The organism is Candidatus Aminicenantes bacterium, from assembly GCA_026393855.1.
GTDB lineage: Bacteria > Acidobacteriota > Aminicenantia > Aminicenantales > UBA4085 > UBA4085.
In genome coordinates this window covers 1-52,657 of record JAPKZJ010000035.1, presented here as the reverse complement: position 1 = coordinate 52,657, position 52,657 = coordinate 1, and the positions used below count along the sequence as shown (strand labels likewise).

The window sequence follows — 52,657 nt, the reverse complement described above, 5'->3', positions numbered from 1 at the left end:
TGTCGGAGGCGGGGGCGATGAAGGACATCAGGGCGATCATGATTAGGGTGGCGATGGCTTTTTTCATTGTCTTGGTTCCTTGCTTCTTGCTCATACATCTATAACTAGAGCAAGTAGCATGCCACATATAATAATATGTATCTAAGTGGCACATAATAAAATAATTAAAACGAATAATTAACATTCACGGCTTCGCCTTATAATGTTTAAAAAACGGACATATTATCACAAAACAACCACGGTTTGTTGTTTGAATTAAATTAAATATAATATAATCAGACACATATATGAATTTTTGAATTAGTGTCCCATATTGGTTCACAATGGCAAGTCGGGCGGTTGCATCCGCAGAGCTTGCTTGCCGATCTAGGCCGTTAAATAAAAGCGATCTATATACAGCCGATATTATCGTCCCAGGATATCGAAGTGACAGAACCAGCCGACTTTGCGTATAATTCTCCGGTTCATGTCCGTTATCCCTTTGCCGGAGGATCTCCCCATGAAGCGCGTCCCCCTGATGCTTGGCCTTGTTGCTTTCGCGGCGGCCCTTCTTGCCGCCCCCGTATCCGCTCAGGACAAATCCCTCGTTGGCGCCAGGCAGCCATCCCTGTCGCCCGACGGCCGCCAAGTCGCCTTTTCTTATATGGGGGATATCTGGGTTGTCGGGATCGCCGGCGGCCGGGCCGCGCAATTGACCAATAACGCCGCTTACGAGCGGGAGCCGGTCTGGTCGCCCGACGGCCGCTCGATCGCCTTCACCTCCAACCGCAACGGAACCAACGACGTTTTTCTCGTTCCGGCCGCGGGCGGCGTTCCCCTTCAGCTGACTTGGCATTCCGGCGACGACCTGGCCACGGATTTCACGCCGGACGGCCGATTCGTGATTTTCCGCTCCAATCGCTCGTCTTCGGGCAGCCTCTACAAAGTGCCTGTCCAGGGCGGGACCGAGCTCCCGGTCCTCGAAACATATTGGAACTATGCCACCCATGGCCGGATCAGCCCGGACGGGAAGACGCTCCTGTTCTCCTGGGGGTCCGAGAACGGCTATTGGTGGCGACGCGGCTACCGCGGCTCCAACACCGCCAAGCTTTGGACGGCGGACATTCAGACCGGGTCCGTTCGCAAGATCGTCGACGATCCGACCAACGCCTTCTGGCCCGACTGGCGGCCGGACGGAGCGGGCGTCTATTTCGTCAGCGATCGCTCCGGCGTCTATAATATCTGGACCGCAAAAGCCGACGGCTCGGCGGCCCGGCCGGTGACGAAGTTCGACCAGGGGGACGTCCGCTGGATGTCCGTCGCTGCCCAAGCCCCCTGGGCCGTCTACGAGCGCGACTTCGGAATCTGGGCGACGAACCTGGCCGACGGCGCGTCCCGGCGCCTGCCCATCGAAGCCCCGGCCGAGACCAAGGACAATCGGACGATCTTCGTCGAAAACGCCCCCGTTACCGAGTTCCGCGTCTCGCCCGACGGCAAGAAGATCGCCGCCGTCGTGCGCGGCGAGGTGTTCGTCGTCTCCGCCGAAGGAGGCTACGCCCGCAACGTCACCAATTCCCCCTGGCGCGAGCAGGCCGTGGACTGGGATAAGGACGGCCGGACTGTCTTCTACATCTCCGACGCGGGGGCCAACCCCGACATCTATGCCGTGTCGGCCCTGGGCGGCGAATCCCCGCGCCGGCTCACTTCTTCGCCGGAGGACGAGACCTCGCTTCAGGTTTCGCCCGACGGCCAATGGATCGCCTACTACCGCGGGGCGCGGGAGCTTCGGCTGATGCGGCCGGACGGCAAGGACGACCGCTTGCTGGCGGAGATGGATTTCGGCGGCCGCTTCGCCGAAGATTTCGTCTGGTCGCCCGACGGCAAATATCTGGCCGTCGTCGCCGCGCGCAATGGCCAAACGGATGTCCTGGCGATCGAAGCCGCCACCGGGAAGTCCGTCCTTATGACCAATTCGGCTTACGACGAAGGTTCGCCGGTTTGGACGCCGGACGGCAAGACGCTGCTCTTCAGCTCCAACCGGACGGGCCACAGCTTTCCCGAGTTTACCGGCCAATGGGATCTTTACCGGCTGTTCCTCCAGCCGCGCCCGGCCGAGTTCGACGAGGACGATTTCGACAAGCTGTTCGCCAAGGAAGAGCCCCCGGCCAAGCCCGAAGCCAAGCCGGCTGACAAAGCCGCCGTTCCCGTCGTCCTCAAGCTGGAGGACCTCGATCGCCAGACCGAGGTTGTCGCCGTGACCTTGGGCAGCGAACAGGAGTTCGTCTATTGGCCCAAGGACGAATCCGTCCTCTTCGTCTCGTCCATGGACGGCCGCAACCGCCTGTGGAAGACGAGCCTTAAGAAAAAGGAGCGCGGTCGCTACGAGCCTCATCCGGCCAATCTGGAGGGCCTCCGCGGCCTGCAGCTCGACCGGAAAGGGGAGGCGCTCTATTACCTGACGGCCGGGCGCATCGGACGGCTCGATCTCGCCGCCGGCCGGTCGCGGGCCGTGACCTTCGAGACCAAGATCCAGGTCGATAAGACGGCCGATTACGAGCAGATGCTGGGCGAGGTGTTTTATGTCCTCGATCGCTATTACTATGATCCCGCCCATCATAAGGCCGACTGGAAGGCTCTCTACGAGCGGTTCAGGCCCGTCCTGCAGCAGGTTCGCGAGGATCAGGATTTCGCCGACTACGCCAACCTGATGATCGGCGAGCTCAACTCTTCGCACATGGGCTTCAGCATGCCCCGGACGGCGAGGGTCGACGAGCCGACCGGCCATGTCGGTGCGGTCTGGGCCTTTGAGGACGGCAAGGCGATTCTATCCCGCCTGATCAAGGACGGCCCTCTTTACGACCGCCGCGACTCGGCAGCCGTGGGGGACGAGCTGGTTTCCGTCGACGGCAAGGCGGTCGATCCGAAAGCCAATTTCTGGACCTATTTCAACGGCAAGGTCGACAAGCGGGTCAAGCTGGTTTTTAAGAGCGCCAAGACCCAGAAGACGGTCGAAGTGGCCGTCAAGCCGATCGCGGCCGGGGCCGAGAACGGGCTGCTGCTTGAGGAATGGATCGCCGGCCGCAAGGAGGCCGTCAAGGCCCAGACTGGCGACGCAGCGGCATATATCTACATGCGGGCCATGGGCACGGGCGATCTGACCCGCTTCCTGCTCGAGCTGGAGCGCGATGCGGTGCCGCGCCGGGGGCTGATCCTCGACCTGCGCTACAACAACGGCGGCAACGTCCACGACAAGGTGCTGGAGGCGCTGATGAAGCCCGTCTACGCCAAGTGGCGCAAGCGCGGGCTGGCCGAGACGCCGCAGTCGACCTTCGGGTTCGCCGACAAACCCGTCGTTGTGATCACCAACGAGATGACCTTGAGCGACGGCGAGATGACGACCAGCGGGTTCAAATCTCTGAAGCGGGGGCCGGTCGTAGGCGCCACGACCTACGGCTGGTTGATCTTCACGACCAGCGACGGATTGATGAACGGTGGATCCTTCCGCCTGCCCTTCTGGGGCTGTTTTTCGCTCGACGGGAAGGATCTGGAGACGAGCGGAGGTGTCGTCCCCGACATCGCGGTGCCCTCCGACCTCGGTCATAGCCTCAAGGGCCAAGATCCGCAGCTCGATCGGGCCGTCGTCGAGCTTAAGAAGCTGATGAAGAAATAGGCGCGGCCATGCCGGAGCGGAAGGTCCTGCCGTTCACCCGCCGGGTGAGAGACCTTGTCCGGTCCGTTCCGCGCGGCCGGGTCGCCTCCTATGGGCAGATCGCTGCTCTGGCAGGCGATGCGCGCCAGGCCCGCCAGGTGGCCTGGATTCTTCATGCCGCGCCCGAGTCGGAAGGCCTTCCCTGGCACCGGATCATCAGCGCGCGGGGTACCATCAGCCTGCCGAGCGGGCGGGGCGGGCGCGAACAGGCTCGCCGGTTGCGCAAGGAGGGAGTCGTCGTCGGCCCCGACGGCCGGGTTGACCTCGAAGCGTTTCTCTGGCGTCCGCGCCGCGCCGCACGGGGCTCCGCGCTGGAGTCTCTCGATTTGGAAAAATTGGCTTAACGGGCGGCCGACAAATCTTCGATGGCCGCCGCGACTTTCTTGCGGTAATCGAGCATCGCCTTGGGGTCTTTATTGTAGGTCTTGCCGTCCTGGAATATATTCGCCGGGATCTTGAGAAGCTTGGCCGCTTCCGCCGCCCGGGCGGCTTGCGCCGGCGTCGCTTGGCGGACTAGCTTTTCCAGCAGGACGAAGTATTCGTAGTCCTCGATCCCTTCGCGCAGGATTTCCCAGCGGACGGAATCGACCGGGCCTCGGAGATACTTGGATTTGTCGATGTTCGGATCCCGGTTGGGGGGATAGAGGAACCGGCCGTCGCCGTTGCCCCAATGGTTGGGCTGGCCGTAAGGCATGCCGTACCCGACCACGTAGGACATCGGGTCCTGCCAGGGATTCTGGAGGATGTCGGGCGGGTAGAGGCTGGAGCTGGTCCAATAGTTGGCCCGCCAGACCAGAATGCCTTTGAGGCCCCATTGGTACGACATCCACAGCCACATCCGGAGATTCACGGCCGGGTGTTCGATGAACAAGGTCAGCCAGGGGGTTTTGGGGCCGGTGCAGAGATAGGACCAGAACTCTCTGCCCTTGGGGGCCAGCTCGGCTACGGCCTTGGGATCGACCCGGTCGAAAATGGTGCAGCCGATTTCGGAGACGTCCATGATCTCGGGCCCGGGCCGGTGCTCGGTGATGAAGCGGGTCAATTTGGGGGCATTCTTGCGGATGTTGAGCATGCCTTCGCGGACGAAAGGATAGTCCTTGGGGTCGGGCTCGTCGAACCAGTAGACGTACTCGCGGCCCAACCAGCCGTTCGCCTCCAAATGCGACTCGACCTGGCGGAGATACTGGCTGAGAAGGCGGTCGTATTCCGGAGTGCCCTGGCGGAACCCCCCGAAGAGGCCTTCCTGCCGGGAATAGAAAGAGCCCGTGCCCAGCCCCTGCAGGATCAAATCATAAGCGCTGAACCCGAACTCGTCCAGGTAACGGCGGGCGGCCTTGTCGAAGCGGCTGAAGTCGACGGTGACGCCGATTGCAGCGAGCGGCATCTCGAAATCGCCGCCGGCGATCAGGTTGACGTCCGTGCCGGTTTTGACCAACACGATGTCGTCGAACCAGACGGTTCCGGTCGTGGTTCCCGCGTTGTTGCGAAAGGCGGGGAAAAGGCGGAGTCGGACGGCCGCGACTTCGGGGGGGAAGCCGCCGACTTCGAAAGCTTCGGCCTTCCAAGCCATTCCGGCCTTGAAGGTCTTAAGGAAAGCGCGTGGAATGACGGGCCTCCCCTCTCCGTCCAGGGCTTCGAGCATGACCGTAGCGTCCTGCCCGTCGGCTAAAGCCCGGGCCCAAAGTTCCAGGCGATAGGCCGCACCCGGCTCGATCGGGACGAGCGAAGCGCTCGCGGCATCTTCATTTGCGGACGGATCGGCGTCGACAATCTTGAGAGATCGTCCGCCGCCGTGGGGATTGTCGGAGGCGAACTCGCCGCCCTTCCATGGCAGGCCGGTGAATTCGGCTCCGATGGGGTAGAGCTCGAAGGGATAGGTCGGGGCGACCCGGTGATCGCGCATGTCCTGGTAGTAGAGGTCGACGACCTTTTCGAGCTCCTCGCGCGTTTCGAGATTATGGTAAAGGCGGATTGGATCGGTCGGCAGGCCGAAGGAGGAGCGGATCGAGGCCCGGGCGGGGAGGGCGAAATTCCGCACAGCGAGGGTTACGGGGGCCGACTGGCGGAGCGGGCCGGATGCCAGCGTGATGGCCCCGCGGTATTCGCCCGGGACGGCATCGGCTGGAACGCGGACCGTGATCCACAGCGGGTGATTTTCGCCGCCGGCGGCCGCGAACGGGCCTTCAACCGGCGGCAGGGGATCGGGCCACCAGCCGGGCTTGGCGGCTGCGTCGGTCGGTACGGTCACTCGGACATATTCCACGTGTTTAATCGAGACGGCGGACGACGGCAGAACAGCGCCTTTCGGCCCGACCAGATCCGAGACCGAAACTCGGACGTCGTCGAGCCGTACGGCGGGGCGCAGGACGAGCAGGAAAGGCTCGAATTCGCCCCGGGCGGCCGAGATCGCGATCCCGGGGCCCTTGGCTGTCGGCAGCGGATCCTCGCGCATGACTTTATAGGCGCCCTCGGCCCACCACATCGGGCCGAGCGGGCCGTCGGGCAGGCGATAGCCGTAGGCGGCGGGTGCGGGCGAAGACGGAACCGGAGTTCCCGATAAGGCGGCAGGCGTTATGAACGATGCGATGAGGGCGATGAGGGGGAGATGAAGGCGCGACCTGGGTGAGAAAACGGGAATCATATGTTCCTCCCGAACCGGAAAATCCTTAGCCTATCTTTATAAATTCGACCCGAAATTGCAACGATACCCGGGCTCTTTGCGGCGCAGTTTTTGGTCCGTCTCCCATTCCCGGGGGATGGCCCGGCGTCACGGTGACAACGTCCGGGCGAACGGGGTCACCGTAACGCAGGCCCCGAAGATGGGAGAAGGGGCATTTGACGCTGCGGGCGCCGCGATTTAAGATGGCTCGGGAGGATCGATCGATGCGCTTATCCCGCCGCTCCGCCTTCGTCGCGATTTGTCTCGCTTCGCTTCTGGGCCGAATCGGATTCGCCGCCGGGCCCGCTCCGGCTGCGGGCGGCCTCGCCGTTATGACCTTCAACATCCGCTATAACAATCCCGGCGACGGGCCCAACGCTTGGCCGAAGCGCCAGGATCTCGTCGCTTCCACCATTCTTTTCCATGAGGCCGCGGTCGTCGGGATCCAGGAAGCCCTGCGCGGCCAGATGACCGACCTGGAGCGCCTGCTGCCCGGCTACGGCTGGTTCGGTCGCGGCCGCGACGACGGCAAGGACGGCGGCGAGTTCAATCCGGTGTTCTATGCCAAGGATCACCTCCGGCTCCTGGAACAGGCCACGTTCTGGTTGTCGGCCACACCCGATGTCCCCGGCAGCCGGGGCTGGGACGGCGCCTGCAACCGGATCGTCACCTGGGGGAAGTTTGAAGAGATCGCCACGGGCCGCGTCTTCCATTTCTTCAACACTCACTTCGATCACATCGGTCCGATCGCCCGCCGCGAGAGCGCGGGGCTTTTGCTCCGCAAGATCGCTGCGATCGCCGGCGGCGGCCCCGTCGTCGTGACGGGCGATTTCAATTGCACTTCCTCGGACGAGCCCTACAGGATTCTCGTGGCCGAAGCTTCCTCCGCCCCGCCGCTTCTCGACGCCCGGGGCGTGGCGGCGATCCCCCCATACGGCGGGACCCGGTCCTTCAATGGATTCAAAGACGGGGCTGGGACCGGATCGATCATCGATCACATCTTCGTCCGGGGTGATGTCTGGGTCTCGAGAATCGGAATTATCGCCGACAAATGGGACGGGCGCTTCGTCTCCGATCATTACCCGGTCCTGGCCGGGATCCTCCTCGAGCCGGCCGCCCGCCGCATCCGCTGAACGACAGGAGACGCCATGGCTTCAGCTTCGCGGCAGGACAAGAATCCCGGACTCCGCCTTCTGCTCAGGAGCTTCGTTTTCGGCTGGGCCGGGCTGGCCGCGTTCGCGGCCGCAGCTCCCGGACAGGCCTCTGCGGCCGGAGAGCAATGGTTTCTTCTCAAAATCGGCGGGACGCCGGTCGGCTATGTCCGCGAAGCCTCGAGCGTCCAGGGAGCCGGCGCGACGGCGGCGCTTGTCTCCGACTCGACGATGAAGATGACCATCAACCGACTGGGGAGCAAAGTCGCGATCGAAGTCGCAACCCGGAGCGAAGAGACGGCCGACGGCCGATTGCGGAAGATCGGCTACGATATGCGGGCATCCGCCCTGGCGACGAAAAGCGAGGCTGTCGTCAAGGACGCCGAGGTCGAGGTCCGCAGCGAGGCCGGCGGCAAGAGTTACACTCGCACCGTTCCCTATGTCGGGATCCTCCTCGGCCCCGAAGGCGTGCGGCGCCTTTCGCTCGAGAAAATCAGGAAGCCGGGCGATAAAATCGAATATCAAACCTTCTCCTCCGAGTCCGAGACCGTGAGCAAGGGCAGCCAGACCGCCCTAGCCTGGGAGGACCTCTCTTTTGGCGGGCGAACGCTCCGCGCTCTCAAGGTCGAGGAGATTCTGGCGTCGGACGGCGTCAAGACGACTTCCTGGCTCGACGAAAAGCGCGAGGTCCTGCGGCAGGAATCGCCGACGCCGTTCGGGATCGCGGAAATCGTTCTTTCGACCCGCGAGGAGGCCCTGCGGACCGAGGGCGGCGGCTCCCTGCCCGAGGAACTATACACGCGCTCGATCATCCGAACGAACATCCGCCTGCCCCGGGCGCGTGCGATCGGCTACCTCAAGGTTCGGCTGACGGCAAAAGACGCGAGCGCCGTCTGGCCGGAATTCCCCGGGCCTTCTCCCAAAGCGGTCGGGCGGACGGCCAAGACCATCGATCTCGAGATCCGGCGGCCGGATGCCCCGGCTCCGGCCCGTCTGCCATTGCCTGCATCCGAAGCCGACAAGGAATTTCTGGAACCGAACGCCTATATTCAATCGGACGACCCGACCCTGCGCGCCGTCGCCGCCCAGGCGCTGGCGGGGGAGACCGATGCCTGGCAAGCCGGGCTGAGGCTCGAACGATGGGTAGCCGAAAATATGAGCTTCGACCTCGGCATCGCCTTGGCGCCCTCCACCGAGCTGTTCAAGAACCGGCGCGGGACCTGCCTCGGCTATGCCACGCTGTTGGCGACGCTGGCGCGGGCCGTCGGCCTCCCCTCCCGGGTGGTCATCGGTTATGTCTACGCCTTGGGCATGTTCGGCGGCCACGCCTGGACCGAGGTCCGCATCGCCGGCGCTTGGACGCCGCTTGACGCGGCTATCGTCGCCCCCGGCGTCGCCGATGCGGCCCGGGTCGGCCTGTCGGCCTCGTCCTTCCGGGATGGTGTCGGGTCGCTTATCTCCGGTCCGGCCCAATCGGTTTTCGGCCGGGTGGAAATCGGCATCCTCGAGTATGCGGGGGCAGACGGTTTATCCGTGATCGTACCTGAGAACGCCTCGCCCTATTCGGTAGAAGGCGATGTTTATCGCAATCCTTGGCTCGGGCTGCGCCTGGCCAAGCCCAAGGGCTTCGCTTTCGGCAAGCTCGACGCCGTCTGGCCCGACGCCGCTCTCGTCGAGATGACCGATCCGGACGGGGCCCGAGCCGTCCTGCAGGAAGGATATCTTCTGCCCTGGGCCAAGCCGGACGAAGCGGCGGCCGAGGCGCTGGCCCGATTTGCCGGGACGGGCAAGCCGGAACGCGTGACGACCAAAGGCCGGGTCGTTTGGCGCTTGGGACAAGCCGGCAAGGCCGCGGCCGCCGTCCTCGACGGCCCTGTCTTCTGGATGCTGACCGCCGCTGGGCGGAATGCGGCTGGAATCCTAACAGAGATGCTTGGCGGGCTTTCGTTCGACAATCCTCTGCCCGCCCGTTCACCGGAAAAAGCGCGATGACAACACCAGTTGCGAAACGCCGTATCCCCGGTTTGCGAGGAACCACCCTTATGGCCATAGGGGCCCTGCTCCTGCCGGCCTTGGCCGCCCAGGAAGCGGCGACACCGATCAGCCGGGCCCAGTTCGCGGCTGCCTATCTACGCTTCGAAACGGCCTTGCAGGGGGTGAAACTGGGGACTCTCGACGAGATCCGGGTCAACAAGACGTTCGACGCTTTGACTCTGCTCTTCTTCACCGGAAGCCTGGCCAAGGCCATGGAGAATCTGAACGCGCTGACCGACTCGATCGATCCCAAGGCTCCACCGGCCCTGAGCGTCGATCTCGAGGCCCGCAAGGCGAAAGCCGAAACGATGCGGGCCGAGGCCGCTTCGATCAAGGCCCGGATCGATGCGCTGGCGCCCGTGAAACCCGGGTTGATCCAGGCGCAGGCGGCGTCCGCGGCCCGGGCGGATCTCCTGGCGCGGCCTTTCGATGCGGCCGATACGGCCCAAGCCTTGATGGACCCGGCGGCGCTTCTGGCCCAGATTAAGCAGGAAGCGGCCGACTTGGCCCGCGGCAAGAATCCCTTCGCCGGACGCAAAGGGGATTATTGGCGGGTCATAAAAACCGGGGACCGGACCATACCGGTCCGGCTGTTCTGCCCGGCGGGCGTGGATGCGTCCAAACCCCTACCGCTCATTATCGCCTTCCACGGTTCCGGCGGAGACGAGAATATGTTCATGGACGGCTACGGCGCCGGCTTGATCAAGAAGCTGGCGGCCGAGCACAAAGCCGTCCTGGCCACACCCCGGACAGAGCCTTTCGCCGGAGCCCGCGGAGCCGAGGCGTTCGATGATCTCTTGCGGGCCGTCGGCGCCGACTATTCCATCGACCCCAAGCGGGTCTATGTCCTGGGACATTCCATGGGCGGGATGACGACGAACGCCCTGTTGGTCACCCGGGGGGAGGAAATCGCTGCGGCTGCCTGCTTGTGCGGATTCCAGGGATTCGCCGAAGGAGCCTCGGGGATTCCCCCGACTCTGATCGTCGCCGGCGAGCTCGACCCCATCGTCAGCCCGGCCCGGATCGAACCGGCGTTTCAGAAGGCTCGGGCGGCCGGTTTTCCCGTCGAATACCGCGTGATCCCCAATTACGGCCACACCCTGACCGTGGGCAAAGTTCTGCCTGCCGTTGCGGCTTGGCTGTTCTCTCGGGGCCGCGTCTGAGCTTTCAAATCGACATCGCCAGGAACCACTGGGCGACGAAGTAGGTCAGCAGGTTCAGGGCCCGGCCGTAAGGAATCTTGCGGGCGAACCGGTTGATGGCCAGGATCGCATCCGAGATCAGGAAGAGAATCGCCCCCAGGCAGGCTCGAAAAGCGAGCGGTCCCCCCGCTACGACGTATCGATCGACGGCCAATCCGGCCATGACGGTGATGACCAGCACATAGACGGCTACGGGGATCTTGAGCTTGCCCAGATAGGGGAAGAGAATCGCCATCATGAATAAGGCGAAAAGAAGAAGGGGGAGGACGGAGAAGAAGTCGACGCGGGGCGGCGTGACCGTGAGGAAAGCGCGGATATAAAGAAGCTGGGCGACCAGAAAGGACGCCAATCCGGCGATGAAATAGGAGTCCTTCAACATCAGAAATACGTCCCCGGCCAGGGAGGCGATGAGACCCGCCGCGAGGAAGGTCTTGTAGAGGCCCGGCCATTCGAATCCCGGGCGAAGCATGGCCAGGACGATGAGGGAGATCGTCGCCGCGGGTTTGAAGACATAGACGATCTTTTTGCGTCCGATCGTCTCGGCGACCATCGTGGCCGAGGCGGAAACGGCGGCCAACGCGGTGAGAAGAATGGCGGGGGTTGTCATGTTCGTCGGCGCCTCAGCGCCCCTCCTCTTTTTCGCGGCGGAGCTTCTCGCGGGCTTCGATGAAGACGGGCTCGGCGTACTCGCTGGCCCAGGTCCGCTCGGCGAAGCTGCGCTTTTCGACCATCTTGAGGAAGCCCTCGAAATCCTTGAAGTAGGATCCATAGATGTGGAAGCTGTCGACGAGGTCGGCGTAGCGGCCGACCCGGACCGGCCGGCCGATCCGCTCGGCGACCCGGGCCGCGATCGTCCTCTGCAGGTCGGTCAAGGCGAAAACGTTCATGTAGGCGGCTTTATAGGCGTCGCGCGACCGCCAGTGGGCGTTCATGTTGAGGACAGGCCGGCCCGCCTCATCGTCCAGGAGCCGGAACCATAGCCGCTGCAGGCAGGGCGGATCGTAGGTCGGAGGGTCGAGCTGGACATTCCAAGTGATGGCCTGGGCTCGCCGGGTGTGCCCGGTTTCGGCGAGCTTGCGGACCGCGGCCTCGATCTGGTCGATGGTTTCCCCTTCGGTCTCGTAAGCGAATAGGCGCTTGTGGTAGGTATAGGTCCACTTGCCTTCCTGCGGGGCAATCCAGTGGTCGTGCACACCGTCGACGACTTCCTGGCGGTAGATCTCGAGATCTTCCAGCCCGCCGGGGAAGGCGCGGTGGATGCGCGGCTCGGCGAAGGGATCTTCGACCACCCAAGTCATGGTGCAGTCGCGGCTGGGCGGGTCGCCGGGCTTGTCGTACTCGGTCTTGATGGCGGCGCCCTCGCGCCAGCAGGCCAGGACGGCCTTCTCCCAGGCCTCGGGCAGGGTCTTGCCGGTCACGAACAAGGTCGGGATGTTGCCGTTCATGGAGACTCCTTGCCTCGCCGCCGTTTTATCACAGCCCGCCGGAGGGGTCAAATTCGCCGGCAAATGCGGTATGATAAAAGGCCTGATGAACGGACGCGAACGGATTGCGGCGCTTCTGGCGGGCAAACCCGTCGACCGCCCCCCGTTCGTCCCGGCCGTCTATGAGCACAAGGCGGCGCTGGTCGGCTCGACCCCGTCGGCCGTGGCCCGCAACACCATGCTCCTCGAGCAGGCTTTGGCCCGCGAACTCGAGATCTACGAGCCGGACGCGCTGACCGTCGGCCTGGACGTTTACAACGTCGAGGCCGAGGCCGTCGGAGCCAAGGTCCGATTCTTCGACGGCTCGGAAGTGCCGGTCATCGAGGGAAAGCTGGTCCGGCCCGGCCAGGACGTGGGCTTCCTGCCCCTGCCCGACCCGGAGCGAAGCGGCCGCATGCCGGTCTTCCTCGAGGCCGGCCGCCGCCTCCAGGCTTATGCCGGGGACGAAGTTCTTATCCGCGGCGCCTTGAGCGCGCCCTATTCCATGGCGGCCGAGCTCGTCGGGGACGAAGCCCTGATCATAGCCATGATGGACCAGCCGGACTGGGTCGCCTCACTCCTGGATTTCTGCGCCGTCGCAATCCAGGTCTACGGCCGGGCTTTCGTCCGGCGCGGGCTGGGGGTCATATTGTTCGATTCCCACGCTGCGCCGCCGCTCATCTCGCCCTCGCTCTACCGCCGGATCATCCTCCCCTCGACCGCCCGGGTCGTGTCGTACTTCCGGGGCGAGCTCGGCGTCCCCCTCGTGCCCTATATTATCGGCGGCGATACCACCCCGCTTCTGGCCGGCATCTTGGAGACCGGGACGAACAACATTCTTTGCGACTTCAAGGCGGACTTGGGGCATTTCCAGGACCTTGTAGCGGATCCGGCCGTGCTCGTCCGGGCCAATTTGGACCCCAGGTTCCTCCTGTCGGCTTCGCCGAAGGAAATCGAGGCCCGGACGGCGGAAATCCTCCAAATCGGGCTCCGGCGTCCCGGCTTCATGCTGGGGACGGGCATCCTGCCAATCGACGTTCTTCCGGAAAAGGTTCTTGCCGTTCGCCGGGCTTTGGTCAAAGCCGCGATACCCCCCCCGGCCTGACCCGAGTCACTTTTTCTTTCCCGAATGCGACAACGGGCCGCCGCAAGCGTCTATCTAGTGTCCGGGAAAATCCATGGATCGATACGAGATGGACGACGATGCTCCGGCCGGGACGGATGTTCTGGTCGCGCAGGTCCCCCCATCGGCCTCCCGCGACCTCGAACCCGGCCCCGATCCGGCCGACGACAGGGAAGGGCACCGGAGGCGGCTGCGCGAAAAATTCCTCCAGGCGGGGCTCAATGCCTTCCTCGACCACGAAGTCATCGAGCTCCTCCTCACCCTGGGGACTCCCCGCCGAGACTGTAAGGGGGCGGCCCGCCGGGCGCTTCGCGAGTTCCGTTCCCTGCGGGGCGTCCTGGAAGCCGACGCCCGGGACTTGCAGCAGATCGAGGGCATCGGGGCCCACAACGTCTTCGGCATCCGTTTGGTGCAGGAGGTCTCGCGGCGATTCCTCAAGGACCGGATGCTGGCCCGCCCGTTCTGCCGCTCCTCGGGGGAAGCCTTCGACTATCTCTATCACGCCATGCGGGATCTCAAGCGGGAATGTTTCAAAGTCCTCTTCCTCGACCCGAAAAACCAGATTGTCGAGGAGCGGACCCTTTTCGAAGGGACGGTCGATTCAAGCGCCGTCTACCCGCGCGAGATCATGAAGGAGGCCCTGCGCTGCAACGCCACGGCCTTGGTCTTCGTCCATAATCACCCCTCGGGCGATCCCGATCCCTCGTCCTGCGACCGGGAAATCACCCGCGAGCTCGTCTTCGCCGCCCGGGTCATGCAGCTCAAAGTCCTGGACCACCTGGTCATCGGCAATAATCGCTATTTCAGCTTCGCCGACCACGGGCTGATCCAGGACTATGACCTGCTCTACCTGAGCTTGAATCGTTAAGTGCAAGGGAAATCGGTTGAAGCCGGCCCCCCTTCCCGGTTACACTAAGCGCCAAGGAGAATTCCCGCCCATGGCAGAAAAGACCCCGATTGGCGTACAGCCGATCCAAGAGATCGCAGCCAAGCTCGGCCTTACCCCCGAATCCTTGGAACCCTACGGCAAGTATAAGGCCAAGATCAAAACTCGAGATGCCGAACCGGCCGCTAAAGGCGCCGGCCGGCTTATCCTGGTCACGGCCATGACGCCCACTCCCGCCGGCGAAGGCAAAACCACGACCGCGGTGGGCTTGACAGACGCCTTAGCCCTTCTGGGCCGGAAGGCCATGGTGGCCCTGCGCGAGCCGTCTCTCGGCCCCGTCTTCGGAATGAAGGGCGGCGCCACGGGCGGCGGCAAGGCCAAGGTCTATCCCAGCGAGGACATCAACCTGCATTTCAACGGCGATATTCACGCCGTCACCACGGCCCATAATTTGTTGGCCGCCATGATCGACAACCGGCTTCACTTCGAGGGCCCCGCCGGCACCCTGGACGGCCGGAAAGTGACTTGGAAGCGGGCCATGGATATGAACGAGCGGGCCCTGCGGAGCATCCTCGTCGGCTTGAATGATCCCAACGGAGGCCTGGGCCGGGAGACCGGGTTTGATATCACCGCCGCCTCCGAGGTCATGGCCATCTTGTGTTTATCCAAGGACCTGGCCGATCTGAAGGCGAGGCTTGGCCGGATCGTGGTTGGGTACGCTCCCGACGGCAAGCTTGTCACGGCGGCCCAAATCAAGGCGGCCGGGGCCATGGCCGCCCTGCTGAAAGAAGCTCTCAAGCCCAATCTCGTCCAAACGCTGGAAGGCAATCCCGCATTTGTCCACGGCGGGCCGTTTGCCAACATCGCCCACGGCACCAATACGGTCATCGCCACCGGTTTGGCCCTTCGCTTGGCCGATTATGTCGTCACCGAAAGCGGCTTCGCCACCGAGCTGGGAGCCGAGAAATTTATGGACATCGTCGTCCGGACCGGGCATGTCCCGCCTCCGGCTGCAGTGGTCATCGTGGCCACCCTGCGGTCGCTCAAGTACCACGGCGGCGTCGACATCAAAGCACTCAACACGGAGAACATCTCGGCGATCGAAAAAGGTTTTGAAAACCTGCAGAAACATGTCGAGAATGTGCGCTTTTTCGGGCTCCCGCTGGTGGTCGCCCTGAACAAGTTCCCGACCGATACCGAAGCCGAGGTCAAGGCTTTCGACGAGCTGGCCCGCAAGGAAAGCTTCCGCTACGCCTTGAGCGACGTCTTCGGCCAGGGCGGCCGGGGCGGCCTCGAATTGGCTAAGCAGGTGATCGAAGCGGCGGAGACGGACCCCGCCGATTTCAAGTTCCTCTACCCTCTGGAAGCCCCCCTGGCCGACAAAATTGAAACCATCGCAGGCAAGGTATACGGTGCAGCCCGGGTTTCCATCGAGCCCAAGGCCCGCAAGAAATTGCAGCGCTTCGAGGCCGACGGGTTCGCCGCCGTGCCCGTCTGCATCGCCAAGACCCAGTATTCGCTCTCGGACAACGCTAAGCTCCTCAACCGGCCGCGCGATTTCGCGATCACGGTCACCGACGCTTCGTTGAGCGCCGGGGCGGGCTTCGTCGTGGCCCTGTGCGGCGAGATCATGACCATGCCGGGCCTGCCCAAGGCCCCGGCCGCCGAGAAGATCGACATCTCGGACGACGGGGAAATCACCGGCATTATGGGCTGATCGATTGTTTTTAAAGGATAGATGATCCGGCCGTCGCGCCGGAACGAGGAGGATCGAATGAAAGACGACGAACAAGAACAGAAAGGCGTGTCTAAAGCCAAGGCCATCGAAGCGGCCGTTTCCCAGATCGAGAAGCAGTACGGCAAGGGCGCCGTGATGAAGCTCGGCCAGCGTGACGCGGCCCTCAAGGTCCCGGCCATCCCGACCGGGTCCATCTCCTTCGACCTAGCCCTGGGCATCGGCGGGTTCCCCCGCGGGCGGGTTATGGAGATCTTCGGCCCTGAAGCCACCGGGAAAACCACCCTGGCGCTGCACGTCATCGCCGAAGCCCAGCGGCGGGGCGGCCAAGCCGCCTTCATCGACGCCGAGCACGCCCTCAGCCCCAGCTACGCGGCCAAAATCGGCGTGGATATCGACAACTTGCTGATTTCCCAGCCCGACTACGGCGAGCAGGGGCTGGAGATTGCCGAGGTCCTGGTCCGCAGCGGCGCCGTGGACGTGATCGTCATCGATTCCGTGGCCGCCCTGGTCCCGAAAGCCGAGCTGGAAGGGGAGATGGGCGACGCCCACATGGGCCTGCAGGCCCGGTTGATGAGCCAGGCCCTGCGCAAGCTGACCGCCATCGTGGCCCGGTCCAAGACCTGCTTCATCTTCATCAACCAGATTCGGGAGAAGATCGGCTTCTTCCTGGGCAACCCCGAGACGACCACGGGCGGCCGAGCGCTTAAGTTCTATGCCTCGCTGCGGGTCGACGTTCGGCGGATGACCGCCCTCAAGGAGGGCGATCAGGTCGTTGGCAACAGGGTCAAGGTCAAGATCGTCAAGAACAAGATGGCCCCGCCCTTCCGGGACTGCGAGTTCGACATCATCTACGGCGAGGGCATCTCGCGCGAAGGCGATCTGGTGGACATGGGGGTCAACGTCGGGCTGATCGAAAAGTCGGGGACGTGGTACTCCTACAACGGCGAGCGGGTCGGCCAGGGCCGGGACAACGTCAAAAAGCTGCTCAAAGAAAAGCCCGAGCTGGCCAACGATCTGGATACGGCAATCCGGGCCAAGGTCGGCCTGGAGCCGGCTTACGCGGCGCCCGAAAAGCCGGAGAAGCCCGAAAACGTCAAACCGGAGCCGAAGCCCGAGAAGCCCGAAAAGCCCGAGCGCCGTGGCCGCTGAGGGCGCTGGCAATAGCCGGCGTTTCGCGTTATCCTGAGGGCGGGTTCGCCCGCTCAAGACGGGGCTGAGGAGGATTTCGCTCATGCCGGTCAAAGGGATTTTGAGGAATGGGGCGCGACGATCGCGCAAGGACGGACTGGCTCCGGGAAGCCTGGTCTATGTCGGCGAGCCCAAGACCGGAAAGCCCCGCATCACCATCCTCGACTACGACGGCGAGAAATTTCTGGAGAAGGAGGCCGCCTCCTGCCAGGACTGCTTCGCTTTCCGGGACACCGCCAGCGTCACCTGGATCAACGTCGACGGCGTGCACGATCCCGCGATCATCGAGACGATCGGCGGCCATTTCGGCCTCCACCCGCTGATCCTGGAGGACATCCTGACGACCTCCCAGCGGCCCAAGATGGAGGACCTGGGCGACATGATCTACCTCGTCGTCCGGATGCTGGAGTACGACGGGGCCAAGGGCGAGGTCGACACCGACCAGCTCAGTCTGATCGTGGGCCGGAATTTCCTCATCTCCTTCCAGGAGCGGGAGGGGGATATGTTCGACCCGATCCGGGACCGTATCCGGCACAACAAAGGCCGCATCCGCAAGCTGGGGCCCGACTACCTGGCCTACGCCCTGCTCGACGCGGTCGTCGACCACTATTTCGTCGTCCTGGAGAAGCTGGGCGAGCGGATCGAGACGCTGGAGGAGGAGCTGGTCGACAATCCCCGCAAGGAGACCATGCACGAGATCCACGGCCTGAAGCGGGAGATGATCTATCTACGGAAGTCGGTCTGGCCGCTGCGCGAAGTAGTGGCCGGCCTGGAGCGGGTGGAATCCAGCCTGATCCAAGATGCGACGAATATCTTCTTTCGCGACGTCTACGATCACACCATCCAAGTCATCGACAACATCGAGACCTACCGGGACATGCTCTCGGGCATGGTCGAGACCTATCTGTCGAGCATCAGCAACCGGATGAACGAGATCATGAAGGTTCTGACCATCATCTCGACCATTTTCATCCCGCTGACGTTCATCGTCGGCGTCTACGGCATGAACTTCGAGAACTTACCGGAGACCAAGTGGCGACTGGGGTATTTCATGATCTGGGGGATTATGATCGCGATCGCCCTGACGATGGTCGGGTTCTTCCGGCGCAAGAAATGGCTGTGATCATCAACGCGGCGCGACTCCGAGGAGGGGCGGCATGAAGACGAAGACCGTGATCCTGATCGTCCTGGGGGGACTGATGGTGATCCTGTTCGTTCAGAACACCCAGGTCATCACTTATCGGCTGTTTTTCTGGAAGATCGCCATGTCCCAGGTCATCCTGGTGCCGGTCATCTTCTTAGCCGGCTTTTTCGCCGGCTATTGGCTGGCCCATTTCGGCCGCCGGCGCGGCCGCCGTCAAACGGGCGGGGGAGAACCCATCCCGCCTCAGCCGGCCCAGCTCTCCGGCCGTTCCTGACCCGCGTGTTCAAGCACTTCAAGGCTTTTATATTCCGGGGCTTTCTGGCCCTGCTGCCCCTGGCCTTGTCCTTTTTCGCCCTGCGCTTCCTCTACCTGACCGTGGATCAGCGGGTCGCCCGCCTGGTCGAGAAATGGATCGGCCTGCGCATCCCCGGGCTGGGCCTTCTGCTGGCCCTCGTCTTCCTCTACCTTCTCGGGCTCGCGGCCTCGAATTGGCTGGGCCGCTGGCTATTCGCCCTGGTCGAGAAGGCCTCCCGCCACATCCCGATGATCAAATCGATCTACAAGCTGGGCATGCAGCTCGGCCGGGCCTTCGCTCTTCCGGAGAAGCAGGGGCTCAACCGGGTCGTCCTGGTCGAGCACTTCGCGCCGGGCGTTTGGTCGATCGGCTTCGTCATGGGAACGGTGCGCGACGCGACTGCCGGCGAGACCCTGCTCAAGCTCTACATCCCGACCGCGCCCAACCCGACGGCGGGTTTCGTCACCTTGGTCCGGGAGGCCAAGGTGAGGGATCTCGATTGGACGGTGACCGAAGCCATGAACGCGGTCCTCTCGGGCGGGATCATCGGCCCGGACGAAATCCGCTGACTCAGATCCCCCGGATCAGCTCGGTCATCTCGTAATCGGCCATCACCTCGTCGAACATGGCCGGCGTCTTTTCCTTGAGCTCGATGGCATAGTCCAAAAAGGCCAGGATGCCGTCGTGCAGGACCTTCTCCGCCTTGCGCATCAGCGGCTCCCGCTTCTCGGCCTCCAGGATGAACAGCTTGTCGGGGTTGTTTTCCTTGAACAGCTTGACGTCGTAGAGAAAGTGGAGGATGTCGATCATCCGGTAGAAGATTTCCTCGAAGTTGTTGTTGATGGCCCGCTCCAGAAAAGCCTGCCAGACGCGCTCGGCCTTGACGTACTCCATGATGACCGGCTCCATCGCCTCGACCGACCGGTACTCGATCGACGCGGCCGAAGCCTGCATGGCCCGCAGCTCGTCGAGCGAGGCGGCCTTGATCCGGGTCATGGTCAAGGCCGGCGATTTGAGGGCGTGGAAGTTGGTGATGAACAGGGTCCGCATGTCCGAGCGGAACATGGTGCTCTTGATGTACATCAGATGGCGCCGCCGCTCCCGGCTCTCGTGGCGCTCCATGTAGCGCTCGACCAGGATCACGGCGATCAGGATTTCGAGCGGGATGGCCGCCAAATGAAGGAGAAACTCGAAGTGGGTGATGAGCTCCAGGGCGAGCAGGCATCCCGAGGCGGTCAATAGAAAGGCGATGACGCCGGCGTTTTTTATGGACTTGTGGGCTTTTCTGGCCATGGGCGGTGTATAGCACACCGCCGCGAAGGGTGTCAACGCCGCCCCGGCCCTCTTTCCGGCCGGTGCGGTGCCGGGCTTTTTTTGCGATGTTTACGGAGAGGCTTGCCGGACAAAGCCTCAGGCGCCGCTAGAGGAGGGCTTTCTTGAGGTACTTGGCCGTGGCCGAGCGCTTCGAGCGGGCCACTTCCTCCGGCGTGCCTTGGGCCACGATCTCGCCGCCCCGCTCGCCCCCCTCGGGCCCCAGGTCGATGACGTAGTCGGCGGTCTTGATGACGTCCAGATTGTGCTCGATGACGATCAGCGAGTGGCCCTCGGCCACCAGCTTCTGCAAGGCCCTGAGAAGCGCGGCGACGTCGTCCGGATGGAGGCCGATGGTCGGCTCGTCGAAGAGGTACAGCACTCGGCGATCGCGTTCGTGGATCAGGTGGAAAGCCAGCTTGATCCGCTGCAGCTCGCCGCCCGAGAGGGTCGTGGTCGGCTGGCCCAGGCGCAGGTAGCCCAGCCCGACCTCGGCCAGGGGCTTGATCCGGCGGATGATGTCCGGCCGGTCGGAGAAGAACTCCAGGGCGTCTTCTACGGTCGTATGCAGGACATCGTCGATGGACCGGTTCCGGTAGCGGATGTCCAGGATCTCGGGCTTGAAGCGGCGGCCCTTGCAGGCCTCGCAGACGAGCGTGACGTCGCTCAGGAACTGCATCTCGACGACCTGGCGGCCGGCGCCTTCGCACTCCTCGCAGCGGCCGCCTTTGGTGTTGAATGAAAAATCGCCCGGCTTGAAGCCGCGGGCCTTGGCCTCGCGGGTCTGGCTGAACAGGTCGCGGATGCCGTCCATGGCCTTGGTGTAGGTGGCGGGGATGGAGCGGGGCGAGGCGCTCAGGGGCGATTGGTCGACCATGACGATCTTGTCGATGAAGTCCAGGCCGCGGATCTCGGCGAAGCCGTCATGGGCTTCTCCGGCCCAGCCTTGGTAGAGAATGTCGTTGAGCAGGGTGCTCTTGCCCGAGCCCGAGACGCCGGTGAGACAGGCGAACACTTCGAGCGGCAGCCGCACGTCCAGGTGCTTGAGGTTGTGCTTGTGGGCGTCCCGGACGAGCAGGAAGCGGTCCGGCGTCCGCCGGACCTTGGGCACGGGGACGGACTTCTCGCCCCGCATGTAGCGCGCAGTCAAAGAATCGGAGTGGGCGAAGAAATCCCGGCTCGAACCGGAGAACTGCAGCTCGCCGCCGTGCTCGCCCGCCCGCGGCCCCATGTCGATGATGTGCTCGGCGGCCCGTACGATCTCCGGGTCGTGCTCCACGACCAGGACGGTGTTGCCGACGTCCTTGAGCGAGCGCAGGATCTGGATCAGGCGGCCGTTGTCGCGCGGGTGCAAGCCGATCGAGGGCTCGTCCAGGACGAACAGCGTCCCGACCAGGCTGGAGCTCAAGGCGGCGGCCAGGTTGATCCGCTGGGCCTCGCCGCCGCTCAGGGTGAACGTCATCCGGTCGAGGGAGATGTAATCCAGCCCGACCTCGAGCAGAAACTTCAGCCGGCCCAGGATCTCGGCCACCAGTTTTTCCGCCACCTTGGCTTCGGACGGCCGGAGCTGCAGCTCCGAGAAGAAAGCGTGCGCCTCCTGGACCGTCATTCGGACCGCGTCGCCGATCGAGAGGCCGCCGACCCGGACGCTTAAGGCCCGCGGATTGAGCCGGGTCTGGCGGCAGGCCGGGCAGGGCACGTATTTGCGGTAGCGGCTCAAGAAAACCCGGACCTGGACCTTGTACTTGCGGGTTTGCAGCCAGTCGAAGAAGCCCTTGACGCCGTACCACTCGCCGTCCCCGTTCATGACGAATTCCCGCTGGGCCGGGCTGAGCCGGGCGAACGGGACGTCGATGGGGATCTTGCGCTTGCGGGCCGCCCGCAGCATCTCCTTCATGACGCCCTTGGACACGGGCTTGGTCCATGGCTCGATGGCCCCGTCCTGCAGGGAAATGGACGAGTCCGGGATGACCTTGTCCTCGTCAATCACGGCCAGATCCCCGAAGCCGTGGCAGTCGGGGCAGGCGCCCTGCGGACTGTTGAAGGAGAAGAGGTTGGGGAAGGGGTCCTCGTAGGGGATGCCGCAGGCCTTGCATTCGAGCTTGTCGGAGAACGGCAGGATCCGGCCGTCGTCCGTCACGGCCTGAACCCGGCCGCCTCCGTGCTTAAGGCCGAGCTCGAGCGAGTCGACCAGGCGGTCGCGGTCGGCAGGGTCCAGGACCGGCCGGTCGACGAAGACGTCCAGGGTCTCGGCCTTGCCGAACGAGGCTTCTTCGAAAGCCACGACCTGACCGCCCCGGATCAGCCGGTAGAATCCAAGCTTTTTGAGGGGCGCCAGGCCTTTTTCGGCCGGCCAGGGGAAGCTGATTGTGACTTTGGTTCCGGCCGGTTCGGCTAGCAGGGCATCGGCCATGGCGTCGATGGTGTCCCGCCCGACCGGTTGGCCGCATTGCAGGCAGTGGACGGTCCCGATCCGGGCGTAGAGAACCCGCAGGTAATCGTAGGCTTCGGTGACCGTGGCCACCGTCGAGCGGGGGTTCTTGGTCGCGGCCTTCTGTTGGATGGCGATGGCCGGCGGCAGACCGTCGATGAGGTCGGCCTCGGGCTTGTCCATCCGCTCCAGGAACTGGCGGGCGTAGGAGGACAGCGACTCGATGTAGCGGCGTTGGCCCTCGGCGTACAGGGTATCGAAGGCCAGGCTGGACTTGCCCGAGCCGCTGACTCCGGTGACGACGATCAGCTTGTCCAGGGGCACGTCCACGTCGACGTTCTTGAGATTGTGGACGCGGACTCCCCTGAGAACGATGTTTTCGCTCATGAAGCGCAATATTATACACCCATCACACCCGCGGAGAAACCAGGAGAGGGGTCAGGTCTTAACTCTTGACGTTTTTAACGAGGCCTGGCACCACGGGGTCAGGCCGGGCCCAATCCGTTAAATGTTAAGACCTGACCCCTTTCTTTTGGTAAAGTAAGAGTCCCCATGAATATCATAGTTGTCCTGGGCATCGCCCTGGCTCTGGCCATGGACGCCTTCGCCGTGGCCGTGGGCGTCAGCCTGTCCATGCGCGGCTGCACCCCGCGGCAAACGATCCGGCTGTCCCTTTATTTCGGCCTGTTCCAGTTCGCCATGCCCATTCTGGGCTGGGCCGCGGGCCGCACCGTCGCCGGAACCATCCAAGCCTTTGATCATTGGATCGCGGCCGGGCTCCTAGTCTTTATCGGGGGCAAGATGATGGTCGAGGCGCTCAAGAAGGACAAGGCGGGAATCGAGCCGGGCGCTTCGTGCCCGGACCAGACCCGCGGCCGTCGAGTCTTGGTCTTGTCGTTGGCGACCAGTCTGGACGCGCTGGCCGTGGGCTTAGGGTTAGCCGCGCTCGGTGTTCCCGTCGTCTACCCCGCCCTGGTCATCGGCGTCGTCGCTTTCGTCGTGACGGCGGTCGGGACCAGGCTGGGACCGATTCTGGGTCGCTGGGCGGGGAAGTGGGCCGAGATTGCGGGCGGATTGGTCCTGCTTGGCATCGCCGCCAAAATTCTCGTCGACCACCTCGGCTGACTCCCTTGGAGGGGGAACCTTTGGGTGGTTCCCCCTCCAACGGCCTCCGGCTTTCAGCCGTCGTCCTGCCACCCCTTCATGGAAGCCTTATCCGTTAGAATACGATTTTATCGTTTCGGATCGAACAGTCGATTTCCATCCCATGAACGCTTCGTTAAGCGATGGTCCTCTTATCTTCCGATCCCCAGCCGGACTCCGCCGTAGGCCGAGAGCCGCGGCGTGCCGTAGCCGAAGACGGTTTCGTAGCGTTCATCGAAGAGATTGTCCAGCCGCAGGAAGAGCCGGGTACGGGGGCCGGCTTGGAAAGCCAGGTCGGCGTCGGCGAGAAAGTAATCGCGGAGCGTCACGGCCGGCGTGTCCAAGACGGAATAATCCCGGTCGGCCCGGCTCCCGACATAAGCCGCGGAAACCCGGATTTCCCATTGCCGGAGCGGCCGCCAATAGGCCTCGACCACGGCTTTATCCTTCGGCCGCCGCAGAAGCGCCGTTCCCGCGTCCAGGTCGCGGGCGTTCATTCGGGTATATGACAGACGGAGGTCGACTGTCTCCGACGGTTGGAAGCGGGCGAACGCCTCCAAGCCTTCCGTCCGGGCCCGGCCGATGTTGATATAGCCGAGGCTGTAGTCGAAATCGACCAAGTCCCGGAAGTCATTCCGGAACCAGGTCAGCCCGGCCAGGATGCGCCCGCCGGCCAAGGCCTGTTCGATGCCCGCGTCCCAGCCCGTGCTCCGTTCGGGGCGGAGTGTGTCGTTGCCGATCGGGCCCCAGGCCGTGCCCGGCGCGAACAATTGGTAGAGCGATGGGGATTTGAAGCCCGTCCCCAGCGTTGCCTTGAACCGCGTCCCCGTGGCGTCGATGGCCAGGGCCGGGGCGATGCGGTAAGTCACGGACGTCCCCGTTCGGCTGTGTGAATCAAGGCGGACGCCGGCGGTGGCGAAGAACACACCGCCGAGACGGAGCTGATCCTGGGCGAACACACCCGCCCGCTCGGCATCGCGGCCGGGGAAAGCGCTGTCATAAGGGCCCCAGGCGCTCTCGGACCGGTAGCTGGACTCGCCCTCCTCGCGCTGCCAATCGCCGCCGAAGGTCAGGGTCTGGGCGGGGGAGAGGAAGAGGTTGTTCTGCGCGTCGATTTTAAACAAGCGGCTGCGAAAGCGGCCCGTCTCGGAATCGAACGGGTGCAGGGCGTCGACCGGGTTGCTGTTGTCCCGGCCCGCCCCCAGGTAGGACGCCGAGGCTTTTAATTCCCAGCGGCCGTCGAAGAGCAGCGTCCGCCCGCGGGCGCTGACGAGCTGGGAGCGGTAATCCTGCCGGCTGTTGGGATCGTCCCCGCCCGTCCCGCCGAAGCCGTCGATGTCCGAGCGGGCGTCCACGATCCGCAGGGCCAGGCCGGCCTCAGTCGAGGGCGAGATAGTCCAGCCCAGATTGCCGGAGAGCGAAAGGTTTCGGTATCCGTCGGGCTCGGTGTTTCCTGCGAACGCGGTCGAGGCGGCCGAAAAGCCGCGGGTCAGGATATGGGATAGGCCGAAAGAATAGGCGAGGCGGCCGGCGCCGCCCGCTGCCGAGGCGGAGCTGTGCAGCGTGCCGTAAGAACCCGCGGATGTTTCAAGCGAGATCGAAGGCTTGCCGGCGCCGCGCCGGGACACGATGTTGACGACACCGGCCAGGGCGTCCGAGCCGTAGAGCGTGCTTTGGGGGCCGCGCAGAATTTCGATCCGCTCGACGTTGTCGAGCGAAAGGTGGGCCAGGTCGAAGGAACGCGAGGGATTCATCGGGTCGTTGAGGGAGACGCCGTCGAGCAGCACCAGGACATGCTCGGAGTTGGCGCCGCGCAGGAACACCGACGAGGCCGCGCCCGGGCCGCCGTTTCGAACCGCGGAAACGCCCAGGCCGTCCTGGATAACGTCAAGAATATTCGTCCGGCTGGTCCGGTCGAGCTCCCGGCGGGTCAGGACGGTCACGGCGCTGGCGATCTCCCGGACCGGGGTCTCGATTCGTGTTGCGGAAACCACCACCTCGTGGCGCAGCGGCGGGACGGTTTGATCTTTGGCTTCCTGCCCCGCGAGGGAGAGGGACAAGAAGAGAACGAGGATGATCGGGATGATGCGGGCGGCGCGAGCCATGAGAGCCTCCTGGAGCGCCCCCGCTTCGAGCAAAAAAAATCCGCCCTGGCTTCCCCACGAAGCCGGGTCGCTCGGCCCGAAGCAGGTCTCCTGGCTCTCGGATCATCCTCCTCCCGGGCCTTCCCACCCCGGCGCGGCTATCGCGCCGAAGCAGTGGCATTTTCCGGGATTCGTCCCCGATCACAGTAGCGGGGGCTGCGTCCGCTTGCGACGGACTTCCCTTGCTTCGAACCCGGCGGGGAGGCCGCGATGGCGACCGGCCCGCGGGACAAGAATAGGCGCGACGGCCGCGCCTGTCAACATTTTTATAGGAACTTCTCCCATCCCCGGGAAACGCGGTCCGGGGTGTCGTCTCGGCGGCGCGGGTTCGCCACTCCTTTTTACGCTATTCCGCTCGGCGCCTCCAGCGCTTCGCAGTCCTCGTAGGGACGTCGCTTCGATAGTCCCCGCGAGGGCGGAACTCCGCATTCGAGATCTCCCGGTCTTGGAGTCCATCCCCTCCGTTTCGATTCCGTCAGATGGTCGCGTGCTCAAACAGCCCTCGGCGGCCGCAGGCTTCCCTCGGAGAGTTATGGAAAAAGGCGCCGCCCTCGCAATTTCGCCGTTGGCCGGATACAGGGACGTTTGACCATCCCCTGGCGATGGGAAAAATTCTCTAAAAAATAGAAACCGGCCGCCCTCTCGCGAGGGCGAGAAAGGCGGCCGGTCAAGGGAAATGGAAATTAGAGGAGGGGAAAAAGGAGGTGCGTTTCTCGGATCCTGTATTCTCGATGGCGCATCTGACTTCTCATTTCACTACTATATACGCCGGCTTGAGAAAGATGGTTGCATGCGATTTCGATTCGGGGGCGCGCGAAACGGGGATTTAAAGCCGGGGGAAAGATCGGGATCAGGGGTGCCGCCGGAAGCGGGTGATGGGGTTTAAATAGAAGAAAACAAAAGAAAAAACCGAACTTGGTTGATTTTTTGTTCCCCGATCACTGACTACATCAAACATTATATCATAAGTTTTATGGATTTGGCAACATATTTCTAGATATTTTCGAAAAAAACATTCCGGCTCGGGCAAGGCTCCGTTCCGGGCTGGAAAAAGGCGCGAAATTACGGTTTTTTCACACGAATGGCTTGGCATACCGTCCGATCGGGCCCCCTTTTGACTGGCAGGGCGGCTTGGACTAGAATTCGGGCCGATTCTTCGCCCCAAACAGGCCGGCGACGCCCCTGCCGGGAAGGCCGCCGGAGCTCGACTTTCCGGTCAAGAGAGGTCCCAATGGATTTGACCCAGTTCCGAAAGAGCGGCCACGAATTCATCGAATGGGTCGCCGAATACCTGGAAACGATCGAAAAACGGCCCGTTCGCTCGTCCGTCAAGCCGGGCGAGATCGCCTCCCACCTGCCCCTGGAGCCGCCGGAGGCTGGGGAACCAGTCCACTCTATTTTCAATGATTTCAATAATTTAATTCTTCCCGGGATCACCCACTGGCAACACCCCAATTGGCACGGCTATTTCCCGGCCAACAACAGCCCGGAATCCATCCTGGCCGAGCTCCTGACGGCCGGGCTGGGGGTCCAGGGGATGAGCTGGCAGACGTCGCCGGCCGCGACCGAGCTGGAAGAAAGGGTCTTGGAGTGGCTGAGGAAGATGATCGGCTTGCCTGATGGGTTTTCGGGCGTCATTCAGGACACGGCCTCGACCGCGACCTTGTGCGCTCTCCTGTCGGCCCGCGAACGGGCCACCGGGTTCGAGTCCAACGAGAAGGGGCTGCGGCGGCCCTTGATCGTCTACGCTTCCTCCGAAACGCATTCCAGCCTGGAAAAAGGGGTCAAGATCGCCGGCTACGGCCGTGAAAATCTGAGGTTGGTGGCCGTGGACCGAGATTTCGCCATGATCCCCGAGGCGCTCGAAGCGGCCATTGTCCGGGACCGGGAGGCCGGGCTTCAGCCCGCCTTTGTCGCGGCCACCTTGGGCACGACCTCGTCGACCGCCGTCGATCCGCTAGGCCCAATCGGCGAGATCACCGTTCGGCACGGCCTCTGGCTGCACGTGGACGCCGCTTATGCCGGGACGGCGGCTGTCTGCCCGGAGAACCGCTGGATTCTGGACGGCGCGGAGCGGATGGACTCGTTTGTCTTCAACCCGCATAAGTGGATGCTGACCAACTTCGACTGCTCGGCCTATTTTGTCAAGGATCCCGGCGCCTTGATCCGGACGTTCGAGATCCACCCCGAGTATCTCAAGACCGGGGTCGATCCCTATGTCAAAAACTATCGCGACTGGGGCGTCCCGCTCGGCCGGCGGTTCCGGGCCCTCAAGCTGTGGTTCGTCATCCGGTCGTACGGGGTGAAAGGCCTGCGGGACTTCGTCCGCGAACACCAGCGCTTGGCCCGGACGTTCCGCGGCTGGGTCGAAGCCGAGCCCGGCTTCGAGGTCCTGGCCCCCTCGCCCTTCGGGCTGGTCTGTTTCCGCCGCAACGACGGGCGCGACGAGGCGGGGCTGACGCGGCTGAACCGGGCCGTGATGGAAGATCTCAACGCATCCGGCCGGATGTTTCTGACCCACACCGTCCTTGACGGCCGGTTCGCACTGCGCATGGTGGTTGGAGCCCGTTTGACCGAAGAGCGCCACGTCCGGCAGGCTTGGGACTGGATCCGCGAGGCCGCGGCCCGGGTCTAATCAGGATTTAGGGTTTCGGTTTAAAGAGCCCTTTGGGATTCGCTCCCAGCAACCCGGCCTTGACCAGGGCGGGATCGCTTGGGCGGAGATCCCGCAACTGGGCCGGCGTCAGAAACGGGACGTGCCGGGCCTTGTCCAAGGCATCCCCGATCCAGCTGATGTCTTCCTCGGTCGTCATCCAATCCCGGTCGTCGAAGCGCGACAGATCGAACGGGTTGGAATATTCGCGCAGGGTCTTTTCCCCGATGGGGTTGAAGAAGACGTCGAAATAGGAGGCCATCAGCTCGCGGATCGTCCGGTAGACCGGCTCCCGGAAGCGAAGCACGGTGTAATTGGACTTGGCCACACAGCCCCAGGCGCCGTTCTCGCGGAAGACGGCCAGGACATGGTCGTCGTCGTTGTGCGAGCGCATGTCGACAAGGAGCGGCCGGTGGCCGTGGAAGCGGAGGGCGGCCGCGGCGAACATCGCCCCCTCGAAGCAGTTGGCCTTGCGCTCCCGCAGGACGCGGCGGGGCGAGGCCGTGCCGGGCTCGGGATCGTAGGCGATCCCGTTCAACCAGTCCTGGATTCTAAGCGGGGCGTTCAGCCGCGCCAGCTGCGAGCCTTCGGCGGCGGTCCACACGGCCGGTCCCGGCTCCAGTTTCGGTTGCGTCATGGTCTCGCTCCGCGCTTCGGGAAGCAGGCTCAATTCCGGGGCGGCTCGGCGCTCCAGACGAGCTTCCCGTCCGGGTCGGCGAAACGGGCCTGAAAGCCGAACCCGCCGGCTCCCTGCAGGATCTTGAGCAGGACTTTGTTCCAGCCTTTCTTCAGCCGTACCGCGACCTTGTCTTGATCCGTGGTCACGGCCCGGTAAGCCGGGTTCGTGTGGCGGAGCTCGTCGTTGATCCAGACCCTCACGCCGTCGTCGCTTCCGAGCAACAAATACGCGGCCATGTCTTCCGGCGCCCGGACCCAGCCCACGGCGTAGACCACGACCTGCTCGTTCGGGTGGATGATCTGATTCAGATCGGCGAATCCATTGGCCCCGATTTTGAGCTTTTTCCAGCCGGCCGGCTTCCCGCCTTTGCCGGCGTATGAGGCGGTCAAGTCGATTTCGTTCTCCGGCGGGAAGACGGTTGTCAACGAATCCATGTCGGGGGCGTCGAAAGGCCCGGACAGGTTCCACTCGGTCAGGAATTTCCGTTCGGTCGGGGCCAGACGATAGCCGATCAGCCCGATCTCCGATCCGGCAGCGGCGTCGTCCCGGCCCGACACCTGGAGCGTCAGGCTGGCTTGGCCTGGCTCGAGCCGCAAGCCCTTGAGCGGCAGGATCGCGAATTCCCTTTCCGCCGCATAGCCTTTGAAGACGGCAGGCGATATCTTGAGCCGGACCGCGCCGCTGACGCAGCCGGCCACTTCAAAATCGCCCATGGCCGGGCCCTTAAGAAGATAGAGGTCGAGGTCATAGGCCTCGGCGATCTCGACGCCGAAGACCAGCTCGACTTGGGTCCCCGGTCCGGCGCCGTCCGTAGAAAGCACCGGGCACCTGTCGCCCGTCGGGCCGTAATAGGCCGTCAGGGTGGAAAGAAGCTTGGCCGATTTGAGCTTGACCGTTCCGCCCGCGTCCTCGTAGACGGCGGAGTCCGTTCCCGCGGCTTTGCGCCAGGTGGGAAGCACGAAATTGTCCGGAGGTTCCAGGGCGAACGGCAGGCGAACCGCCGCCGCGGGGAGGGCGGGAAAGGCCTTGTGGGGCTCGGCTTGGTACCAGTAGGCCGTCGACGAATCGAAATCGGCGCGGTCGTTGGCGTGGCCGTGCTCGATGGTTACCCGGATCGACTTTTTGAACGCGACGGGATCGGGAATGTGAAACCGATACACTGTGGCCTTGGAGCCGGCCTGGAAATCCTCTTCCTGCAGGGGACATCCGTAGAAGAGACCCTGCGATTCGCGCATGCCCCAGGCGTCGGAGAAATAGTCTTCGGAGCCCGTCCCGTGTAGCGACGGGGACGCCTCTCCGTCCACAAAGATCATGTCGTCGCCTTCGCCCCACCAGCCCATGCCGCGCTGCAGGACGCTCAGGTTGCAGCCGACGTAGTGGCCGCGGCCCTCGGCGTCCAGGATGAGATAGTTGCTCCCGGGCTGGGGCGGAAATTCCTGGCGGTACTGGGCGTGGAAGGTAGGCGTCCCCTCCGGCAGGGAGGGGAGGGTGCGGTAGTCGACGTAATAATAGAAGGCGGGGACTTCGCCGCGGCCTTCGTTGGTTACCGTGATGCGTGCCGACTTGGCGTAGGGCATATACCAGTAGCAGTTACGCGCCCGGCCTTCGGATGTGTTCGTGATGGGCAGGGAGGCGAGGTTGCGGTTGAGTCCGTGGCCGACGCCGAAGAAGTCGCCGATCGGCGCTTCGACCGAGGGAGCGGTCTCGCCGTCCCAGTACATGCGCAGGACCAGCTTGCGGCCGTAAAACGCCTCCGCGGCGATGGTCACCCAGATGTGGTGGATCGCGCCGGGGCCTTTGATGTCGGCCAGCACGGCCGTGTCGCCCGGCGGAATGGTCAGGGAGTCTTTATTCCCTCCGCTCCGGTCGTAGGAGGAGACGCGGGCCGATGTGAAATCCTGCGGGCGCCCCAGGCCCCGCAGGAGATCCTGGGCGGCCGGGGCGACGGCGGCGACGGCCATGATCGCAAGCACGACGGCGGTTCGCAGAACGGCTTTCTTCAGGCGGATCGACATGGGTGGCCCTCCTCTCTTCTTCGGCTTTCGGCTGCGCGGCCTATTTTACCCGAATCATACGTTCGCGACGCCGAAATCCCGATTTTTAAATCGGGGTCATAAGCGCCGCTCAGTATTAACCCTGTTAATACCCCTGGCTTCAGCCCGCCCTCATCCGCTTCGCGGCTGAGGGCTGCAACCCCGTCGTCGAACCGCCTGGGCGGAAGCCGAGCCCGGGGTATCGAGCGGGTTTATTCGCCGGGCGGCCAAGCCGTATGGATGAGGCTTTCGGCGGCGACGACGCGCACGGCCTCGGGACGGATTCCAAGCGGATAGGCCTGGATGGCGGCGATTTCCTCCGCCGCGCCCCCGCCGGCGGAGCGAGCCGCCTCCGGAAGGGAAGCCGCCGCTCCGCTCAATAGCCCGTCCCGCAAAGCGGAAGCGTCTTTTGCGACGATGGCGAGAAAGAAAGCCTCGGGGTCGACGTATTTTCGAACCGCGGCCCGGATGTCGCCGGCCGAGAGCCGGGGCAGAATCCGTCGGGCCTCCTCCAACACATCCGCGCGCACGAGGATCCCGGCTTCCATGCGACGGGCCAGCCGGTCCCCGAGAGTCCGGCTCCGCAGGCTGAGCGAATGAAGGAGATAGTCCCGGACGAGGTCGAAGCGTTCTTCGGGCAGGCCTTCTTCGGCCAGGAGGCGAAGCTCGCGCGCGGCCTGACGGACCAGGAAAAGCGCCGCGGATTGATCGGCCGGATGCAGGCGGATCGCGAAGCAGCAGCCGCGGCGCGGCAAAGCGGACGCCGAGGTCGCCTCGCAGTCGAGGCCGGAAGATCCGACCGACGCCGTCCCGAGCCGGCCCAGCCGCGAAGCGGGGAACCCGGGCTCTCCGAGATGGGCCGCGGCCACCCAAAGGGCGAAGAAGTCCTCGTCGGCCGCAGTCAGGGAAACCGGGATCCCCATCGCGATCGTTGCGCCGTCGGCCGGACGCTCGGCCAGGACGGCTTCGATGCCGCGGGGCCGATGCGGCGGGGGGAGCACCAGGCGCGGCGTGAACGTGACCGGAAGCCTGAGGAAGTCCGATTTGACGCTCTCGGGCGATCCTGTCGGATAGCCCCCGGCCAGCCCGATGGCGATGTTGCCCCGGACGAAATGCTCCAGGTAAAAGGCTTTGGCTTCGTCGATCGTGAGCGAAGCCACTGATTCCAGGGTCCCGTCCTCGGCGTGGCCGTACGGCTGGCCGGCATAGATCATCCGGTCGAGGATCTCTCCGGCTAGCGTCTCGTCTTCTCCTCCGGCCAGGGATTCGCGCAGCGCGTCGAGCTGGGACGCCTTCAGCCGTTCGAAATCGTTCTCCCGAAAGCCCGGTTCGAGCAGGAGTTCACTTAAAACCGAGTAGAAGGCGGCCCAATCCTCACGGCGGACGGTGGCCGAGAAGGCCGACATTTCCTTGTCGATATCGAGGCGAATCCCAGCGCCCACGGGGGCCAAGGCGGCGGCGATCTCTTCCGGACCGCGGGATCGGCTGCCGCCTTCGAGGAGGAGGCGCCAGGTCAATCGGCAGAGGCCCTCCTTGCCGGCGGGATCGACGGCCGAGCCGACCTTGACGAGGACGCGGACGGCGACCAGGGGGCTTCCATCAAACGGCAGCAGCTCGAGCCGGAGCGATTGGGGATCATCCCTCCGGCAGCCGGTCAGCCCGAGGAGGAGCCCGAGAAGTGCGCAGGCGAAAGCCGGGGCGAATAGGCGGCGGCTCATCGGCGGCTTTCCTTCGCCGCCGGCTCCTGCGGGGCGGCCGGCTCGGGCGGCGGCCCAAGCGCCAGGGTCGCGGTCGTTGCGGTCTTGAGATATCGGCGTGCGGCTTCGCGCAGCTCGGCCGGGCTGATCCGCTCATACAGACCGTTTATCCGGCCGAGGCTTTCGGAGTCGCCGGTCAGGGCGATGAATCGGGATAAGACGGCGGCCCGACCTTCCGTCGTTTCCATCGCCAGCTGCAGGGCGTTTCGCCGGCCGGCCTTGGCGGCCGTTAAAGCCTGCGGCGGGACGAGCTCGGTCTTGAGGCGCTCGATTTCGGCCAGAATCGCCTTCTCGATTTGCGCCAGGTCCGTCTCGGCCGCGGCGGAGGCATTCACGATCAGAAGATACGGGTCCCGGCGATCGGCGGCCGCGGCCTCGAGGGTCAGGCACAGCTTCTCCCGGCGGACGATTCGATCGTAAAGCGGCGATGACGACGAGAAGGCAACGGAGGCCAATAGGTCGAGCGCCGCTTTGTCGGGCGCCTGATCCGAGAACGCGGGAACGCGGAAGCCGATTGACAGGCGGGCTCTGGTCGGAACATCCCAGGCGACCCGGACCCGTCGGGGTTTGTCCGGGAGCGGCTCGGCGGGAACCGTGAACTCGAAGTTCGATTTCTCCCAGCTGCCGTAGTATTTCCGGGCCAGCTCCAAGAGGCGTCCGGGCGCCACGTCGCCGGCGGCCAGGAGGACGACGTTGTCGGGGGCGTAGGCCCGCTTTTTGAACTGTTGGCCGGCGGCGATTCTCTCGGGCAGGGACGACATCTCGGACCGGGTTCCGAAAAGCGGGCGGCCGTAAGGATGGGCCGCGAACGCCGTTCGGCGGAGGGCTTCCTCCAACCGGGCCTCCGGTCCGCCGGCGGCTTTGACCGCCGCTTCTTCGGCCAAGGCGGCGGCTTCCGACGGCAGCGTCTCGGCGTCGATCTCGAGATTGACGATCCGATCGGCCTCACTCCGGACGACACTTTCCAGATTTTCCCGGCCGCCGAAGACGATCGTTCTGACCGTGGCGTCGTCCGCGACGAATCCCGCCGTCCGGGCTCCCAGCCGGACCAGGAGCTCGGCATCGAAGGCGCGGGGGGAGCGCAAGGGGCCTCGGGCTGTCAAGCGCTCCAGAAGGCGGGCCAAGCCCTCGCTGCCTGGGTCCGTCTCGTTGCGCCCGCCCGCCCGGATGATCGTGGCGAAGACGACGACGTTGGGATCGTCGAGCGGCAGCGATACGACCTTGAGGCCGTTATCGAGCTGATCGACATGGAGAGACGGGGTGAGGAGATCGGAACTGTTCGCCCGGGCCGAAGGGAAGAGGGCGGAAGCGAGCCCCAGGAGCGCGGCCAGGGCCGGGCCGGCGGCGCGCCGGAGAGGGCGTCGGCTCATTCCGAGAGGTACGTCAGCCACTTCTCGTAGCGAGGATGACGGCCGCGGACGAGATCGAGATAGGTCGATCGGATCCGGCCGCAGACCTCTCCGGCCTGGCCCGTCCCGATGGCCTCGGCGGGCCGCGGCGTTCCGCCGTTGGAGCCGTCGGTCAGCCGGACGATGGGCACGACCTCGACCGCCGTCCCGGTGAAGAAGGCCTCGTCCGCGCCGATGAGCTCGTCCTTCATGATCGGGCCGATCGCGGTCTTGTATCCGAGATCGGCCGCAATTTCGAGCACGCTCGTGCGGGTGATTCCTTCGAGGATGGACTCTTGCCGGGAGTTGGTCTTGACCACCCCGTCCTTGACGACGAAGATGTTTTCGCCGGGACCCTCGGCGATGCGGCCCTCGAGGTTCAGGAAGACGGCCTCGTCGCAACCCCTGTCGCGGGCTTCCAGCCCGCAGATCGTCGATTGGACGTAGGTCCCGCCCAGCTTGGCCTTCATGTCGAGCTGGCTGTGATGGACCCGCCGCCAAGGCAGGAGGTATACGGAAACGCCCGCCGCGGCTTTCTCCCCCAGGTAGGCGCCCCATTCCCAGGCGGCGATGACGAGCTCGACCGGCGAGGCTTTGGGAACGAGCCCGAGGTTGCCATAGGAATAAAAGAGCAGCGGCCGAATGTAACAGGATTCCAAGCCATTTTGCCGGATCGTGGCTTTGACGTGAGCGATGATCTCGTCCTTGCCGTAGGGCGGCTTCATCTTGATCACGGAGGCCGAGTAGAGGAAACGGTCGATGTGTTCGGGCAGCCGGAAAACGGCGGTCCCTTTGGCCGTGGGATAGGCCCGGATCCCCTCGAAAACCGACGTCCCGTAGTGCAGGGCGTGGGTCATGGAGTGAAGCGTGAGCTCCGACCAGTCGTGGAATTTCCCCTGGTACCAAATCGCTTTGGCCTTGGGGAATTGGCTCGTGTCTAGCATCGGGGACTCCTTCGGCTCGATCGCGGTCGGCGGCGCAGGAGAAGGGGTATCTGTACCATAAGCGGCCCTAAAAAGGAAGGAGGGCTCGGGCGATGGGGGTTCGCTCTGGCGGAAATTTTTACGCCGTGGCGTCTCGTTTTTCTCGGCGGCTCGGAACTCGCGTCCCGCATCGATTTAACGGTCTTGGTACGGTCCGCTCAGACATCCTCGCCGTCCGTCCTCTTTCCGGGACGGATTCCCTCAAAAAACGAGAACACGCAGCGAAATTTCCGCCCTCGCGACGACAAGCGAGGCGCCTGTCGTTACGAGGACTGCGAAGCGACCGCATCGGCGCTCACCCCCATCGCCTTCGCCCTGGCCGAAAATTCGCGCTTTCCTAAAAAGCCGATCAAGAGAATAGGTTTTATGGATCTCTTCCATTCAGTGCGGGTTGGTAAGGCGGAACGGTGTTCGGCCAACGGCGAAACCGCGCGGGTTTAGGCTTTTTTGCGAACCTCTTCGAGGGAACCCAACCCTCGCGGGGACGCTCGAAGCGATGTCCCTACGAGGACTGCGAAGCGCTGCGGGCGCCGAGGGATGTTTGAGCACGCAACCATCATTGGCAACGAGACTGAGTGGGAGGTCGTGCAAGACCGAGAGATCGAGTATGCGGAGTTCCGCAGGCGCCGAGAAGAGAAGCGCAAAAAAGGCGTGAAAAACCCGCGCCGCCGGGCCGAATTCCGTGACGCAGGCCACACAGAATGGAAGAGAACCGGTTTTATTATCCCTTGGATGTCGGCGCGGGTTCGAAATACGCGTTGCCCGAGTGTGCGACCTTACGGATCGCCCCGGCCACGGTCAGGCGCCGGGTCAGGGCCAGGACTTCCTCCACAACCAGGCCGAGCGACTGGGACAGGTCCCCGGCGGTCATGGGCCGGCGCTTCAGGGCGGCCAAAATGGCGGCCGAAGCGTCCGGGGCGGGGACAGGCTGCTTCTCGCGGGAGAAATCGGCGATGATCTCGGCCGTCGGCCCTAGGAAGATCCGCACGCGCTCGAGCTCGGCCGCCGTTAGGGGGCGGGCGCTCTTCTCGGCCGGGGGGCGAACGACGGTGTTGATCTGGACGCGGTCCGGCCGGATGCGTTCGATCGCCGCCCGCAGCCGGCGCAGATGGGCCGGCCCGTCGTTGATCCCTCGGACCAGCATGACTTCGAGCCAGATCCGGCCTTTGAAGCGGCGGCGAAACCGGACCAGCCCGTCGATGATCTTCTCAGCCGTCAACCCGGCATGCGGGCGGTTGACCTTGGCGAAGATGCGGTCGGTGACGGCGTCCAGGGACGGTACGACGATGTCGGCTTGGACGAGGTCGCGGCCGTTGCGCCGTCCGGCCAGGGTGGAGGAATTGGTCAAAACGACCACTTTGACGTCGGTCATCCTTTTTATACCCGCGATGATGCGGCCGATTCCCGCATGGAGGGTCGGCTCCCCCGAGCCGGAGAAGGTGATTGCGTCGATCCTCGCTCCCGAGGCCAGGGCGCCGCGGATCTGGGCCAGCACGGCCCGGACCGGGACATATTCCCGCCGGCGGTCCGTCGTCCGGCCATAGGCGCCGAGCTGACAGTAAATGCAGTCCATGGAGCAGGTCTTGAAGGGCAGGATATCAAGACCGAGCGAGTACCCCAAGCGGCGCGAGGGGACTGGCCCGTAGATGAGGGCTTTCGGCGGTTCGCCTTTCATGTATAATATCGTATCAAAAAAGGCAGGATACGACTAATGAAGCGAATGAGCGATAAGGAAGCCGCCGCCGGGCTGGATGCCCGGCTCCCGGTCATCGAGACATTTCCCAACCAGTTCCCCGACTACGAGATCCGGATCGAGATTCCGGAGTTCACCTCGGTCTGCCCCAAGACGGGACAGCCCGACTTCGGTACCATCACCATCCGCTACATCCCCCGGGCCCGCTGCCTGGAGCTCAAGTCGCTCAAGGAATACGTTCTGGCCTACCGCAACTTGGGGATTTTCTATGAGAACGCCGTCAACCGTATCCTGGAGGATGTGGTCAAGGCCTGCCGCCCCGTGCGGGCCGCGGTGACGGGCGAGTTCAGCCCCCGGGGCGGGATCATGAGCGTCGTCGAGGCCCGGCATCCCCGGTCCCGTCGTCTGGCCGGAGAATAATCCGGCGCCCGCGGCTTCCCTTCGGACCCTCTTCATGGCTTTCAAGGACGGCGGACGATTCGGCCTCAGCGACCTGCTGATGGTCTTTGCCGTCATCTTCTGGGGGGCCAACTTCTCCTTCATCAAGATCGCCCTGCGCGAGATGACGCCCGACGGATTCAACGGCTGGCGTCTTCTGCTGACGGCGGTTCTTCTGCTCGCCGTCCTAGCTGCATCGGGGGAGGGCTTCCGCGTCCGGCGGCGGGACCTCGCGGGCCTGGCGGCGCTTGGGATCGCCGGCAATGCGATCTATCAGGCCATCTTCATCCACGGCATGCACGGCACGACGGCCTCGATTTCTTCGTTGATTCTCTCGACCTCGCCCATATTCGTGGCCCTCATCAGCGCGGTGTTCCGCATCGAGCGCATCCCGCCGATTTCCTGGGCGGGCATTCTGCTCTCCTTCGCCGGGCTGTATCTGGTCATCGCTCTCCAGGACGGCGGGCTTCGACTATCGCCCGCGGGCCTCGCCGGTGACGGCCTGATCCTCTTGGGGACGGTGATCTGGGCGTCCTGCACCGTCTTTGCCAAGCCTTTCTTGAGTCGGATGTCGCCGCTGAAGTTTTCGGCCTTGACGGTTGCGATCGGGGCGCTGGCCTATATGCCCATGACCCTGCCGGACATGGTGGCGGTCGATTTTGCCGGCGTCTCCTGGAAGGCCTGGGGCTCGCTTGTCTTCTCCGCCGTCTTCGCCCTCGTCCTCGGCTACATCGTCTGGTACTACTCGGTTCGGCGGATCGGGAACGCCCGGACCGCCGTCTACAACAACGTCACGCCTCTCTTCACGGCGATCTTTGCCGCCTTGCTCCTGGGCGAACGGTTGCGGCCGATCCAGGCCGCCGGCGCGGCCGTCGTCCTGGTCGGCGTCTGGTTGACCCGCTCGGGGCGCAGAACATCCGTCGCCCCGGAAGCCTAAGCGGAAATCCGGCACTTACGGTCTATCTATCGATTCGAGAGTCGTTTTTCCTAAGGATACGATGAAAGGCAAACGGATAAGGCTTCCTTGGAGGGGTGGCAGCCCTAATCGGTGAAGCCGATTAGAGCATTGGAGGGGAACCCGGGTCAAGGGTGCCCCTCCAAGGGGATCCGTTGCCTTCGGACCCGTCTTTGGGCAAAATGGGGGCCATGAGCGAACCTGCCGCCGGCCGCCGCCAAAAGTTGCCGTGGCCCGTCGCGGCCGGCGCCGTTTTCGCCTTCCTTTTCTGCGCCGCCTACAACATCCTGATCTTCGACCGCGTCCCGCACATCCACGACGAGACCGTTTATCTCTTCCAGGCCCGGATCTTCCTGGGCGGCGGCGTCACGGCGCCTTTGCCCCCCGTTCCCGAGGCCTTCGACTTTCCGCATGTCGTCAATGTCGGCCGCTGGTACACGATCTACCCGCCCGGCTTCCCTTTCCTGCTGGCGCTGGGCCTGTTGGTCGGAGCGCCGTGGCTCGTCAATCCCATCCTGGCCGCTTTCGCCGTCCTGTTGTTCTATTGGCTGGGGACCGAGATCTACGACCGCCGGACGGGTGTTCTCGCCTCTATTCTCGGTGCGCTGTCCATCTGGCTCCTGTTGATGTCTTCGACCATGATGTCGCATACCGCCAGCATGGTCTTCAACGCCGTCTTCCTGCTTTTCTTCTTCCGCTCGCTGCGGGCCCCGACTTTCCGGAACGGTCTGGCGGCGGGGGCGAGCCTGGGCTTAGCTTTCCTCATCCGGCCTTACAACGCCGCCGTCTTCGCCCTGCCCTTCCTGATTGTCCTAGCCGTGCGAACCCTGGCCCGCCTCAAGCTCCGCTGGAAAAACGCCCTGGCCCTGGCCTTGGCCGGAATCCTCGCGCTGGGCATCTTTCTCGCTTACAACGCCGCTACGACCGGCGATCCGCTGAAGCCGGGATACATCGCCCGCTATGGGCAGGCGTATTCGGTGATCTTCGGCCGGGCGGCCACCCTCGATTATGATTTCACCCCCCTCGTCGCCGCCATCCAGATCGGCGAGAACATGGCGGCCATCAACAAGGATTTATTCGGCTGGCCGCTGACCTCGCTTTGGCTCCTGCCGTTCGCGCTGTGGGCGTTCCGGCGCAGGAAGGAGGAGCGCGGGCGGGACTTGCTTCTCTTGGCCGGGTTCCTATCCATGGTCGTCGGCTTTTTCTTTTTCTGGGGGGCCTTCGTCGTCCTCGGCGCCCGGATGTTCTTCGACGCCCTGCCCTTGCTTGTCCTTCTCAGCGCCAAGGGTTTGCGCCGGGCTCCGGAGCTGCTCGCCGCCCGAACGCGCCGCTTCGGCGAAGACCGGTGGAGGAAAGCGCTCGCCGTCGTCCTGGCCGTCTTCTCCCTCTACGCCTTCGCCTTCCGCTTCCCGCGCTGGGTCGCCCCGTCCTGGACCGAGTGGTTCTACGAGCGCTACGACCAGAACATGTGCGGCTCTTCGGCCTGGATTCACAACGCCCTGGCTCCGCTCGGCCTGCGCAACGCCGTCGTCGTCATGAAGCTTCTCTATGCCCCGTTGACCGGATTCCCCACCGGGTGGTGGGGCTCGGGATTCCTCTACGACACGCCGCGCTTGGATGGCGACGTCCTCTTCGCCAACGACCGCGGTGACGCGACGACGCTTGGGTTGATGCAGGCCTACCCCGGGCGAGCCTTCTATGCCTATGTCGGGACTTTGGAGAAGGGGCTGCTTGTGCCGCTGAGCCAGGAGGTGGGGGCGGTGCGCCGGGGCCGGCCGATCGTTCCGCCGGTTCGGCCGCGCCGCTCGGTCGAGCTTTTAGCCGAGCCCGAGTCCCTATTTAAGATGTATGGGCCTGGGTTCCGCGCCTTTGTCGAGGACGTGCTGCGCGGCGACGGCTGGGTTGCGACGGACGTCGAGAGCCTGCGGACAGAGGGGCTGCGGCTTCTCGAGGCGCGGAACTTCCGCAAGGCCGCTTATTCGCTCGAGGCCGCCCTGCAGCTCGAAAAAAATCCCAAGGTCCGCTGGCCGATGCTCGTCTCGCTCGGCCAGTGCTACATGAAGACGGGCCAGACGGCCGAAGCTAAAAGAATCATGGCCAAGTTCGAGGAATCCGACTTCAAGGGCCGGCGGCTGTTTTTCATCCTGCCCGACCGAGGATTTTAGGTTCTTCTTCCGATTCCGGGAATAGCGATTCGAAGTGTCGGCCCGGCGGCTTCGGGCTCGACTCGCCTTTTCCCACAGCTCTCCTCAGCGCCTCGGAACTCCGCATTCCAGATCTCCCGGTCTTGTAGACCGCCCACTCCGTTTCGACTCCGTCAGAATGTCGCGTGCTCAAACAGCCCTCGGCGCCTGCAAGGCAGGTACCCTCAGAGAGCTGTGGAAAAAGGCGCCGCCCTCGCGATCTCGCCGTTGGCCGGCACATCGGATCGCTTGGCATTCCCGGAATCGGGCGAAAATACTATTTAGGGCAGGCGCAGTATTTTGTGGAGCTGGACGCCCAGCCGGATGTTGGGCAGGCCGGCTTTGGCCGCCTGCTCCAATAATCCAAGTGTCTTGACCAAGCTGCGGCGGGTGTTGGATTCGAGCTGGAGCCGGAGCGGGACGGCGGCTGGGAACGCGGTCCGGACCCGCCGCACGGCTGCTTCGGTCAATTCGTCCGAGACGACGAGCTTCACTTCGGAAGCTTTCTTCAAATAGAAGGGACGGACGGCATATCCCGGCGGCTTGGGCGAGACCGTCAGCCAATCGACCTTGACCCGGCGATCGATCCGCCCGTTGGTTTCGACTTGGATTTGAACGCCCTCGGCTTTCAACCTGCGGATGAGCGGTCCGACATCCTGCCGCAGGGGCTCGCCGCCCGTGAGGCAGACCCACGAAGCGCCGGACCGGCCGCGGAGCCGCAGGACCTCGGCCGCAACGGCTTCGATCGAGGCGCTTCTCCCGCCGGCCCAGGCCCAGCGGGTATCGCAAAAGGAGCAGCGCAGGTTGCACCCGGCCAGCCGCACGAAGATCGTCGGCTCACCCTGACGGGCGCCCTCGCCCTGGAGGGAGGCGAAGATCTCAGCGATCTTCAGTGTAAGTGGCCGAGGCATCCTCGGACTCCCAGACGGTCACCGCCTTGACGGCGAAGAAGGGCTTGAGGTCCTGGAAGAACCGCCGGGCCAGGTTCTCGGCCGATGGGTTGAAGTCGTAGACCTCGTTGAGAAGCTTGTGGTCCGGCAGGACCGCGGCCAGCTTCTCCTTGATCAGGACGAAGTCGATGCCCAGCCCCGTGGCGTCGAGCTCGGCGGCTTCGATCCGGACCTCGACCTGAAAGGTGTGGCCGTGGATTTTCTCGCACTTGCCGTGGTATTCGCGAAGGTAATGGGCGGCCGAGAAGCGGTCGCGGACGTTGAGAATCCAGCTCATCGAATCCCTCCCCGGCTGCCCCGCAGCCTGACGATCAGCGGGTCTTCCAACCCCGCCTCGCGGAAAGCCCGGGCCCGCAGCCGGCAGGCCGAGCACGTCCCGCACGGGGCCTCGCCGCCGCGGTAGCACGACACCGAGCGCGAATAGTCGGCCCCCAGGCCGAGCCCGATCCGGACGATCTCGGCCTTGGTCTTATGGATGAACGGGGCTGTGATCCGGATCCGCGGGCCTCCGAAAGCGGCCTTGGTGCCGAGGTTGACGGCGCGTTCCATGGCCCGGACGAAAGCCGGCCGGGTGTCGGGATAGTCGGGCGAGTCGATGATGTTGAACCCGGTCACGATCTCATGCGCTCCGTTTTTTTCGGCCCAGGCCGCGGCGAGGGCTAGGAAGATCCCGTTTCTGAACGGGACATAGGTCGACGGGGGACCGGAGGCCGAATGGGCGAATCGCTTCACGGACGGGATGGGAATGGCGGAGTCGGTAAGGGCCGAGCCGCCGATCCGGGCCAAGTCGACCTTGAGGGCCGTCAGCGGGACACCCGACCGGCGAGCGGTCTGGCGGGCCATCTTGATCTCGACCCGATGCCGCTGGCCGTAATCGAAGGTCAAGGCGTGCACCGAGCGCCGCTTGGCCAAGGCCCAGGCCAAAGCCGTCGTGGAGTCGAGCCCGCCGGAGAGCAGCACCGCTGTTTCGATCATGGCGCCTGCATAATAGTGCAAAATTTCGTTCTTTTCCAATCCGAACTAGAGAAATCGATCGTTTTTAGAAAGGGATATTGATCGGGGCGAAGGGTATGGGGGGAAAAACCCACGGGCTTTGCAGCCCTAAGCTTCAGCTTAGGGTCGGCGAGGAAGCGGGGACTGCCTTGGAGGGGGAACCATTGGCGGGTTCCCCCTCCAACGCCAAGGGCTGCCTCCCCCTTAAGGTTGTCTTTTCCAATGACTTTCCGATTCCCTTGTTTTGGTCAGGGGCCGGGAGCGACTGAGCCGGCGGAGCGAACGCGCTCGCTGGGCGCGTGAGCGTGTTTTGCCCCCCGTACCCTGAGCCTTTCTTGACATAAATGGGGGGGCGATGCTACGCTACGCGCTTGACGATTAGGATCATCGCGCGCATAAGACATGGACGCTTCAAGTCGAACCGACCCTGACGCGCCCTCGGCCTTTGTCCACGCCGACGACATCCCCCTTGACGCCCGCCCGGGCCTCCGAACGATGACGCTGCGCGACGATCGGCTGGATTTCGCCGGCTTCGGCGACGAGGCTTCCTCGTGCCGCCGTCGGCGGGCCCGCCTCCGCCTCATCGATCAGGGCCGCTTCGGGGGCTCCGAGCTGGAATGGCTGGCCGAGGCTGGGATTGAAATCCATACCTCGGACCGAATCGGCCGCAAGGCGGCCGAGATCATTCTCATCCGGTGCGCCGCCGAGCGGGGCAACGCCTTCACGGCGCTCTTTCAGCACGGACCGATCGACGGGCCCGGGCTCGAGACTCTGCGCGAGCTCGGCCGCAGCGGCGTCGACATCCACACGTCCAACGCCGCGGCGCCTCACGACATCGACGCCCTGTCCGAGCTGGCTTGGGATTGCGGCTCCGGCCGTGCCTACTTCGCCTACCAGCATCATGGACCGCTCGACTCCGGCCTCGAGACGCTGGCCGACCGGGGCGCCTGGATCCACTTGACGAACGCAAGCCTGGCCGCGCCCGATGACGTCGCGCTCGTTGCCGCTTGCTCTTCGGCGGCGCGTTCGCGCGGCGCCAAGATCATCCTCCACATCGAGACCCCTCCCGATCCGGCTTGGCTGGCGGATCTCGTCGCCGCCGGCGTCTTTCTTCTCTTTAAAACGCCGGCCTCGGATTATCGGTCGCCTCTGCGGCCGTATGAAAGGGCCGCGGCCCGCCGCCGCCTCGCCCCCCGCTCTTATTACCTGTTTCCCGACTACGTCCTTTGACATGTCGGGTTTCCGGACAGATCTACCGTTGGGGGGTTGGCGGAAGAGCTAACCCAACAAATTGTGTCTATTTTCGTAAATAGTATTGACATTTTATAGAATAGGTCTATATATAAGCATGAACTACGATAGGAATGTTCGAAGCGAAAGATTATAGACGTCGATGAACGAGCGAAAGGGACTCTTTTTCGTGCGGGAGCGGCGCCCGGTCAAATTCCGATGAAGATTGCGCTGCTCTTCAGCTCGAAAGCAGGTATGGCCGCCACGGTGAACCGTCGTCCCGACGACTCCGTCTGCGAAGACGACGAACCTCCACTCGACCATCTAGCCGAGTGCGATTCCGACGAAACCATCCAAGCCGTGGTTTCCGCCTTGCGCGCGCGGCACGACGTCGCCATGATTGAGGCCGACGAGGAGGCCTATCTCCGGCTGCGCGAGCTGCGCCCGGATATGGTCTTCAACATCGCCGAGCGGCTCTACGGCCCCAACCGCGAAGCCCACATCCCGGTCGTCTGCGAGATTCTGGGCTTGCCCTACACGGGGTCCGATCCGCTGACGCTCAGCCTGTGCCTGGACAAGTCGCGAGCTAAAGAGATTCTCTCCTACTACGGCATCCCCAACGCCCGCTTCTGGACGATCGAGCCGGGGCAGGCCGTCCCCTCGGACATCGCGCTGCCGGCCATCGTCAAGCCGCTCTTCGAAGGTTCGAGCAAGGGCATCAAGGACCGCAACGTCGTCCGGACCCGGGCCGAGCTCGAGGCCCTTGCGGCCGAAGTGACCGGCATCTATAAGCAGCCGGTCATCGTCGAACAGTTCCTGACCGGGCGCGAGTTCACCGTCGGCGTTTTGGGAACCTATCCGCGCGCCGAAATCCTGCCGATCGTGGAGATCGATTACCGCGACCTGCCGGCCGGGGCCAATCCGATCTATTCCTACGAAGCCAAGTGGATCTGGGACACGCCCGACAAGCCGCTGGACATCTTCAGCTGCCCGGCCGATATTCCCGCCGCCCTCAAGGCCCGCATCGAAGAAGTGATCACCGCGACCTGCCGCATCCTGCGGATCAAGGACTGGTGCCGGATCGACGTCCGCCTCGACGAGGCCGGCGTGCCGAACATCATCGAGGTCAACCCCCTGCCCGGCATCCTGCCCAACCCCGAAGAGAACTCCTGCCTGCCCAAGGCGGCCCGGACCGCCGGCTATGCCTACAATGACCTGATCCTCCGCGTCGTCGAAGAAGCCAAGGCCCGCTACGGGATGTGCTGACATGTCGGCCATGAAAGACAAGCGCATTCTGGTGGGCATCGCCTACAACGGCTACGACCCGCTGACGGGCCGCAAGGTCGACCGCCCCTCGGAGGAGTCCGTCGAGCAGACGGCCAAGGAAGTCCTGACGGCCGTCACCGAGCTGGGCTATTCGGCCTTCATCATCAGCCTGCAGAAGAGCTTCATGAACTTCCTGCAGCGGCTCAAGACGCTCAACGCCGACGTGGTCATCAACCTGTGCGAGGCCTTCCTCGGCCATCCCCAGCTCGAGGCCAACGTGGCGGCGGCCTTCGAGCTGCTCGGAGTGTCCTACACCGGCAACGACTCGCGCACCCTGGCCCTCTGCCTGAACAAGTTCAAGACCAAGGCCGTGCTCAAGTCGAGCAGCCTGCCGACGGCGCAGGCGGTGCTGATCGACGCGATCGACCAGAAGATCGACCTGCCCTTCCCGCTGATCGTCAAGCCCAACACCGAGGACGCCAGCCTGGGCATCCACCCCGACTCCGTGGTCCGGGACGAAGAGTCGCTGCGCAAGCAAGTGGCCCGGATCCTGGAGCTCTTCGAAGAGCCGGTGCTCGTCGAACAGTTCATCGAAGGCCGCGAATTCAATGTCGCCGTGATGGACGTCGACAAGCCGGAGGCCCTGCCCGTATCGGAGATCGATTTCACCGGCCTGCCCGAGGGCCAGCCGCCGATCTGCAGCTACGAGGCCAAGTGGCACACCGAGGACATCCTCTACCAGGCCACCCCGCCCGTCTGCCCGGCCGCCATCGACGAGGCTTTGAAGACGAAGCTCCAGGAAATGGCCGTCAAAGCCTTTCTGGCCTGCGAATGCCGGGACTACGCCCGGGTCGACTTCCGGGTCGACAAGAAGGGCCGGCCTTATGTCCTGGAGGTCAATCCCAACCCCGACATCAGCCTCAACGCGGGCTACGCCCGCGGGCTGGCCGCGGCCGGGATCGACTATAAGACTTTCTGGCGGAACATGATCGAGAAGGCCAAGGCCCGCAAGAGGATGTCATGATCCGCGCGGATTCGAATTTTTCTAAGATCGCCCGCATCCCCGGCGATTGCCGGTCGGGGGATGACCGGGTGATCGATCGCAAGCCGATTGGGTAAGGAGTCGGAGAATGGACGATTGGCGTCAGATTCAACGCAACAGCTTAAGGACGCCGGGCGAGATCGCGACCGCGTTCGACCTGGACATCGATGAGGTCCGCAAGATCGGCCGCCAGTTCAAGACTCTGATCACCCCGTATTACGCGGGGCTGATCAAGACCAAGGGCGATCCCCTCTACCGTCAGGTCGTCCCCGATCCGGCCGAACTGGCCGCCCACTCGGGGGTCGCCGACCCGCTGGCCGAGGATCACGATTCGCCCGTTCCCAGCATCGTCCACCGCTATCCCGACCGCTGCCTCTTCCTGGTCTCCCACAGCTGCGCCGCGTACTGCCGGTTCTGCACCCGCAAGCGCAAGGTCGGCGACGCATCCAAAATCAGCCCCCGCAACATCGAGAACGGGCTGGCCTACATCCGGGCTCACGACGAGATCCGCGACGTCATCGTCTCGGGCGGCGACCCGTTCATGTTGAGCGATTCGCGCCTGGAATGGATCCTGACCCAATTGCGGGCCATCCCCCATCTGGAAATCCTGCGCATCGGGACCCGCGTACCCTGCTTCCTGCCGCAGAGGGTGACCCCCAAGCTTGCGGCCATGCTGCGCAAGTTCCACCCGCTCTTCGTCAATGTCCACTTCAACCACCCCGACGAGCTGACGCCCGAGGCCAACCAGGCCCTGGGCCTGCTGGCCGACGCCGGCATCCCGCTGGGCTGCCAGACCGTCCTGCTCAAGGGCGTCAACGATGATCCGCTGGTCATGCGCCGGCTGATGCAGAAGCTGCTCATCGCCCGCGTCCGGCCGTACTACATCTACCAGACCGACTACGTCAGCGGGACCGAGCACCTGCGGACGACAGTGGAGAAGGGGCTCGAGATCATGGAAGCCCTGCGCGGCTGGACCTCCGGCCTGGGCGTGCCCTACTACTGTATCGACGCGCCCGGAGGCGGCGGCAAGATCCCCGTCCTGCCCAAGTACGTCCAGACGATCAGCGACGAGAAAGTGGTCATGCGGAACTTCGAGGGCGAGATCTTCACCTATCCGCAGCCGGCCAAGCCCCACTCCGAGCCCGAGAAGCGGGCTCCCAAGCGGGAGCGACGGCCTTCGATCAGCCCTTGCCAGGTTGGGCCTATCGTCCCGCCCATCGGCTGAGAATAAATATTCGGTTCTTTTCCGTTTTCGCGCGAGAATATCCTTGTTTGCGGGATTCCCGGTTTTCCTGTCGGTTCGGCCGGGGGATGGAATGATCGTGGATGACTTGCATTTCACCCAAATAGAACGACTTCCGTTAAATGCGGAAGGTTTGCCTTGCGTTCAATCGTGGCACGTATATTGCAGATATTATCCATAGTGAGAGCGCTAGCCCCGGACCCTGGAATATGAAAACCGCCATTGCCGTCCTGATTATTGTCGCCGTCATGGCTACGGTCCCGGCTTGGGGGCTTCAGGCGAACGCCGCGGCTCGAATCCTCGAAACCCCGCTCCCGGCCACCGTCCGCTCGCCGCTGGTCCTCCTCGATCTCTTCCCCGATCCTGCCCCCAAGCCCCGTACCAATGACGCGAGCCTTCGTCCCGACCAGTTATTGCGAGATCCGGGGCACCGCTATCTTTATCGCGGCCCGAAAGGCTCGGCGGTCGGCAACACCATGTTCGACGTCTCGTTGGCGGCCTGGGTCGGCCTCAGCCTGGCCGATTACCTGACGACGACCGCAGCCCTCAAATACCCTTCCCTGGCCGAAAGCAACCCGGTCTTTAAGCTGTTCGTCAACAGCCCCTTGGCCTTCGCCGCCGCGAAGATCGGGCTTACCGCCTTTTCTTATTGGGGGATCAAGCGCCTCTATAAACAAAACAAAGTTCTGGCCTGGATCCTGTCCACGGCCGCCAACTTTACGGTTTCCTTTGTCATAAACAACAACGCCCGGCTGATCAAAGAGGCCAAGGGCAGATGAGTGCCTTGGCGGGAAAAAAATTCGATCGCCGGCAGTGAAGCTTAAAACGAGCCGGCGTCGGAAAAGAATTGCTCTTGTTTCCGAGGCTGGTCAGCCGCGCGGGGAACCCGGCGCTTCGGCCGGCAACGGGGTCGATGCTTCGGCCAGGTACTTGGCTAATCCCATCTTTTTATAGAGCGCCAGAGCCTCCTCGTTAGTAAGGGCAGTCTTCCGGCGCAGGGATTCTAAAATCCGGATGATCGAGACCGGCACCTCCGCCGCCTGGCCGACTTCCTGCGGCTTGTCCTTAAAGAAGGCCACGGCGTCGAAGAGCACGGCGTTGGCCTCGCCGTAGGCGACGGGCTTGCGGGCGCCGAAGGTCTTGACCCAGCCCGGGCCGGCCAGGACGTCGTTGACGTGCGATTGGACAAGATAAGTGGCCCGGCCGATGAGCTTGAGGTTGGACGGGCTGACGCTGGTCATGGTGTTGCCCACGACCTTGCCCAGCTTGGCCATGACGGCCGTGGAGTGGGCGTTGAGGAGCATCTTGAGGGCCGTCTGGGCTCGGACGCCAAATGGATCATCGGAAGAATCGACGGTCAGCCGGATGGTGACGACGGATTGCTTCTTGGGATCGGGCTTGAGGAATGAAAGATCGGCCGCCGATACCGTCGTGGTTCCGGCCGCCGTCTGGACCAGGATGAGCCCCAGATCGCCGCCGTTGGCCAAGCCGAGCTGGAGGAAGCGGCGGGATGCCGAGTTAGGATTGAGTAGAGCGGCCGGCTCGGGGTCCACGAGCGCCAAGACGGCCAGGTCGCCGTGCTTGGGCGCCCGGCGGGCGGCGTTCGTCCCGGCGAATGAAAAATCGTAAAGGCCGGCCTGATCGTCGCCCGCCTTGGCCAGGCTGGCCAGGGCTTTATCCCGCAGGAACTCGTCCTCGATCTGCTGCTCGAACGGGACCTTATAAAGATCCGGCTTGAGGCCGCGGAAGGGGCGACCGAGGAAGGCCTTCCAGGCGGCTATAGCGTCGGGGGCGTCCGTCCAGACTTGGATCCAGCACTTGCGCTGGGCCTCGCGGACGGTGTCCAGCGGGTAGAGCCGGAAGGTGGGACTGCGTTCGGTGCTGTCGATGAAGACCGTGATCAAGCCTTTTTCGGCGAAATAGGTGGAGAAGCGGCCCTTCTCGTAGGTCGCCGCTTCCAGATCGGTCAGGCGGGCGATGGCCGGGGCCCGCTTCAGAAGCTCGGCTTGGATGGCCGCAAAGGCGCGCAAACGGGCAGCCAGGGTCGTCTCCTGGCGGAATCCGAGCCCCTCCATCTCCCGCTTGGACAGGAGCGGCCGCAGGAGCTTCTCGACCGCGGTCTCCAGGACCGAAGCGATGACGAAAGTCTCGATCGTCGTAGCTTGCATTCGGGTCGAGCCCGTGATGGCCTGCGGCCCGGTCGCCAGATTGATCTTGGTGATGCCGGGCTCCTCCAAAACCTTGCGGCTCCGTTCGAACGGGCGGAGCTTATCGTCAGGATTGTTGTAGACGAAATAGAGCCGCTTGCGGGCCGCCTCCGGCGTGTAGGCCGGGCCGGCTTTGGCCTGATCCAGGGCGCCCAGGACGGCGCCGATCACGGAGGAGGTCTCGCCGCCTTCGGTCACGGCGATGACGACGTCGTTCGGCAGGATCCCGCGGTCTTTCAATTGGAGGCGGCCGATGAGCTGGAGATCCTCGAAGCCTTCGAGCGAGCTGATCAGGGCCCGATCGGCCCCGGTCATCTCGCCGATCAGGGCTTCCTCGACGGCCGGGTCGAGACGGCTTCGGACCTTGGTCCAGAGGCTCGGCTCGGCCTTCAGCCGGCGCCAGAACGGCCGCCAGAAGCTGCTTTCCATCTGCTTGGCCAGGCGTCCCGTGGCCCCGCAGCCGTAGACGAAGATCTTGCGCCGCTCGGCCAAGGCCTTGCCGACCTCGGCCGCCAACTGGTCCAGGGCCTGTGGCTGGGCGGCCAGGGCCTCGAGTCGGGCCGTGACGTCGGCGTCCACCGACAGGAGCATGCGCAGCCCGGCCGCCGTGTCGGTGCGGATCTTCTCGCTGAGGGTCCAGGTCTTGGGGTGGCGCTGTTCGGTTAACAGAGTATGGAGCTGAAACTGGGTCTTGTTGACGACATAGTCGATCGACTCGGGCGAGGCGGCCAGGCCGAGAAAGCGCAAGAGCGGGCCGTCAGCGGGCGCCGGCGCGGGGATTTCCTGAGCGGGACCGGCCGCGGCGAAAAAGGCCAGCCCGGCGCCGACGAAACACGCCAGCGCTGCCCGGCGAACGCGGTGTTTCGTCCGGCTCGATCGATCATCCGTACTGGTGGGTGTCATCGAGGATGTCTCCTTCGCGCCAGGCGGTGGCCCAATCTTCGACCCGGAAGACGAGGAACCGGCCGTCGGCCGTGGAGCAGACGACCCGGTCGAGACCGGCGTTGATGATCATCTTCTTGCAGATATAGCAGGGGAAGGCATTGACCGGGGCTCCGCCGTCGGCTTCGCTGCCGAAGATGTACATGTCGCCGCCGAGGAGACTGACGCCCGCCCGGGCGGCGTTGATGATGGCGTTCTGCTCGGCGTGGACCGAGCGGCAGAGCTCGTAGCGCTGGCCGTGCGGGATGGCCAGCTTGTCGCGCAGGCAGAAGCCGTGCTCCAGGCTGTCCTTGGTCTTGCGCGGCGCCCCGACATAGCCGGTCGAGACGATCTGGTCGTCGCGGACGATGAGCGCGCCGAGCGAGCGGCGGAAGCAGGTGCTGCGGCGGGCGACCTCGCGGGCGATGCCCAGGTAGTACTCTCCCTTGCTAATGCGTTGCGGGGTCATAAGGCCTCCTTCAGGCGTCGCTTCAGATCCTCGATGGTGCCGTCGTTCATGATCCGGATGTCGGCCAGGGCGATGCAGGCGTCGAGCTGCTGGGCGGCCGGGTCCGAGCCCCGCTCCTCGTCTTCCTTGCGGAGGAAGGCCTCGAGGTCGAGCGCCGACTCGTCCCGGCCCCGCCGGCCGACCCGCTCGAAGCGGACGGCCGCGGGTGCGTCGAAGGCCAGCAGGATGAATCCTTCCTCCCGGCGCAGGACGGCCACTTCCGAAGGGTTGCGGATGCTGTCGATGACCGTCGGCCCCGTCGCCAGGAGGAGGACCCGGCGGGCCAGGACGTCGGGCCCGAAGGCGCGGCGCAGGGCGTTGCCGCGGGCGATCATCGCGTCGCGGGTCTCGGCGACGCCGTCCCGGCGGAGCTCCTGCCGGATGACGTCGGAGAGCGAGAGGTAGGCGTAGCCGCGCGAGCGGAGCCAGGCGGCGGCCTCGCCCTTGCCGGAGCCGTTGGTTCCGGTCAAGCCGATCAGGCGATGGTTCCGAATCATCGGCGCTCCCGCGACAAGACACCCTGGGCCTTGGCGTTCACGGGGCGGGCCTCAGCCGGCCGGGGCGGTGTCGCTCTTGCGGGACTTGCGGTCCTTGCGCTCCCGCCCGAACAGGAAAGCGACGGCGATGCTGATGATGTAGAGCAGCAGCATGGGCACGGCCAGGATCGTCTGGTTGACCATGTCGGGCGAGGGGGTGATGACGGCGGCGATGACGAAGACCGCCAGCACCGCGTACTTGAAGTTCTTGACCATCCACTTCGAGGTCACGAGGCCCATGCGGGCCAGGAAGAAGATCAGGGTGGGCATCTCGAAGACGAGGCCCACGCCGACCAGCATCTTGACGGTCAAGCCGAAAAATTCTTCGACCGTGATGACGGCCTTGAAGTCGGCTCCCATATCCAGGAAAAAGCGGCAGGCGAAGGGATAGGCGATGTAATAAGAGAAGGCCGCCCCGCCCAGGAAGAAGATCGAGGTGAAGAGAACGAAGGGGAAGACGTATTTCTTCTCCTTCTGGTACAAGCCGGGGGCGACGAACTTCCAGATCTGATAGAAGATGAACGGCGAGACGGCGAACAGGGCGGTGATGAACGAGACCTTGATGTAGAGCATGAAAGGCTCGGTCAGCTTGAGGAAGGCCATCGATTGGCCTTCGGGCAGGAACTGGGTCAGGGGACGGGCCAGGAACCGGTAGATTTCTTTGCTGAAGGCATAGGCCGGCAGAACGGCGACGAAGATCGAGATGAAAGAGAGAAACAGCCGCTTGCGGAGATCCTCGAGATGTTCGAGGAAGGTCATCTCGTCAGGTGATTTTTTTGCCTTCCTCATCCGTCGTCACGTCCTTGATGTCCTGGATGTCCTTCTGGATGTCCGCCTGGATGCTCTTGAAATCGTCGGCCCGGATCTGCTCCTCGAATCGATCCTTGATCTCCTCGGTCGATTTCTTGAACTCGCGAATCGCTTTGCCGACCGAGCGCCCGATCTCGGGGAGCTTTTTGGGGCCGAATACGAGCAGAGCGACGACCATGATGATCATCATCTCGGGCATACCGATGTTACCGAACATGTTTTTTCGCGCTCTCGGGGAGCCCGATGATGATAGTGCTTTGCGTCCCCCCGGTCAAGCCGAGGGATCGGCCCGCGTCTCTGGGCCGATCCCTCGGGGCCGCGTGATTCGAGGCCATCCGGACGGATGGTTATTTGACGATCTTGCCCAGGGGGTCGATCTCCACCCCGAGATTCTTGCCCTTGAGTTCGAGGGTAAGCTCGAACGACTTGATGCCGGCCTTAGTCAGGGTTTCAGCCTTGAGCACCTTGGCCCCGGCAAAGTCCTTGGCTAGGGTCTGCTTGACGGGCGCGGGTAGATTCTCGGGGGCGGTCGACTCTTCGATCTCGACGACCTTGCCGTCGGCCAAGTAGAGGAGGTCGCGGTTGAGCT

General features: G+C 64.0%; 43 protein-coding genes and 1 riboswitch. Of the genes, 22 read left to right on the top strand and 21 right to left on the bottom strand.

All coding sequences use genetic code 11. From position 1 onward, the window contains the following. Positions 1–499 precede the first annotated feature (499 nt). Positions 500–3,649 carry an LpqB family beta-propeller domain-containing protein gene (locus tag NTZ26_04665; protein MCX6559787.1) on the top strand — a complete coding sequence of 1,050 codons (3,150 nt, stop codon included), beginning with the start codon at positions 500–502 and terminating at the stop codon, positions 3,647–3,649. An 8-nt stretch (positions 3,650–3,657) separates the two neighbouring features. Beyond that, positions 3,658–4,032 (top strand): MGMT family protein, encoded by a 375-nt coding sequence (locus tag NTZ26_04660; GenBank protein MCX6559786.1) that lies wholly within the window; start codon positions 3,658–3,660, stop codon positions 4,030–4,032. Here the strand turns inward: NTZ26_04660 and NTZ26_04655 are convergent. After that, positions 4,029–6,329 carry a DUF4091 domain-containing protein gene (locus NTZ26_04655; protein MCX6559785.1) on the bottom strand — a complete coding sequence of 767 codons (2,301 nt, stop codon included), beginning with the start codon at positions 6,327–6,329 and terminating at the stop codon, positions 4,029–4,031. The genes NTZ26_04660 and NTZ26_04655 overlap by 4 nt on opposite strands. 242 nt (positions 6,330–6,571) lie before the next feature. Between NTZ26_04655 and NTZ26_04650 the strand changes: the two genes are divergently transcribed. From NTZ26_04650 to NTZ26_04640, 3 genes are read left to right on the top strand one after another with little or no spacing between them, the layout of a single operon-like run. After that, positions 6,572–7,480: an endonuclease/exonuclease/phosphatase family protein gene (locus NTZ26_04650; GenBank protein MCX6559784.1), complete on the top strand. Its 909-nt coding sequence runs from the start codon at positions 6,572–6,574 to the stop codon at positions 7,478–7,480. Positions 7,481–7,495: 15 nt separating this feature from the next. Next, a complete protein-coding gene (locus tag NTZ26_04645; protein MCX6559783.1) occupies positions 7,496–9,490 on the top strand; it encodes a transglutaminase-like domain-containing protein in 1,995 nt (664 codons plus the stop codon). 50 nt (positions 9,491–9,540) lie between these two features. Next, positions 9,541–10,695, top strand: a complete 1,155-nt coding sequence (locus tag NTZ26_04640; GenBank protein ID MCX6559782.1) for a hypothetical protein — start codon at positions 9,541–9,543, stop codon at positions 10,693–10,695. Positions 10,696–10,699: 4 nt separating this feature from the next. Here the strand turns inward: NTZ26_04640 and NTZ26_04635 are convergent, their stop codons facing one another. Both NTZ26_04635 and NTZ26_04630 read right to left on the bottom strand, forming a co-directional pair. Beyond that, positions 10,700–11,341 carry a lysoplasmalogenase gene (locus tag NTZ26_04635; GenBank protein ID MCX6559781.1) on the bottom strand — a complete coding sequence of 214 codons (642 nt, stop codon included), beginning with the start codon at positions 11,339–11,341 and terminating at the stop codon, positions 10,700–10,702. 13 nt (positions 11,342–11,354) lie between these two features. Beyond that, positions 11,355–12,179, bottom strand: coding sequence for a thymidylate synthase (locus NTZ26_04630; GenBank protein ID MCX6559780.1), 825 nt, complete (start codon positions 12,177–12,179; stop codon positions 11,355–11,357). Positions 12,180–12,264: 85 nt separating this feature from the next. Between NTZ26_04630 and NTZ26_04625 the strand changes: the two genes are divergently transcribed. The 7 genes from NTZ26_04625 to NTZ26_04595 all read left to right on the top strand — a co-directional run bounded on the left by NTZ26_04625 (position 12,265) and on the right by NTZ26_04595 (position 19,140). Further along, positions 12,265–13,302 carry a hypothetical protein gene (locus NTZ26_04625; protein MCX6559779.1) on the top strand — a complete coding sequence of 346 codons (1,038 nt, stop codon included), beginning with the start codon at positions 12,265–12,267 and terminating at the stop codon, positions 13,300–13,302. Between the two features lie 73 nt (positions 13,303–13,375). After that, complete coding sequence (gene radC, locus NTZ26_04620; GenBank protein MCX6559778.1) at positions 13,376–14,188, top strand: DNA repair protein RadC; 813 nt, start codon at positions 13,376–13,378, stop codon at positions 14,186–14,188. Between the two features lie 70 nt (positions 14,189–14,258). Further along, complete coding sequence (locus tag NTZ26_04615; GenBank protein ID MCX6559777.1) at positions 14,259–15,923, top strand: formate--tetrahydrofolate ligase; 1,665 nt, start codon at positions 14,259–14,261, stop codon at positions 15,921–15,923. Between the two features lie 57 nt (positions 15,924–15,980). Then, on the top strand, positions 15,981–17,093 hold the full coding sequence (gene recA, locus NTZ26_04610; GenBank protein ID MCX6559776.1) for a recombinase RecA: 1,113 nt from the start codon (positions 15,981–15,983) through the stop codon (positions 17,091–17,093). Between the two features lie 82 nt (positions 17,094–17,175). Then, on the top strand, positions 17,176–18,255 hold the full coding sequence (gene corA / locus NTZ26_04605) for a magnesium/cobalt transporter CorA (GenBank protein MCX6559775.1): 1,080 nt from the start codon (positions 17,176–17,178) through the stop codon (positions 18,253–18,255). 34 nt (positions 18,256–18,289) lie between these two features. Then, complete coding sequence (locus tag NTZ26_04600; protein MCX6559774.1) at positions 18,290–18,550, top strand: LapA family protein; 261 nt, start codon at positions 18,290–18,292, stop codon at positions 18,548–18,550. A 5-nt stretch (positions 18,551–18,555) separates the two neighbouring features. Continuing rightward, entirely contained in the window at positions 18,556–19,140 is a 585-nt protein-coding gene (locus NTZ26_04595) for a DUF502 domain-containing protein (protein MCX6559773.1), read from the top strand. Between the two features lies 1 nt (position 19,141). Here NTZ26_04595 and NTZ26_04590 read toward each other — a convergent pair whose 3' ends face one another. Together NTZ26_04590 and uvrA are read right to left on the bottom strand one after the other, a co-directional pair. Next, complete coding sequence (locus NTZ26_04590) at positions 19,142–19,864, bottom strand: hypothetical protein (protein ID MCX6559772.1); 723 nt, start codon at positions 19,862–19,864, stop codon at positions 19,142–19,144. A gap of 127 nt (positions 19,865–19,991) precedes the next feature. Continuing rightward, complete coding sequence (gene uvrA / locus NTZ26_04585) at positions 19,992–22,700, bottom strand: excinuclease ABC subunit UvrA (protein MCX6559771.1); 2,709 nt, start codon at positions 22,698–22,700, stop codon at positions 19,992–19,994. A 165-nt stretch (positions 22,701–22,865) separates the two neighbouring features. Between uvrA and NTZ26_04580 the strand changes: the two genes are divergently transcribed. Further along, positions 22,866–23,438 carry a manganese efflux pump MntP family protein gene (locus NTZ26_04580; protein MCX6559770.1) on the top strand — a complete coding sequence of 191 codons (573 nt, stop codon included), beginning with the start codon at positions 22,866–22,868 and terminating at the stop codon, positions 23,436–23,438. A gap of 170 nt (positions 23,439–23,608) precedes the next feature. On the opposite strand, the gene NTZ26_04575 is transcribed toward NTZ26_04580, so the two are convergent. Beyond that, positions 23,609–25,561, bottom strand: coding sequence for a TonB-dependent receptor (locus tag NTZ26_04575; GenBank protein MCX6559769.1), 1,953 nt, complete (start codon positions 25,559–25,561; stop codon positions 23,609–23,611). Between the two features lie 83 nt (positions 25,562–25,644). Next, positions 25,645–25,784: riboswitch (cobalamin riboswitch) on the bottom strand. Between the two features lie 1,047 nt (positions 25,785–26,831). Between NTZ26_04575 and NTZ26_04570 the strand changes: the two genes are divergently transcribed. After that, the gene (locus NTZ26_04570) at positions 26,832–28,235 is read left to right on the top strand and encodes a pyridoxal-dependent decarboxylase (GenBank protein MCX6559768.1); all 1,404 of its coding nucleotides are present in this window, start codon (positions 26,832–26,834) and stop codon (positions 28,233–28,235) included. Positions 28,236–28,242: 7 nt separating this feature from the next. On the opposite strand, the gene NTZ26_04565 is transcribed toward NTZ26_04570, so the two are convergent. The 6 genes from NTZ26_04565 to NTZ26_04540 all read right to left on the bottom strand — a co-directional run bounded on the left by NTZ26_04565 (position 28,243) and on the right by NTZ26_04540 (position 36,768). Then, entirely contained in the window at positions 28,243–28,890 is a 648-nt protein-coding gene (locus NTZ26_04565) for a hypothetical protein (protein MCX6559767.1), read from the bottom strand. Positions 28,891–28,919: 29 nt separating this feature from the next. Further along, positions 28,920–30,947, bottom strand: coding sequence for a DUF2961 domain-containing protein (locus NTZ26_04560; protein ID MCX6559766.1), 2,028 nt, complete (start codon positions 30,945–30,947; stop codon positions 28,920–28,922). Positions 30,948–31,177: 230 nt separating this feature from the next. Next, positions 31,178–32,683: a pitrilysin family protein gene (locus NTZ26_04555; protein MCX6559765.1), complete on the bottom strand. Its 1,506-nt coding sequence runs from the start codon at positions 32,681–32,683 to the stop codon at positions 31,178–31,180. Continuing rightward, positions 32,680–34,092 (bottom strand): pitrilysin family protein, encoded by a 1,413-nt coding sequence (locus tag NTZ26_04550; protein MCX6559764.1) that lies wholly within the window; start codon positions 34,090–34,092, stop codon positions 32,680–32,682. The genes NTZ26_04555 and NTZ26_04550 overlap by 4 nt, the downstream gene beginning before the upstream one ends. Continuing rightward, positions 34,089–35,054, bottom strand: a complete 966-nt coding sequence (locus tag NTZ26_04545) for a branched-chain amino acid transaminase (protein MCX6559763.1) — start codon at positions 35,052–35,054, stop codon at positions 34,089–34,091. The genes NTZ26_04550 and NTZ26_04545 overlap by 4 nt, the downstream gene beginning before the upstream one ends. A gap of 760 nt (positions 35,055–35,814) precedes the next feature. After that, positions 35,815–36,768: a radical SAM protein gene (locus NTZ26_04540; GenBank protein MCX6559762.1), complete on the bottom strand. Its 954-nt coding sequence runs from the start codon at positions 36,766–36,768 to the stop codon at positions 35,815–35,817. A 36-nt stretch (positions 36,769–36,804) separates the two neighbouring features. Between NTZ26_04540 and queF the strand changes: the two genes are divergently transcribed. From queF to NTZ26_04525, 3 genes are all read left to right on the top strand, one after another. After that, a complete protein-coding gene (gene queF, locus NTZ26_04535; protein ID MCX6559761.1) occupies positions 36,805–37,206 on the top strand; it encodes a preQ(1) synthase in 402 nt (133 codons plus the stop codon). Between the two features lie 34 nt (positions 37,207–37,240). Next, entirely contained in the window at positions 37,241–38,161 is a 921-nt protein-coding gene (locus tag NTZ26_04530) for a DMT family transporter (GenBank protein ID MCX6559760.1), read from the top strand. Positions 38,162–38,370: 209 nt separating this feature from the next. Next, on the top strand, positions 38,371–40,344 hold the full coding sequence (locus NTZ26_04525) for a glycosyltransferase family 39 protein (GenBank protein MCX6559759.1): 1,974 nt from the start codon (positions 38,371–38,373) through the stop codon (positions 40,342–40,344). Positions 40,345–40,643: 299 nt separating this feature from the next. On the opposite strand, the gene NTZ26_04520 is transcribed toward NTZ26_04525, so the two are convergent. From NTZ26_04520 to queC, 3 genes are read right to left on the bottom strand one after another with little or no spacing between them, the layout of a single operon-like run. Continuing rightward, entirely contained in the window at positions 40,644–41,273 is a 630-nt protein-coding gene (locus NTZ26_04520; protein ID MCX6559758.1) for a 7-carboxy-7-deazaguanine synthase QueE, read from the bottom strand. Further along, a complete protein-coding gene (locus tag NTZ26_04515) occupies positions 41,242–41,589 on the bottom strand; it encodes a 6-carboxytetrahydropterin synthase (GenBank protein MCX6559757.1) in 348 nt (115 codons plus the stop codon). The genes NTZ26_04520 and NTZ26_04515 overlap by 32 nt, the downstream gene beginning before the upstream one ends. Further along, positions 41,586–42,287, bottom strand: coding sequence for a 7-cyano-7-deazaguanine synthase QueC (gene queC, locus NTZ26_04510; GenBank protein MCX6559756.1), 702 nt, complete (start codon positions 42,285–42,287; stop codon positions 41,586–41,588). Before queC ends, NTZ26_04515 begins: the two co-directional genes overlap by 4 nt. A gap of 420 nt (positions 42,288–42,707) precedes the next feature. On the opposite strand from queC, the gene NTZ26_04505 reads away from it, so the two are divergent. The 5 genes from NTZ26_04505 (at position 42,708) to NTZ26_04485 (ending at position 47,865) form a co-directional block, all read left to right on the top strand. Next, positions 42,708–43,535 carry a hypothetical protein gene (locus NTZ26_04505; GenBank protein ID MCX6559755.1) on the top strand — a complete coding sequence of 276 codons (828 nt, stop codon included), beginning with the start codon at positions 42,708–42,710 and terminating at the stop codon, positions 43,533–43,535. A 219-nt stretch (positions 43,536–43,754) separates the two neighbouring features. Further along, the gene (locus NTZ26_04500) at positions 43,755–44,801 is read left to right on the top strand and encodes a D-alanine--D-alanine ligase (protein ID MCX6559754.1); all 1,047 of its coding nucleotides are present in this window, start codon (positions 43,755–43,757) and stop codon (positions 44,799–44,801) included. A gap of 1 nt (position 44,802) precedes the next feature. Then, complete coding sequence (locus NTZ26_04495) at positions 44,803–45,825, top strand: ATP-grasp domain-containing protein (protein ID MCX6559753.1); 1,023 nt, start codon at positions 44,803–44,805, stop codon at positions 45,823–45,825. Positions 45,826–45,931: 106 nt separating this feature from the next. Beyond that, a complete protein-coding gene (locus NTZ26_04490; GenBank protein MCX6559752.1) occupies positions 45,932–47,068 on the top strand; it encodes a KamA family radical SAM protein in 1,137 nt (378 codons plus the stop codon). A 227-nt stretch (positions 47,069–47,295) separates the two neighbouring features. Further along, complete coding sequence (locus NTZ26_04485) at positions 47,296–47,865, top strand: DUF5658 family protein (protein ID MCX6559751.1); 570 nt, start codon at positions 47,296–47,298, stop codon at positions 47,863–47,865. Between the two features lie 90 nt (positions 47,866–47,955). Here NTZ26_04485 and NTZ26_04480 read toward each other — a convergent pair whose 3' ends face one another. From NTZ26_04480 to NTZ26_04455, 6 genes are all read right to left on the bottom strand, one after another. Continuing rightward, positions 47,956–50,196: a hypothetical protein gene (locus NTZ26_04480; protein ID MCX6559750.1), complete on the bottom strand. Its 2,241-nt coding sequence runs from the start codon at positions 50,194–50,196 to the stop codon at positions 47,956–47,958. Beyond that, positions 50,174–50,683 (bottom strand): dCMP deaminase family protein, encoded by a 510-nt coding sequence (locus tag NTZ26_04475; GenBank protein MCX6559749.1) that lies wholly within the window; start codon positions 50,681–50,683, stop codon positions 50,174–50,176. The genes NTZ26_04480 and NTZ26_04475 overlap by 23 nt, the downstream gene beginning before the upstream one ends. Continuing rightward, the gene (locus tag NTZ26_04470; GenBank protein ID MCX6559748.1) at positions 50,680–51,219 is read right to left on the bottom strand and encodes an AAA family ATPase; all 540 of its coding nucleotides are present in this window, start codon (positions 51,217–51,219) and stop codon (positions 50,680–50,682) included. The genes NTZ26_04475 and NTZ26_04470 overlap by 4 nt, the downstream gene beginning before the upstream one ends. Positions 51,220–51,270: 51 nt before the next feature. Then, entirely contained in the window at positions 51,271–52,017 is a 747-nt protein-coding gene (gene tatC, locus NTZ26_04465; protein MCX6559747.1) for a twin-arginine translocase subunit TatC, read from the bottom strand. A gap of 4 nt (positions 52,018–52,021) precedes the next feature. Further along, entirely contained in the window at positions 52,022–52,285 is a 264-nt protein-coding gene (locus NTZ26_04460) for a TatA/E family twin arginine-targeting protein translocase (GenBank protein ID MCX6559746.1), read from the bottom strand. Between the two features lie 130 nt (positions 52,286–52,415). Next, positions 52,416–52,657: hypothetical protein (locus NTZ26_04455; protein ID MCX6559745.1), on the bottom strand; the 242-nt coding region annotated here is incomplete at its 5' end.

Coding starts and splice junctions, on each gene's coding strand:
- NTZ26_04665 (MCX6559787.1), top strand. CDS start 500: ATGAAGCGCGTCCCCCTGATGCTTGGCCTTGTTGCTTTCGCGGCGGCC.
- NTZ26_04660 (MCX6559786.1), top strand. CDS start 3,658: ATGCCGGAGCGGAAGGTCCTGCCGTTCACCCGCCGGGTGAGAGACCTT.
- NTZ26_04655 (MCX6559785.1), bottom strand. CDS start 6,329: ATGATTCCCGTTTTCTCACCCAGGTCGCGCCTTCATCTCCCCCTCATC.
- NTZ26_04650 (MCX6559784.1), top strand. CDS start 6,572: ATGCGCTTATCCCGCCGCTCCGCCTTCGTCGCGATTTGTCTCGCTTCG.
- NTZ26_04645 (MCX6559783.1), top strand. CDS start 7,496: ATGGCTTCAGCTTCGCGGCAGGACAAGAATCCCGGACTCCGCCTTCTG.
- NTZ26_04640 (MCX6559782.1), top strand. CDS start 9,541: ATGGCCATAGGGGCCCTGCTCCTGCCGGCCTTGGCCGCCCAGGAAGCG.
- NTZ26_04635 (MCX6559781.1), bottom strand. CDS start 11,341: ATGACAACCCCCGCCATTCTTCTCACCGCGTTGGCCGCCGTTTCCGCC.
- NTZ26_04630 (MCX6559780.1), bottom strand. CDS start 12,179: ATGAACGGCAACATCCCGACCTTGTTCGTGACCGGCAAGACCCTGCCC.
- NTZ26_04625 (MCX6559779.1), top strand. CDS start 12,265: ATGAACGGACGCGAACGGATTGCGGCGCTTCTGGCGGGCAAACCCGTC.
- radC (MCX6559778.1), top strand. CDS start 13,376: ATGGATCGATACGAGATGGACGACGATGCTCCGGCCGGGACGGATGTT.
- NTZ26_04615 (MCX6559777.1), top strand. CDS start 14,259: ATGGCAGAAAAGACCCCGATTGGCGTACAGCCGATCCAAGAGATCGCA.
- recA (MCX6559776.1), top strand. CDS start 15,981: ATGAAAGACGACGAACAAGAACAGAAAGGCGTGTCTAAAGCCAAGGCC.
- corA (MCX6559775.1), top strand. CDS start 17,176: ATGCCGGTCAAAGGGATTTTGAGGAATGGGGCGCGACGATCGCGCAAG.
- NTZ26_04600 (MCX6559774.1), top strand. CDS start 18,290: ATGAAGACGAAGACCGTGATCCTGATCGTCCTGGGGGGACTGATGGTG.
- NTZ26_04590 (MCX6559772.1), bottom strand. CDS start 19,864: ATGGCCAGAAAAGCCCACAAGTCCATAAAAAACGCCGGCGTCATCGCC.
- uvrA (MCX6559771.1), bottom strand. CDS start 22,700: ATGAGCGAAAACATCGTTCTCAGGGGAGTCCGCGTCCACAATCTCAAG.
- NTZ26_04580 (MCX6559770.1), top strand. CDS start 22,866: ATGAATATCATAGTTGTCCTGGGCATCGCCCTGGCTCTGGCCATGGAC.
- NTZ26_04575 (MCX6559769.1), bottom strand. CDS start 25,561: ATGGCTCGCGCCGCCCGCATCATCCCGATCATCCTCGTTCTCTTCTTG.
- NTZ26_04570 (MCX6559768.1), top strand. CDS start 26,832: ATGGATTTGACCCAGTTCCGAAAGAGCGGCCACGAATTCATCGAATGG.
- NTZ26_04565 (MCX6559767.1), bottom strand. CDS start 28,890: ATGACGCAACCGAAACTGGAGCCGGGACCGGCCGTGTGGACCGCCGCC.
- NTZ26_04560 (MCX6559766.1), bottom strand. CDS start 30,947: ATGTCGATCCGCCTGAAGAAAGCCGTTCTGCGAACCGCCGTCGTGCTT.
- NTZ26_04555 (MCX6559765.1), bottom strand. CDS start 32,683: ATGAGCCGCCGCCTATTCGCCCCGGCTTTCGCCTGCGCACTTCTCGGG.
- NTZ26_04550 (MCX6559764.1), bottom strand. CDS start 34,092: ATGAGCCGACGCCCTCTCCGGCGCGCCGCCGGCCCGGCCCTGGCCGCG.
- NTZ26_04545 (MCX6559763.1), bottom strand. CDS start 35,054: ATGCTAGACACGAGCCAATTCCCCAAGGCCAAAGCGATTTGGTACCAG.
- NTZ26_04540 (MCX6559762.1), bottom strand. CDS start 36,768: ATGAAAGGCGAACCGCCGAAAGCCCTCATCTACGGGCCAGTCCCCTCG.
- queF (MCX6559761.1), top strand. CDS start 36,805: ATGAAGCGAATGAGCGATAAGGAAGCCGCCGCCGGGCTGGATGCCCGG.
- NTZ26_04530 (MCX6559760.1), top strand. CDS start 37,241: ATGGCTTTCAAGGACGGCGGACGATTCGGCCTCAGCGACCTGCTGATG.
- NTZ26_04525 (MCX6559759.1), top strand. CDS start 38,371: ATGAGCGAACCTGCCGCCGGCCGCCGCCAAAAGTTGCCGTGGCCCGTC.
- NTZ26_04520 (MCX6559758.1), bottom strand. CDS start 41,273: ATGCCTCGGCCACTTACACTGAAGATCGCTGAGATCTTCGCCTCCCTC.
- NTZ26_04515 (MCX6559757.1), bottom strand. CDS start 41,589: ATGAGCTGGATTCTCAACGTCCGCGACCGCTTCTCGGCCGCCCATTAC.
- queC (MCX6559756.1), bottom strand. CDS start 42,287: ATGATCGAAACAGCGGTGCTGCTCTCCGGCGGGCTCGACTCCACGACG.
- NTZ26_04505 (MCX6559755.1), top strand. CDS start 42,708: ATGGACGCTTCAAGTCGAACCGACCCTGACGCGCCCTCGGCCTTTGTC.
- NTZ26_04500 (MCX6559754.1), top strand. CDS start 43,755: ATGAAGATTGCGCTGCTCTTCAGCTCGAAAGCAGGTATGGCCGCCACG.
- NTZ26_04495 (MCX6559753.1), top strand. CDS start 44,803: ATGTCGGCCATGAAAGACAAGCGCATTCTGGTGGGCATCGCCTACAAC.
- NTZ26_04490 (MCX6559752.1), top strand. CDS start 45,932: ATGGACGATTGGCGTCAGATTCAACGCAACAGCTTAAGGACGCCGGGC.
- NTZ26_04485 (MCX6559751.1), top strand. CDS start 47,296: ATGAAAACCGCCATTGCCGTCCTGATTATTGTCGCCGTCATGGCTACG.
- NTZ26_04480 (MCX6559750.1), bottom strand. CDS start 50,196: ATGACACCCACCAGTACGGATGATCGATCGAGCCGGACGAAACACCGC.
- NTZ26_04475 (MCX6559749.1), bottom strand. CDS start 50,683: ATGACCCCGCAACGCATTAGCAAGGGAGAGTACTACCTGGGCATCGCC.
- NTZ26_04470 (MCX6559748.1), bottom strand. CDS start 51,219: ATGATTCGGAACCATCGCCTGATCGGCTTGACCGGAACCAACGGCTCC.
- tatC (MCX6559747.1), bottom strand. CDS start 52,017: ATGACCTTCCTCGAACATCTCGAGGATCTCCGCAAGCGGCTGTTTCTC.
- NTZ26_04460 (MCX6559746.1), bottom strand. CDS start 52,285: ATGTTCGGTAACATCGGTATGCCCGAGATGATGATCATCATGGTCGTC.